This is a genomic window from Candidatus Woesearchaeota archaeon (genome assembly GCA_020854775.1).
Classification (GTDB): domain Archaea; phylum Nanobdellota; class Nanobdellia; order Woesearchaeales; family 21-14-0-10-32-9; genus 21-14-0-10-32-9.
The window spans coordinates 1-57,671 of the sequence record JAHKLZ010000009.1; the positions used below are offsets into that span (position 1 = coordinate 1).

The 57,671-nt window shown below is 31.5% G+C and carries 59 protein-coding genes and 1 tRNA gene (1 of these 60 running past the window's edge); 33 read left to right on the forward strand and 27 right to left on the reverse strand.

Annotated elements, in window-relative coordinates; translation table 11 throughout:
- Positions 1–16 precede the first annotated feature (16 nt).
- Complete coding sequence (locus KO361_02725) at positions 17–2,827, reverse strand: hypothetical protein (GenBank protein MCC7574481.1); 2,811 nt, start codon at positions 2,825–2,827, stop codon at positions 17–19.
- Positions 2,828–3,063: 236 nt separating this feature from the next.
- Between KO361_02725 and KO361_02730 the strand changes: the two genes are divergently transcribed.
- From KO361_02730 to KO361_02755, 6 genes are all read left to right on the forward strand, one after another.
- Positions 3,064–4,590 carry a hypothetical protein gene (locus KO361_02730; protein ID MCC7574482.1) on the forward strand — a complete coding sequence of 509 codons (1,527 nt, stop codon included), beginning with the start codon at positions 3,064–3,066 and terminating at the stop codon, positions 4,588–4,590.
- Positions 4,591–4,603: 13 nt separating this feature from the next.
- Positions 4,604–7,612 (forward strand): PKD domain-containing protein, encoded by a 3,009-nt coding sequence (locus tag KO361_02735; GenBank protein ID MCC7574483.1) that lies wholly within the window; start codon positions 4,604–4,606, stop codon positions 7,610–7,612.
- A 100-nt stretch (positions 7,613–7,712) separates the two neighbouring features.
- Complete coding sequence (locus KO361_02740; protein ID MCC7574484.1) at positions 7,713–8,984, forward strand: hypothetical protein; 1,272 nt, start codon at positions 7,713–7,715, stop codon at positions 8,982–8,984.
- A 51-nt stretch (positions 8,985–9,035) separates the two neighbouring features.
- Positions 9,036–10,235 (forward strand): hypothetical protein, encoded by a 1,200-nt coding sequence (locus tag KO361_02745; protein MCC7574485.1) that lies wholly within the window; start codon positions 9,036–9,038, stop codon positions 10,233–10,235.
- The gene (locus KO361_02750) at positions 10,232–12,565 is read left to right on the forward strand and encodes a hypothetical protein (protein MCC7574486.1); all 2,334 of its coding nucleotides are present in this window, start codon (positions 10,232–10,234) and stop codon (positions 12,563–12,565) included. The genes KO361_02745 and KO361_02750 overlap by 4 nt, the downstream gene beginning before the upstream one ends.
- Before the next feature lie 14 nt (positions 12,566–12,579).
- Positions 12,580–13,149: a hypothetical protein gene (locus KO361_02755; GenBank protein ID MCC7574487.1), complete on the forward strand. Its 570-nt coding sequence runs from the start codon at positions 12,580–12,582 to the stop codon at positions 13,147–13,149.
- Between the two features lie 17 nt (positions 13,150–13,166).
- Here KO361_02755 and KO361_02760 read toward each other — a convergent pair whose 3' ends face one another.
- Positions 13,167–13,691: a hypothetical protein gene (locus tag KO361_02760; GenBank protein MCC7574488.1), complete on the reverse strand. Its 525-nt coding sequence runs from the start codon at positions 13,689–13,691 to the stop codon at positions 13,167–13,169.
- Between the two features lie 143 nt (positions 13,692–13,834).
- Here KO361_02760 and KO361_02765 point away from each other — a divergent pair, with 143 nt between their 5' ends.
- A complete protein-coding gene (locus KO361_02765) occupies positions 13,835–15,382 on the forward strand; it encodes a GH3 auxin-responsive promoter family protein (protein MCC7574489.1) in 1,548 nt (515 codons plus the stop codon).
- On the forward strand, positions 15,379–16,458 hold the full coding sequence (locus KO361_02770; GenBank protein MCC7574490.1) for a DUF2817 domain-containing protein: 1,080 nt from the start codon (positions 15,379–15,381) through the stop codon (positions 16,456–16,458). The genes KO361_02765 and KO361_02770 overlap by 4 nt, the downstream gene beginning before the upstream one ends.
- A 30-nt stretch (positions 16,459–16,488) precedes the next feature.
- Here KO361_02770 and KO361_02775 read toward each other — a convergent pair whose 3' ends face one another.
- A complete protein-coding gene (locus KO361_02775; GenBank protein ID MCC7574491.1) occupies positions 16,489–16,722 on the reverse strand; it encodes a hypothetical protein in 234 nt (77 codons plus the stop codon).
- A 166-nt stretch (positions 16,723–16,888) separates the two neighbouring features.
- Here KO361_02775 and KO361_02780 point away from each other — a divergent pair, with 166 nt between their 5' ends.
- Positions 16,889–17,158: a hypothetical protein gene (locus tag KO361_02780; protein MCC7574492.1), complete on the forward strand. Its 270-nt coding sequence runs from the start codon at positions 16,889–16,891 to the stop codon at positions 17,156–17,158.
- Positions 17,159–17,167: 9 nt separating this feature from the next.
- On the opposite strand, the gene KO361_02785 is transcribed toward KO361_02780, so the two are convergent.
- Both KO361_02785 and KO361_02790 read right to left on the reverse strand, forming a co-directional pair.
- Positions 17,168–17,929, reverse strand: coding sequence for a hypothetical protein (locus tag KO361_02785; protein MCC7574493.1), 762 nt, complete (start codon positions 17,927–17,929; stop codon positions 17,168–17,170).
- Between the two features lie 56 nt (positions 17,930–17,985).
- Positions 17,986–19,062 carry a hypothetical protein gene (locus tag KO361_02790; GenBank protein ID MCC7574494.1) on the reverse strand — a complete coding sequence of 359 codons (1,077 nt, stop codon included), beginning with the start codon at positions 19,060–19,062 and terminating at the stop codon, positions 17,986–17,988.
- Between the two features lie 76 nt (positions 19,063–19,138).
- On the opposite strand from KO361_02790, the gene KO361_02795 reads away from it, so the two are divergent.
- On the forward strand, positions 19,139–20,005 hold the full coding sequence (locus KO361_02795; protein ID MCC7574495.1) for a stage II sporulation protein M: 867 nt from the start codon (positions 19,139–19,141) through the stop codon (positions 20,003–20,005).
- A gap of 33 nt (positions 20,006–20,038) precedes the next feature.
- On the opposite strand, the gene KO361_02800 is transcribed toward KO361_02795, so the two are convergent.
- The 4 genes from KO361_02800 to KO361_02815 form a co-directional block, all read right to left on the reverse strand.
- Complete coding sequence (locus tag KO361_02800) at positions 20,039–20,212, reverse strand: twin-arginine translocase TatA/TatE family subunit (GenBank protein MCC7574496.1); 174 nt, start codon at positions 20,210–20,212, stop codon at positions 20,039–20,041.
- 100 nt (positions 20,213–20,312) lie between these two features.
- Positions 20,313–20,933: a hypothetical protein gene (locus KO361_02805; protein MCC7574497.1), complete on the reverse strand. Its 621-nt coding sequence runs from the start codon at positions 20,931–20,933 to the stop codon at positions 20,313–20,315.
- 53 nt (positions 20,934–20,986) lie between these two features.
- Positions 20,987–21,421: a hypothetical protein gene (locus KO361_02810; protein MCC7574498.1), complete on the reverse strand. Its 435-nt coding sequence runs from the start codon at positions 21,419–21,421 to the stop codon at positions 20,987–20,989.
- 64 nt (positions 21,422–21,485) lie between these two features.
- Positions 21,486–22,202 carry a DNA alkylation repair protein gene (locus KO361_02815; protein ID MCC7574499.1) on the reverse strand — a complete coding sequence of 239 codons (717 nt, stop codon included), beginning with the start codon at positions 22,200–22,202 and terminating at the stop codon, positions 21,486–21,488.
- A 171-nt stretch (positions 22,203–22,373) separates the two neighbouring features.
- On the opposite strand from KO361_02815, the gene KO361_02820 reads away from it, so the two are divergent.
- Positions 22,374–23,594 (forward strand): Glu/Leu/Phe/Val dehydrogenase, encoded by a 1,221-nt coding sequence (locus KO361_02820; protein ID MCC7574500.1) that lies wholly within the window; start codon positions 22,374–22,376, stop codon positions 23,592–23,594.
- A gap of 3 nt (positions 23,595–23,597) precedes the next feature.
- Here the strand turns inward: KO361_02820 and KO361_02825 are convergent, their stop codons facing one another.
- Positions 23,598–24,443 carry a hypothetical protein gene (locus KO361_02825; protein MCC7574501.1) on the reverse strand — a complete coding sequence of 282 codons (846 nt, stop codon included), beginning with the start codon at positions 24,441–24,443 and terminating at the stop codon, positions 23,598–23,600.
- A 63-nt stretch (positions 24,444–24,506) separates the two neighbouring features.
- Positions 24,507–25,061: a class IV adenylate cyclase gene (locus KO361_02830; GenBank protein ID MCC7574502.1), complete on the reverse strand. Its 555-nt coding sequence runs from the start codon at positions 25,059–25,061 to the stop codon at positions 24,507–24,509.
- Positions 25,062–25,142: 81 nt separating this feature from the next.
- On the opposite strand from KO361_02830, the gene KO361_02835 reads away from it, so the two are divergent.
- Positions 25,143–26,156, forward strand: coding sequence for a hypothetical protein (locus KO361_02835; GenBank protein MCC7574503.1), 1,014 nt, complete (start codon positions 25,143–25,145; stop codon positions 26,154–26,156).
- A 177-nt stretch (positions 26,157–26,333) separates the two neighbouring features.
- Positions 26,334–28,139, forward strand: a complete 1,806-nt coding sequence (locus KO361_02840; protein ID MCC7574504.1) for an ABC transporter ATP-binding protein/permease — start codon at positions 26,334–26,336, stop codon at positions 28,137–28,139.
- A 6-nt stretch (positions 28,140–28,145) separates the two neighbouring features.
- On the opposite strand, the gene KO361_02845 is transcribed toward KO361_02840, so the two are convergent.
- The 5 genes from KO361_02845 to KO361_02865 form a co-directional block, all read right to left on the reverse strand.
- Entirely contained in the window at positions 28,146–28,349 is a 204-nt protein-coding gene (locus KO361_02845) for a hypothetical protein (protein ID MCC7574505.1), read from the reverse strand.
- Between the two features lie 12 nt (positions 28,350–28,361).
- Positions 28,362–28,646 carry a hypothetical protein gene (locus KO361_02850; protein MCC7574506.1) on the reverse strand — a complete coding sequence of 95 codons (285 nt, stop codon included), beginning with the start codon at positions 28,644–28,646 and terminating at the stop codon, positions 28,362–28,364.
- 737 nt (positions 28,647–29,383) lie between these two features.
- Positions 29,384–30,661: an ABC transporter permease gene (locus KO361_02855; GenBank protein MCC7574507.1), complete on the reverse strand. Its 1,278-nt coding sequence runs from the start codon at positions 30,659–30,661 to the stop codon at positions 29,384–29,386.
- Positions 30,662–30,672: 11 nt separating this feature from the next.
- Positions 30,673–32,073, reverse strand: coding sequence for a COG1361 S-layer family protein (locus KO361_02860; protein ID MCC7574508.1), 1,401 nt, complete (start codon positions 32,071–32,073; stop codon positions 30,673–30,675).
- Positions 32,074–32,079: 6 nt separating this feature from the next.
- Positions 32,080–32,724, reverse strand: coding sequence for an ABC transporter ATP-binding protein (locus KO361_02865; protein MCC7574509.1), 645 nt, complete (start codon positions 32,722–32,724; stop codon positions 32,080–32,082).
- 188 nt (positions 32,725–32,912) lie between these two features.
- Between KO361_02865 and KO361_02870 the strand changes: the two genes are divergently transcribed.
- The 13 genes from KO361_02870 to KO361_02930 all read left to right on the forward strand — a co-directional run bounded on the left by KO361_02870 (position 32,913) and on the right by KO361_02930 (position 42,941).
- Positions 32,913–33,350: a hypothetical protein gene (locus KO361_02870; GenBank protein MCC7574510.1), complete on the forward strand. Its 438-nt coding sequence runs from the start codon at positions 32,913–32,915 to the stop codon at positions 33,348–33,350.
- 66 nt (positions 33,351–33,416) lie between these two features.
- The gene (locus KO361_02875) at positions 33,417–33,704 is read left to right on the forward strand and encodes a ferredoxin (GenBank protein MCC7574511.1); all 288 of its coding nucleotides are present in this window, start codon (positions 33,417–33,419) and stop codon (positions 33,702–33,704) included.
- A gap of 55 nt (positions 33,705–33,759) precedes the next feature.
- Positions 33,760–34,299 carry a helix-turn-helix domain-containing protein gene (locus KO361_02880; GenBank protein ID MCC7574512.1) on the forward strand — a complete coding sequence of 180 codons (540 nt, stop codon included), beginning with the start codon at positions 33,760–33,762 and terminating at the stop codon, positions 34,297–34,299.
- Entirely contained in the window at positions 34,299–35,693 is a 1,395-nt protein-coding gene (sufB, locus tag KO361_02885; GenBank protein ID MCC7574513.1) for a Fe-S cluster assembly protein SufB, read from the forward strand. Before KO361_02880 ends, sufB begins: the two co-directional genes overlap by 1 nt.
- Positions 35,694–35,697: 4 nt before the next feature.
- Entirely contained in the window at positions 35,698–36,573 is an 876-nt protein-coding gene (locus tag KO361_02890; protein ID MCC7574514.1) for a SufD family Fe-S cluster assembly protein, read from the forward strand.
- A complete protein-coding gene (locus KO361_02895; GenBank protein MCC7574515.1) occupies positions 36,570–37,751 on the forward strand; it encodes an aminotransferase class V-fold PLP-dependent enzyme in 1,182 nt (393 codons plus the stop codon). Before KO361_02890 ends, KO361_02895 begins: the two co-directional genes overlap by 4 nt.
- Positions 37,748–38,131 (forward strand): SUF system NifU family Fe-S cluster assembly protein, encoded by a 384-nt coding sequence (locus KO361_02900; GenBank protein ID MCC7574516.1) that lies wholly within the window; start codon positions 37,748–37,750, stop codon positions 38,129–38,131. The genes KO361_02895 and KO361_02900 overlap by 4 nt, the downstream gene beginning before the upstream one ends.
- The gene (sufC, locus tag KO361_02905; protein ID MCC7574517.1) at positions 38,132–38,908 is read left to right on the forward strand and encodes a Fe-S cluster assembly ATPase SufC; all 777 of its coding nucleotides are present in this window, start codon (positions 38,132–38,134) and stop codon (positions 38,906–38,908) included.
- On the forward strand, positions 38,905–39,771 hold the full coding sequence (locus tag KO361_02910; GenBank protein MCC7574518.1) for a TIM barrel protein: 867 nt from the start codon (positions 38,905–38,907) through the stop codon (positions 39,769–39,771). Before sufC ends, KO361_02910 begins: the two co-directional genes overlap by 4 nt.
- Positions 39,772–39,783: 12 nt before the next feature.
- The gene (locus KO361_02915; GenBank protein MCC7574519.1) at positions 39,784–40,185 is read left to right on the forward strand and encodes a hypothetical protein; all 402 of its coding nucleotides are present in this window, start codon (positions 39,784–39,786) and stop codon (positions 40,183–40,185) included.
- Between the two features lies 1 nt (position 40,186).
- Positions 40,187–40,735: an alpha/beta fold hydrolase gene (locus tag KO361_02920; protein MCC7574520.1), complete on the forward strand. Its 549-nt coding sequence runs from the start codon at positions 40,187–40,189 to the stop codon at positions 40,733–40,735.
- A gap of 21 nt (positions 40,736–40,756) precedes the next feature.
- Positions 40,757–41,347, forward strand: coding sequence for a superoxide dismutase (locus KO361_02925; GenBank protein MCC7574521.1), 591 nt, complete (start codon positions 40,757–40,759; stop codon positions 41,345–41,347).
- A gap of 106 nt (positions 41,348–41,453) precedes the next feature.
- Entirely contained in the window at positions 41,454–42,941 is a 1,488-nt protein-coding gene (locus KO361_02930; protein MCC7574522.1) for a leucyl aminopeptidase, read from the forward strand.
- 6 nt (positions 42,942–42,947) lie between these two features.
- Here KO361_02930 and KO361_02935 read toward each other — a convergent pair whose 3' ends face one another.
- Together KO361_02935 and trxB are read right to left on the reverse strand one after the other, a co-directional pair.
- A complete protein-coding gene (locus KO361_02935) occupies positions 42,948–43,742 on the reverse strand; it encodes a hypothetical protein (protein MCC7574523.1) in 795 nt (264 codons plus the stop codon).
- 2 nt (positions 43,743–43,744) lie between these two features.
- Positions 43,745–44,665, reverse strand: a complete 921-nt coding sequence (gene trxB, locus KO361_02940) for a thioredoxin-disulfide reductase (protein MCC7574524.1) — start codon at positions 44,663–44,665, stop codon at positions 43,745–43,747.
- A gap of 161 nt (positions 44,666–44,826) precedes the next feature.
- Between trxB and KO361_02945 the strand changes: the two genes are divergently transcribed.
- On the forward strand, positions 44,827–45,060 hold the full coding sequence (locus KO361_02945) for a hypothetical protein (GenBank protein MCC7574525.1): 234 nt from the start codon (positions 44,827–44,829) through the stop codon (positions 45,058–45,060).
- 10 nt (positions 45,061–45,070) lie between these two features.
- Positions 45,071–45,463 carry a hypothetical protein gene (locus KO361_02950; protein MCC7574526.1) on the forward strand — a complete coding sequence of 131 codons (393 nt, stop codon included), beginning with the start codon at positions 45,071–45,073 and terminating at the stop codon, positions 45,461–45,463.
- A 10-nt stretch (positions 45,464–45,473) separates the two neighbouring features.
- Here the strand turns inward: KO361_02950 and KO361_02955 are convergent, their stop codons facing one another.
- The 3 genes from KO361_02955 to KO361_02965 are packed head-to-tail and all read right to left on the reverse strand — an operon-like array spanning position 45,474 to position 47,009.
- On the reverse strand, positions 45,474–45,854 hold the full coding sequence (locus KO361_02955; protein ID MCC7574527.1) for an HAD-IB family phosphatase: 381 nt from the start codon (positions 45,852–45,854) through the stop codon (positions 45,474–45,476).
- A 4-nt stretch (positions 45,855–45,858) separates the two neighbouring features.
- Positions 45,859–46,110: a hypothetical protein gene (locus KO361_02960; protein ID MCC7574528.1), complete on the reverse strand. Its 252-nt coding sequence runs from the start codon at positions 46,108–46,110 to the stop codon at positions 45,859–45,861.
- 44 nt (positions 46,111–46,154) lie between these two features.
- On the reverse strand, positions 46,155–47,009 hold the full coding sequence (locus tag KO361_02965; GenBank protein MCC7574529.1) for a DUF368 domain-containing protein: 855 nt from the start codon (positions 47,007–47,009) through the stop codon (positions 46,155–46,157).
- Between the two features lie 95 nt (positions 47,010–47,104).
- On the opposite strand from KO361_02965, the gene KO361_02970 reads away from it, so the two are divergent.
- Complete coding sequence (locus KO361_02970) at positions 47,105–47,845, forward strand: class I SAM-dependent methyltransferase (GenBank protein MCC7574530.1); 741 nt, start codon at positions 47,105–47,107, stop codon at positions 47,843–47,845.
- A gap of 111 nt (positions 47,846–47,956) precedes the next feature.
- On the opposite strand, the gene endA is transcribed toward KO361_02970, so the two are convergent.
- On the reverse strand, positions 47,957–48,601 hold the full coding sequence (gene endA / locus KO361_02975) for a tRNA-intron lyase (protein ID MCC7574531.1): 645 nt from the start codon (positions 48,599–48,601) through the stop codon (positions 47,957–47,959).
- Between the two features lie 52 nt (positions 48,602–48,653).
- On the reverse strand, positions 48,654–49,727 hold the full coding sequence (locus tag KO361_02980; protein MCC7574532.1) for a mechanosensitive ion channel family protein: 1,074 nt from the start codon (positions 49,725–49,727) through the stop codon (positions 48,654–48,656).
- A gap of 86 nt (positions 49,728–49,813) precedes the next feature.
- On the opposite strand from KO361_02980, the gene KO361_02985 reads away from it, so the two are divergent.
- The 4 genes from KO361_02985 (at position 49,814) to KO361_03000 (ending at position 53,026) form a co-directional block, all read left to right on the forward strand.
- Positions 49,814–49,949 (forward strand) — tRNA-Ser (locus KO361_02985).
- 91 nt (positions 49,950–50,040) lie between these two features.
- Entirely contained in the window at positions 50,041–51,309 is a 1,269-nt protein-coding gene (locus KO361_02990) for a site-specific integrase (protein MCC7574533.1), read from the forward strand.
- Positions 51,310–51,393: 84 nt separating this feature from the next.
- Positions 51,394–51,807 carry an HIT family protein gene (locus tag KO361_02995; GenBank protein ID MCC7574534.1) on the forward strand — a complete coding sequence of 138 codons (414 nt, stop codon included), beginning with the start codon at positions 51,394–51,396 and terminating at the stop codon, positions 51,805–51,807.
- 97 nt (positions 51,808–51,904) lie between these two features.
- Positions 51,905–53,026 (forward strand): tryptophan--tRNA ligase, encoded by a 1,122-nt coding sequence (locus KO361_03000; GenBank protein ID MCC7574535.1) that lies wholly within the window; start codon positions 51,905–51,907, stop codon positions 53,024–53,026.
- Here the strand turns inward: KO361_03000 and KO361_03005 are convergent.
- The 4 genes from KO361_03005 to zwf form a co-directional block, all read right to left on the reverse strand.
- On the reverse strand, positions 53,023–53,862 hold the full coding sequence (locus KO361_03005; GenBank protein ID MCC7574536.1) for a hypothetical protein: 840 nt from the start codon (positions 53,860–53,862) through the stop codon (positions 53,023–53,025). The genes KO361_03000 and KO361_03005 overlap by 4 nt on opposite strands.
- Entirely contained in the window at positions 53,834–55,441 is a 1,608-nt protein-coding gene (locus KO361_03010; GenBank protein ID MCC7574537.1) for a hypothetical protein, read from the reverse strand. Before KO361_03010 ends, KO361_03005 begins: the two co-directional genes overlap by 29 nt.
- A 595-nt stretch (positions 55,442–56,036) precedes the next feature.
- Positions 56,037–56,624 (reverse strand): nitroreductase family protein, encoded by a 588-nt coding sequence (locus KO361_03015; protein MCC7574538.1) that lies wholly within the window; start codon positions 56,622–56,624, stop codon positions 56,037–56,039.
- 281 nt (positions 56,625–56,905) lie between these two features.
- Positions 56,906–57,671: the 3' portion of a glucose-6-phosphate dehydrogenase gene (zwf, locus tag KO361_03020; GenBank protein MCC7574539.1), read on the reverse strand. It continues 560 nt past the right edge of the window; only the last 766 of its 1,326 coding nucleotides appear in the window; its start codon lies beyond the right edge, outside the window; it ends in the stop codon at positions 56,906–56,908.

Here is a 57,671-nt window from a genome sequence, read left to right on the forward strand (position 1 = left end):
AAAAAAAATAAAAAAGTTAGGGTGAGACTTTCCAAACAATTATTCTTTCTCCTCTGAAGCTTGTGACGTCGCTTATTTTCTCAAACATTGATAAGTCTTCTCCGCGTCCTTCCATGAAGAATAGTCTCGTGAATACCGAGGTGCTTAGTTCTGGGCTTGTTAGTAAAGCTGTGTGTCTTGTTTCTTCTTTCATTAGTACTAAGTCGAATCCTGTTCCTTGTTCGAATCCGTGTTCTTGGAATGCTCCGTTGTTTTCTATTATTATTTTGTTTGGTTTGATTATGTCTTGTCCCATTGGTGTTCCTGTTGCTCTGTTTATTGCTTGTACTATTAGTTGTGTTTCTTCTAAATTATTCAAAGGTATGATTGCTCTTCTTAGTACGACTGTGCTTGTTGCGTCTTGTTGTAAGCCTAATTCGAAGTTACAAGTTACTGTGTTATTGGCTTCGGTGCAAGTTGTTTTTTGTCTCGTTAAATAATTTAAGTAAGGACTTATCCATTGTGATGCTTGGTCTTCGTTTCTTATTAGTTTGGCTTCGTTGTATAATGTTCTTGTTTGTTCTTGGTTCATTCCTAAGTTTTCTTCTGTTAATGTGTACACGTCTGTTAATGGTAGGTTTCTTAAATAGTAATAGAAGTAAGCTCTTGTGAAGTTCCATCCTCCGAAGTGCGACCACACTGGTGCTTTTCCTACCATGTCTTCGCTTGTTACGAAGTACATAGGGTATAAATCTTCGCAGTGTGTTAATTCTAATATTTCTTGTGTTTGTTCTTCGTTTAAGTAATTCATCAAGTAGGTTCTTGCTTCTTCTTTGGTCATTCTTGTTATTTCTAATTTTATGTTTGTTGCTTTGTATCTTTCTCCTATGTATTCTTCTAGTAAGTTATATGGTTTTTCTTGTCCGCAATTCATCACTTTTAAGATGTCGTGTGCTTCGTCTACGTCGCTTGTTAGTAAGCTTCGTCCCATCCAGTATATTCTTTTTCCTTGGTCTGCTCCGTCGAACGTCACGGTTTGTTCTCCGTACGCTTGAAAGAAGTGTCCGTAATCCCACCAACTACTTATTATTCCTCTTTGTTCGTATTGTGAAGCGTCGTCTTTTATTGCGTAAACTGATTCGTACCACGCATCGTCAAATATTGGGATCGCGTTTTCACTCATTGTTCTAGCGTTGCTTACGGGCGCCCAAAGTAGTATTATTGTAAGGGTTATTGATACCACGCTTACATATATTGATTTTCTTATCGTGGTGTTTTTCTTTATTTTTTCTGCTAACGGCCCTGTTATGTATCCTATTAAAGGTCCTACTCCTAATAGTATAGGTATGCTTGCCATTAATACGAATCTTACCGCGCTGTGAGCTACGAATATCATTCCTGTAGCCCATGCTAGTAGTACTAATCCGTAGAATAAGTATTTTGAATTTTCTTTGTATCTTAAGAATAAACTTATTATTCCTAGGATTGATAAATAAAAGAGTAGTATTCCTGTGTTTCCTAGGGTTCCTGCGCCTTGTATTATTTGTTTAAAGCTTGCTTTGTTTAGTTCTTCTACTGTTCTTAATACGTTTGGCCATAATGGGTAGTCTCCTCCAGCGCTTCTTATGTCCGCGCCTGCACCCAGACTTAATACTAACTTCATTGGTTGGGCTGGCGCTGTTATGACGCTAGAAGCCATTTCTCCTGCTGTGTTATTAGTTAGTGGAGATATCATCATGGAGAATATTATCGCTGACACAAAGAATATTACTAGGAACGCGCTGTTTCTTATCCAGTCTTGTTTGGTTAATGTTTTTTTCTCTATTTTTTTGCGTACGAATTCATATACTATGTATAGGCCCGCGCTTCCTAGTACTAGTAAGTATCCGTACCACCACCCGCTCCAGCTTATCATGAAGAAAGCATTTACTAGTCCGGCTAGTCCCGCCATAATTGCTATAGTGCTTGTTTTTTTATCTAATGCGTTAAATAATAATGCCATCATTATGAACGTCCAGAGTATTGTGTGTGCGTCATCATCTGATGATCCTCCCATTGTTCTTCCTACTAAGGGTATGGCTGTTAGGACTAGGATTGTCGCGATGAATCCTCCTGTGGTTCCGCTTATTTTTTTGTTTAAAAAGAATAGTGGTATTGATGCTAATCCTATTAGTATTACTTGGATGTAGAATGATGCCCATTCTATGTCGAAATCTTGATTGAATGGTTTCCACGCGTCGTGTAAAACGTTTATTAGGAATGGGTGCATCATGAATCTGGCAGGGAATCCGAATCTTCCGTTTCTAAGCATGAATCTTTCTTCTCCGTCTACGATGTCGGTTCCGAAGTGTCCTTCTTTTTGGTACCATTTCGCGTGTGAGTAAAAGAAGTATTCATCTATTCCTAGTAGGTATGTCATTCCTTTTTCGTTTTGTAGCATGTCTTTGTATTGTTGTGATACTTGTTGTATTTGTGAGTCTATTTGTGCTTTGTTTTCTTTGTAGAATTCTTTGTAGTCTTCATCTGTCATTCGTCTTATGCTACTTTCTGGTAAGTTGGGTTTTTCTTGTTGTATTTGTTGGGCAATCATGTTTTTGTAGTTATTTTCTACCATGTTTTGTGCCCAGTTATCTGTGATTGGTAAGCTTTGAGGTCCTAGTCTTACGTATGATGATATTATTATTATGATTATTATTAGTAGAGCTATCCATCCGTATTTTACGTATTTGTTTTTGGATATTTTTTCTGCTTTTTTTATTGTTTCTAAGCTTTTTTCTTTTATGTTTTCTATATCTATGGTGATTTCGTCGTTAGATTTTTGTTTTTCTTTGTGTTTTTTTTTGCTCAATAGGACCCCTCCTTGGTGTTCGTGGTTTGTTCTTATTTAAATAATTTAATATTACAAAACACAACAAAAAATTGTTTTTATTATTTAGTAGTTACAAACAGAAACATTTAAATAGCTCTAACCATTACTAAGTAGTAATAAAACTCTTTTTTTCGAGAGGTGTTGTTCCTTTTGAAAAAAGTGTTAATAAAAAATTAATGATTATTCGTCGGAAAAAATTCATGAGGTACCAAAAAATGAGTTTAACTAAAAAAGTAAAAGAAATTTATAATGATTCTAAAGATTTTGTTATTAGAAACAAAAACACTCTTGCTTTAGCAGGAACACTTGCTTTTTCTCCTATTACTGCTGAGAAAGCTGAAGCTCAAACTCGTTCCGAAATAAGAAGTATTCAAAGAGAATTCTTTGCTCAACCTGAAGCTGAACAATTACTAAAAGTTTACGATTGGTACCAAAAACTAAATGACGAAGGAAAAGTAGAATACAAAGACAGCTTAGACATAGTTGTTTTTGGTAATAACAGATTATATCACACTTCTGGTGGCAATGTTAGAACATCTCCTAATTCAGGAGTTGGTGCTACAAAAATAATTTCTAATCCTAGAGCTAGAATAAACAACGAGCCTTTTACTACTATAAACATGACTGGTAAAAGTGGCGGTGACTTCTTGAACGAAATAGAAGGTATTCCTGATCACTACGTTACGATTCCTAGCTTAATTAACGCAACGAACATGAATCTTCAAGATGCTCAAAAAATGGTTGCTAACTACTCAGGCGCATCTTTTGATCAAATAGCATTTTTTAGAGGAGATGAAGGTCAAGTTGTTAATGCAGTTTATACAGGTCCTAGTACTAGGCATGTTGGTGGTAGAAACGTTATGACTAAGAGAAGATTAGCTGACGGCACCCTTGTAGATCATTTATTGTTTGTTCCAGGAACGGATATGGATATGCATTTGAAATATGCTTTAATTCTTGGTGGATTTGATGTGGATCTTGCTAGAAGTATTACTTCCACGCATCCAGGTAGAGCTGATCAGTTAGAAGCTTTAAGAATAATGACTGAGCTTTATCAAGGAGCAGAAAAAGATGCTTTAGAGCTTTATGAACAAAATCAGAAACTAACTTCCAAAGCTGATTCTATATCAGAAAAAAATAATTCTTTGGTTAACTTTTTGAGCAAAATAGAAGGTGGCCCAGGATTATTCATATCTAATAACAAAGAGATGTCCGATAATAAAGAATTATCTTACGCTTTATATCTTAGTAGAGGTATAGGTAAAAATAACAGAGCTTGGTCTTTAATAGGAACATTTAATCCTGGTAGTAAACAAAACAAAGATTATGATCCTAAAGGCAATATGGATATTCAATTTGTTCCAGGATTCAACGTGAACGCTGTAACTGTTGATTCGGTTTACAACTCAAGTATGAGAGCTAATCATGGCGCGTCTCTTGCTTTAGGCGTTGAATTATTCAAGAATCTTTCTCTTCTTGCAGGAGTTGAATATTCAAGAAACTCAGGTAATGACGTATCTACGCTAGTTAATACTACTTACTTCATGGGTACTGACAACGTTCCTTTTAACGTGAACTCTTGGAGAGATACTAAAATAGAAGAATTTGATGATAAGAAATTTGATCCTCTTGTTGGTTTGAAATACGGAGCAGACAGATTTAACGCGTTCGTAATGTACAATCCTTTCAAAAAAGAGTTTCAATACGGAATAGGTATTAATTTGTTGTATCAGAAAAAATAATGGGGGAATCGCTATGAAAAAATTATTTAATATATTATTGTTTGTTTTCGTAATTGCTTTGCTAACTAGTACCGCGTCAGCGTTATCTATTTTAGCAAAGTTTGAAAGTTCTCAGACAACTCATGCTTCAATAATGGAGGGGGATTCTGACGAAATAATTTTATCAATTTTAATAAGTTCTTCATCCCCTTTATTAGAAGTAGAAGGAAAACTGTTTGAAATAACTGATTTAGGAGTTTTCTTTGTTAAAGACTTATTTTCTGATTCCCATTCAGGTTCTTTTGTTTATTCTCCTAATCCTTTTTTGATTAGTCAAGAACATTACGAAGGCCCTGGTAATTATTTTATTGATATAAAAGCAACAGAAACTAATTCATTTGGTAATCAAATAATTAAATCAGAATTATTATACTTAGATGTTAGTGAAGAAGTAATTCCTAATGTTCCTCCGGTTGCGAATTTTAGTTTTGTTCCTTTGAATCCAGTAGTTGGAGAACAAGTTACTTTTACTTCTACGAGTTATGATGTTGATGGATCTGTTGTTTTAGAGCAATGGTATTTTGACGGTGTTCTTGTTCATCAATTCGCGGAGCAAGGTTCTAGTTTTTTAAGAACATTTAGCTTTGTAGGTTCTTATGAAGTAACTCTAAAAGTTACTGATAATGATGGCGCGGTTGACGAAATTACTAAAGTAGTGGTTGTTTCTGAGGGTGTTGTTGAGAATGTTCCTCCTGTTGCGAATTTTAGTTTTGTTCCTTTGAATCCAGTAGTTGGAGAACAAGTTACTTTTACTTCTACGAGTTATGATGTTGATGGATCTGTTGTTTTAGAACAGTGGTATTTGAATAATGTTTTAATTCACAATTTTAACGAAGAACAATCAAGTTTCAACAGAGTTTTTAATGAAGCTGGTTCGTATAATGTTAGGTTAAGAGTTGTTGATAATGATGGCGCGGTTGACGAAATTACTAAAGTAGTGGTTGTTTCTGAGGGTGTTGTTGAGAATGTTCCTCCTGTTGCGAATTTTAGTTTTGTTCCTGAGAATCCTATTGTTTATCACGGCGTGTTATTCACATCTTTGAGTTATGATGTTGATGGTTACATAGTTGATGAAAAATGGTATTTAGATGGTGTATTATTTCATGAAGGTGTGAATGAAACATCAATTACTATTTCTTTTCAAGAAGTTAAGACTTACGTAATGACTTTGGTTGTTACTGATAATGAGGGTGCTACTGATGAAATTACTAAAGAAATAGTTGTTTCTGAGGGTGTTGTTGAGAATGTTCCTCCTGTTGCGAATTTTAGTTTTGTTCCTGAGAATCCTTTAATTTTTGAAACAATCATTTTTACTTCTACGAGTTATGATGTTGATGGTTTCATTGTTAATGAGCAATGGTTTGTTGATGATGTTTTGATTCATGAAGGTGTGAATGAAACTGTTATTTCAAGAACTTTTACTGAAGTTGGTTCGTATAATGTTAGGTTAAGAGTTGTTGATAATGATGGTGCTACTGATGAAATTACTAAAACAATAGTTGTTTCTGATGATGTTGTTGAAAACATTCCTCCTGTTGCGAATTTTACTTTCAGTCCTGAAAATCCTGAAGTGAATGAACAAGTTACTTTTATGTCTTTGAGTTATGATGTTGATGGTTTCATTGTTAACGAGCAATGGTTTGTTGATGATGTTTTGGTTTTTAATGGTGTGAATGAAACAAGTTTTAATCATGTCTTTATTGAAACAGGCGCTTATCAAGTTACTTTAAGAGTTGTTGATAATGTTGGGGCAGTTGACGAAATCACTAAAACAATAGTTGTTTCTGAAGACATAGTTGAAAACATTCTTCCGGTTGCAAGATTCATTTATAGTCCTGTGAATCCTTTCGTTAATACAGTTGTAACTTTCACATCTACGAGTTATGATGTTGATGGTTTCATTGTTTTAGAAGAATGGGATTTTGATGGGGATAATGTTTTTGATGAAACTGGTAGTGTTGTTCAGAAAACATTCACAGAAATAGGTGTTTATTACGTGACTTTAAGAGTTACTGATAATGATGGCGCTACTGACTCTGTTACTAGGATATTGGTTGTTAGTGAAGCTCCTAATGTTAATCCTGTAGCTAATTTTCAATACAATCCTATGAGTCCTGAAGTGAATGAACAAGTTACTTTTATGTCTACGAGTTATGATGTTGATGGTTTCATTGTTAATGAGCAATGGTTTATTAATAATGCTTTAGTTCATGAAGGAGTTAATGAAACTAGTTTTTCTAGAACTTTTAATCAAGAAGGATCTTATGAAGTAACTTTGATTGTTACTGATAATAGAGGTGCTACTAATCAAATAACTAGGGTTGTGGCTGTTTCAAGACCGTTACCTGTTTTAGTTGCAATAATTAGAGGTCCTGAAAGTCCTTTTGTAGGTGAAGAAGTAACTTATGATGGTTCTGATTCTTATGATTCTTCAGGCGCGGAAATTGTTTCTTATGCTTGGATTGTAAGAAAAGATGGAAATGTTGTTTTCGCTGATGCATCTAGTAGTCCTTTTTTGAATTATGTATTTCCAAGTAAAGGTCAGTATTATTTAACATTGGTTGTTACTAATGAAGTTGGGGATCAAGCAGAAACTACTTTAAGTGTTTATGCTTCAAGACTTTACGGTGATTACGTAGATTTTGACTTTGGTCAACCTTTATCTGTTGATTACTTTAGTGTTTCAAGCGTTGATTACGGCGTTGTTAGATTAGGTGAAGAATTCACCGTTAGTGTCACTGTCACTAATAACAAAGCTGAAACTCTTAGTAATATGAGGGCTTCTTTTTCGTTGCCTGAATTCGGGGTTGTTCAAAGAAGTGGAGCTTTCACGCTTAGACCTGGTCAGACGAGAACAATCGAATTTTATGTATTTATTAGCGAGTTTGATTTTATACCTTTAGGGGATCATGATGCTTTAATTGGAGTGGCTGGTCAAGGTATAACTAGGTATAAATATTTCCCTATGACAATAATACAATGATAACCACTACGAAATAGTTACAAAAACGAAAACTTTATAAATAATTGGTGGCTAACACCCACTATAACACTGAAAACCAATTTTTGGGAGGATGAAAAAAATGAATGCAAAGAATATATGTGCAAGCATCATGGCGGTGCTTTTAGTAGTTACACTAGTTCCTTTAGCTAGTGCTTACTTGGAAATTGAACAAGTAAGAATCAACGGAGACGTAGCTAACGATTACGACGATTTATACGTTGAAAGAGGAGATGAAATAAAGATAAGAGTCGTATTACAAGCTGAAGAAGAAGTAAGACAAGCTTATTTAGGTGCTTATTTGTCAGGTTACAGATACGCGCACTACGAACCAAACATGGTAATGACTCACACAAACACATTTAATGTTCCAGCAGGAAACAAAAGAGCATTTGACTTAACTCTAAAAGTTCCTATGGATATGCAACAAAAAGATGCTAAGTTAAGATTAATTCTTTTTGATGAAAATAGTGACTCAGTAATTACATACAATTACCAACTATCTATTTACGGATCAGATGAAAGAGCAGCTGTTCAAATAAGAAACTTCTTTGTAAGTCCTTCAGACTCAATAGAAGCTGGAAGAGCACTTTCATTCAAAGTACAAGTAAAGAATTACGGAAACTATGACTTAGATCATGTAACTGTTAAAGTAGCAATTCCTGAATTAAACATTCAGACTTATGAAACCATTGATTGGTTAAAGAAAGAAGAAACACAATCCTTTGAATCTTTGCTATTAAGAATCCCTCAGGATGCTAAAGCACAAGACTACGAAGTAATTGCTACAGTAGAATATGATAGGTTCCAAGTAACTTCTCAAAAACAACTTGTAACTGTTACAAGAACAGAATCTTTAGAAAAAGGAGTTGACGGTGTATCTGTTATAACTATGCCTGAATCAGTTCAAGTAATTGCTGGATCTCAACAATACCAAGGATCTTTGTACCCTATTCTTATAGAAAACAAAGGTGCTTCTTCAAAGACTTACGTATTAAGCGTTTCAGGTCATGAAGGTTGGGCAACTGCTACATTTGAACCTTCCTCTGTATTCGTTGTAAAAGGAGGACAATCACAAACTGCTTACTTAAGATTAAGAGCTGACGACGACGTAGTTGCTGGTGACAAAATCTTAAAAATAAGTGTTGCTTCAGGTGAAGAAATGCAAGAAACAACAGTTCTTGCTTCCGTTAAAAACTTGGAAGAAAAAACTGTTTCTGATTGGAACACCAGGCAAGTTCTTGAATGGGCACTTGTGATTTTAATAATAGTTTTAATTGTTCTTGGATTAGTTGTTGTTTTCAAAAAAATGAGAAAAAACAACGATGACGAGGATGACCAAACTTATTATTAATTATTTTTTTTTTCTTTTTTTTTTATTATTTTCATGGGGGATTGATTGCGTATGAAAAAAATATTATTAACATCATTTTTAGCTTTAGCTTCTCTTTATGCTAGTGCGCAGGATCCTTTTTTAGAAAGAAGAAAAGAAAGACAAAGAGTTTTTGATTCTCTTAATGTCTCTACTATTCCTTATTCACGTGTGATTCATCAAGAAGTAACTCAAGGCGTTGTAAGACCTGTTTCTGTTGAGCAACAACAAGTTCAAGCTGTGCAACAACAAGTTGTGCAAGAACCAGAAGTTGTTATTCCTGCGAGGGTCGCTGTGGAAGAGCAAGTTCAAGAAACAGTAAGAGATACTGCTAGAAGAACTATTCCTGAATCTTACGTTGAAGATGCTAATCAAAGAGCTACAAAGGCTGATGAGAGAATACAATTTCCTGTTCCTGAATCATTATTGCCTGTTCGTCAAGATCCTAAGAGTGAAAAAGACTTAGAAGGATTAGTTGTTAATCTTGGCAAGATTAGTATTGGTGATGTTGTTAATAGTTTTAGGATTCGTCCTTTTGATGAGGAAGGTATTAAAACTGATGAAGATCGAGACTTGTTGTATGGTGATGGTAAAAAAATAGGCACTCTTAGTTTTGTTGGTGATGGTTACTGGGAGTATAATGGTTCTTTAAAGGATTTGGCTCTTGGTAAGAATTATTTTTCTACTAAATTCGTTAAAGAATCTGGTTTAAAGACACCTGTCACGTTTATTTTAGAAACTACGAATGAAGCACCTGTTCCTGGTAATTTGGATTATAAATTTGTTTCAAGAACTGGTGAAACTCTTACTGGTACTTTAGAACCTGTCAGAGAAGGTAATAATTATTTTTACAAATTAGGCGAAATTCATGGTAAATACATGTTATCTGAGCTTTCTGTTTTAGTTGAAGACGTTGACGATAACTTAGTAACTGATAAAGCGTTAGCTAAAAAGAATGACGTGGTTGTTGGTAACTTCGTTCTTGACACAGAGAACAACATTTTTTCTTATACTAGGGAAGATTCTCAAAACAGCGGGCTTGGTCAATACGTAGTTGATGCTAATTTTATTGATAAAGTTGGTGCTTCTGCTAATTTGTATTTCTTGTTTGAAAAAGCTGATAAGCCTGTAAGAATACAAGAAGTAATTATGCAAACGGAGAGAGGCGTTGAAACCAAAGTTGATTACGCTGAGCCTGAAACTTCTAGAAGGGGGTTGTTTAGGAGAAGATGAAATCAAGAATATTTTTTTTGGTTTTGTTGTCTTTCGTTTTATTACTTTCAGCTTTTGCTAGTTCTGAAATCATAATTGAGAAATACTCTCCAGGATTTATTTCAGGTGCTAAATTAGCTAATCCTGTTGTTTGTATTTGTGGTGAATTAACTGATGAAATAATTTTAAAAAATAGCGCTCCTTATCCTCAAGTTTTTGAGTTGAGCACTAATATTGATAAAGCTATTATTTCTTTTAGTCAAATAACTCTTAATCCAGGCCAAGAAATAGTTGTTCCTGTTTTGATTACTAGTGGTTGTAATGATAAGCCTTCTGTTGAAAACTATGAAGTTCTTATTAGTAGCACCACAGGAGTTGAACAAGTAATTACTCGTTCTTTAAAAGTTGAGAAGTGTCAAACCATTGAAGCTAAATTATTTGTTGATAAGAATCAATCAGTTATTTGTGAACCTGTTGTTTATTCTTTGGTTTTAAAAAATCCTTCAACTCTAGTTGAGGATTACTTAATTGGTCCTTTGAATAACGTTGAATTTTTTGATCAAGCAGGTTACGAAGTAAGTCTTTTACCTGGTCAAATGTCTGTTTTGAATTTTACTTTCACACCTAGGTGTGATGTTAGCGGAGAAATTATTAATACTTTTAGAATTAAATCTTCTTCTACTTTGAGCGCTGAGCTTAGTCATTCCTTATTTATTGTTCCTGGTTATGATTTTTCTTTAACGGGCTCTGAGGAATTAGAGCTTTGTAGATACGAAATAATTGGTGTTCCTTATGTTGTTAGTAATAATGGTTTAACTAATAATACTTATAATTTAAGAATTAGAAATAATCCTAGTTTTGTTTCTTTAAGTGTTGACTCTGTTGCTTTAGAACCTGGTCAATCTGCTTCTTTCGAGTTATTATTTGAGCCTGGTTTTAAAACTCGTGATTCTTATGAATTTTCATTGATTGTGTCTTCTTTAATTGGAGATGTAGAAGTTAATAAGAAGATTTTTTTAGATTTATCTGAGTGTTATGATTCATCTCTTACTATTTTGAGTCCTGACTCTTTAAGGGTTTGTCAAGGATCTGAATCCTTAGTTGTTTCTTTAAAGAATAATGGTTTATTTGAGGAAACTTATAACTTAGAGACTAATACTCCTAACGCTGTTTTGTCTGACTCAGTCGTAACGGTTAATCCTGGTGAAGAAAAATTTGTTGATTTAATCATTGATGCTTCTTCGTTTTCTGGTAAAATATTGTTTGGTGTTTCTGCTTATTCATCTAAGAATTTGTTGAAGCATTGGGATGATTCCATTGTTTTAGATATTGTTCCTAGTTATAAGTGTTCAGAGATTGGTTTTCCTTCTAGATACGTTGTTTATTCTAGGTTTTATGATGATGAAGTCGTTTTAAGAATTCAAAATAAAGGCTTTGTTGATAACACCTTTGATGTTGCTTATTATGGTTCTGATTTCTTAGAATTAAATGAGGAAAAAATATTCTTGGAAGCTCAAAGTTTTCATGATTTGGTTTTGAATAAAACTCGTGATTATGATTCTGATGTTTACTTTTTTTCTTTGAATATTACTTCTGATGAGGGTCACGTTTACAGTAAAGAGTTCAAGCTTGTTCTTACTGGCACGCCTTTGCTTGAAAAAATAAAAAATTACGCTTCTGATAATCCTTGCTTCTTATTCGCGTTAATCATTATCACAACATTATTATTGGTGTTGGTTGCTTACTTGCTTTTAGGTCCTTTCTTAGGAAGAATAGTCAAATTAATTCTTGTTATCTCTTTGTTGTTGTCAGTTATTGTTTTGCTTATAATTCATGGTTTGCCTGAAAGAATTAATCCTGCTTTGGTTCAATCAGAAGATCCTTACGCTTTCAGATTCTACCAAGGTAAAGAATTAGTTATTGACTTGAATAACTACGTTATTGATCCTGATAATGATACTTTATTTTTTGAAGTTATTGATGAATCTGATGATTTAATTTTTGATTTATCTAATAGCTTATTAAAAATTAGGTCTGATAACTTCACGGGCAGTGATCGTTTCAGAGTATTAGCGGATGATGGTCAAGGAGGAGAAGTTATTACTCCTAGGTTCATGGTTGAAGTAGTTGAGCCTGTTTCTTTATCTTTCTTTGAGCGTTATGAAAAATATTGTGTTTACATAAACATGTTACTATTACTAGTTTTAGCTTCTTTTTTGTTTTTGTTAAAATCTAAATCTTTCAAATCTGAGAAAGTGTTAGTTAAGCCTAAAAAGAAAAAAGTTAAAGTGGCTAAATCAAAAAAGGTTTCTAAGAAATCTAAACCTAGAAAATATTCTAGGAAAAAATAATTAGGGTGTTGCTCTTGATAGATTTTAAGGATTTTACTAATAAACACAATAAATATAAAAAAGATTCTTTGAAAGTTTTTGAATATTTTAAGGATGATTATGTTTTTTTTAAGGATTTGTTCGAGCCTGATTTTTGTTTTGATAACTTATCAGGTATGAGTTTTTCTTCTCAAAGAGAAATATTTTCTTTTGATGATCAAGGAACTAATATGCTTAGACAGAATTATTTTTTGTTTCCTGAATTTGATGATAAAGAAAGTAAAGGTTTATTTCGTAATTTTTTAAAGCTCTTTTTTGATTATTCTAAGAATGATAATTCTAATAAATTGTTTTTTGATAAGTTATTGCGTGTTGATTATCATTACAAATTAGCTTTAGAACTTAAAAGAAAGAAAGGTTTTTTTGGTAGTAAAGGAGTTGAAGGAGTGGAGCAACGCGTTAATGATTTAGTTGTTCATTTTAATGAGTTTAATAAAGGTAACATAGTTGATTTTTCATATTTTAATCCTAGCGAAAAGATTTATTTATTGTATGGAGACGACGTGTCTTCTATTAGGAAACACAACGAGAAATATAATATTTAAAAAAAAAGGTTTTTTTTTTATTTTATCATTCCGAGTCTTCTTAAAGTTTCTTTGTATCTTATGAAGTCTTCGCTTCTTCTGAATCTTTCTATTGTTTCAGGAGGTAATTCTTCTAACCATTTATGTGTTATTTTTATTACTTCCTTTATTTCTTCAAAGTCTTTATTTTCTTCTTCGTACTCAAGGTATTCGTCTTCGTCATCTTCTTCTAGTCTTTTTCGTTTTCTCATTCTCAGTTTCTTAAAGAATCTTCTTAGCAATCCTTCTCTTCTCTCTTCTAATTCGTCTTCTATTTCATCGATCGCTTCTATTTCTGATTCTTCTTCTACGTAGTCTTCGTCATCATCTTCATCTTCGTATTCTGGGTAATTTGTTTCTTTTTTCTTAAATAAAGAAAATACTTTCCATTCATTCATGTTTTGTTTCATCTCGCTTAGTTTTTCTTGCATGCTCATACTAGGAGTGGTTGTTTCTGTTGTTCTTCGTTCTTTTATGTATTTGTCCATTTCCATGTTGAATTCTTTCGTGCTTATTTTAATCACTCCCCTTTAAGATTAATTTTTATTGATTTTAATTAAAGTTCTTATTTTAATATATAAAATTTTCCCTATTAACTTTTTTTTAGGGGTATTTATTTATTGTTTTTGGGAAAGATTTTTAATACTTTTTATTCTTTTTTACATTTATGCCTTTCAAATACTTGGAGAATGTTAAGCACATCTTAGAATTTAAGGATTTTCGGAAGAATCTTTCTAAGGAGCAGAAGCGTTTATTATTAACTATCATTAAAAAGAATCAGAATACTGTTTATGGTAAGAAGTATAATTTTAAAAAAATTAGGTCAGTTGAGGACTTTCGGAAATTTGTGCCTATTATTTCCTTTGAGGACATTGATAAGTATGTTGAGAGGCTTAAAAAAGGCGAGAATAATGTTTTAACTAAGGATAAAGTGGTTTTTTTTGCTACTACTTCTGGTTCTACTAAGAAGCCTAAATTTATTCCTGTGACGAAGCAGAGAAGGATTTCTTTTAAGAAAGAATTGTCTATTTGGAGTTTTAATTTTTTGAGGAAGTATCCTCAGGTTCTTAATGGGAAGCTTCTTTATTTTGCGGGTCCTTATTTGGAGGGAGAAACTCCTAGTGGTATCATGTTTGGTAGTATTTCAGGTTACTTGGTGCATAAATCGTCTTGGTTTGTTAAAAAGAAGCTTGTTATTCCGCCTAAGATTTATAATGAGTCTGATTTTGATAAAAAGATGCATGTTATTGCTAAGCTAGCGATTAGGAAAAGGGTTTCTCAGATTGGTTTCGCATTCCCTGTTGAGGTATTGATGTTTTTTGATTATCTTAAAAAAAATAAGCAGTCTTTGATTAAGGAATTAAAGGAGGATGGTCATTTTTTTAAGGCTAGGGCGTTGGTTAAAAAGGATTTTTCTCCTCTTTCTCTTTGGCCTATGTTGAAAGTTGTTAATTGCATTATGTCTGAAGCTAACAAGCCTTATTTGGACAAGTTGAAAAAAAAGCTTCCTGGTGTTTTAATTAATGATCCTGGTATTTATTGTAGTGAGGGGCGTATTTCTATTTCTCTTAAGCCAGGTAGTTCTGAGGGTATGGTGTCTGTTACTACTAATTTCTTTGAATTTAAGGATGTTGAGTCTGGTGAATTATTTTTGGCGCATGAATTAATTCTTGGAAGGAAGTACAAAGTAATTATGACGACTCCTGAAGGTTTGTATAGGTACGATATGGGTGATGTCGTCGAAGTTGTTGGTTTTAAGGGGGATGTTCCTTTAATTAATTTTTTTGAGCGTTCTAATTATCTTAATTTGGTGGGGGAGTTGGCTCATGAAAAAGTTTTGTTGGAGTCCGTGGAGGAAGTCATTAAGAAATCTGGGATTAAGCTTAGGGCGTTTACATTTATGCCTTTTTCTAATGAGAAGAAGCCTAGGTATAATCTTTTAATTGAGCCTAATGTTAAATTAGATAAGGTTTCTGCTAAAAAATTTATTAAACTGGTTGATGAATTTCTTCAGAAAAACATTCGTGATTATATGCAGATGCGTAATGAGTTTGGTAGGCTTGATTTTCCTGTGCTTAGTGTTGCTCGTAGGGGTTCTTATGATGATTTTGACAAAAAACGCATATCTAAAGGTGGTCAGCAAAAACCTATAATTATAGCGAAGGATTCTACTTTTTTGGATAATTTTGATTTGGATTTTCAGGTGATTTTATGAAAGAGTATTTTTCTGATTCCTACGAGGATTCTAGAAAGAAATTTTTAAGTGCTGTCAAATCCCTAGAAGTAGATAGTATTTGTCTTAGGGATGATTTATTTATTGATTTTGCATTTAAAGAGGATGGTAAAAAAAAGATTTTGTTCTTAGTCTCTGGTACTCACGGTGTTGAAGGTTATCTTGGGAGTGCTGCTCAGCTTATTTTCATTAAGGAGTTTCTTCCTAAGCTTAAAGGAGTTTCTGTTTGTTTAGTGCATGGTCTTAATCCTTTTGGTTTTAAGCATAATCGTCGTGTTAATGAAAACAACGTGGATTTGAATCGTAACTCTGTTTATGATGAACGTTTAATGCTTGGTATTCCTAATTCTTTTTTTTCTAATGTTTGGTCGGATTCTTTGTTGTTTTTGAAGCTTAATAGGCCTAGAAAACACAGATTATTAGAAGTTGCTAGTTATTATTCTTTGGTGTTTAAAACTGTTATTCGTAGCGGTATTAAGAACACTATTAACGTAGGTATGAACGGTCAGAGTTCATATCCTAGAAGCGTAGGCTTTAAGGGTGTTAAATTAGAGGATTCTTTACTTCATCTCAGATCGTTTATTGAAGAAAAAACTCAAGGTTATGAAGAAGCGTTCTTTATTGATTTTCATTCAGGTATTGGTAAAAAATATGACGTGATAGGTTTTACTTCTAAAAAGTCTGATTCTCAAGAATTCTCTTTCATTAAGGCTTTATTGCCTAAGTTAAGATCTCGTGATAATACTAGTTTTGTTAATCATTCAGGTTCTGTTTCTGATCTTTTTTTAGCTAGGTCTCACGCTTCTAAGAATATTGATTTAATATTTGAGTATGGTACTGTTCCTTTGCTTTCGTCTAGGCTCGTTTTGGATTATTTAGCTAAGCTTAACATAGAGGAAAACCAAGTGTTTTTTTTTGGTTCTGATAAAGCAAGGATTCGTATAAGTAAAAGACTAAAAAATGCTTATTCTCCTGATGATATCACATTTAGAAAATCTTTAATTAGAAAAACATCTGTTTTTTTTAATGAATTAATTAAGAATTGGTGTGAAAAATAAAAAAAAATAAAAAAGATTTTTAAGAAAAAATTATTTTCTTCCGCGAGCCATTTTTGCTCTTGATATGTCTCCTTGTTTGTCGACGAAGTACAGGTATCCTGCTTCTTTTTTGACTCCTGCTTTAGCTACTTTATCTGGTTTTCCTTTTTTAGTTTTCATGCCGCCGCGAGCCATTTTTGCTCTTGATATGTCTCCTTGTTTGTCGACGAAGTACAGGTATCCTGCTTCTTTTTTTACTCCTACTTTAGTTACTTTCTGAGCCATTTTTTAATACACCTCCTAAAAATGTGGCTAGGAATTTATTTAATCCCCCTATTCTCGTCTTATCTAGCGAACTATTTAAATGTTTTGATTTTTTAGAGGAGAAAACTTTTTTTTAGGGTCTTAAAAAGGAAATTTTTATTAAATTAAGTATTTATCTTTATTTTTTATGATTGTTAAGATTATGAGTTTGCTTGATTTGGCTACGGCTATAGTTATGATTCTTTTTCAGTATGGTTCTGTTAAATCTAGGCTTCTTATGAGTTTTATTGCTTATTTATTAATTAAAGCATTCATGTTCAGGGGGGATTTTGCGAGTTTTCTTGATGCTTGCATAGCTATTTATATGATTTTCATGATTTTTTTTTCAGTTCCTTTATTAACTTGGATAGCTACTGTTTATTTAATTCAGAAAGCAATTACGGGTTTTATTCTTTAACCCTTTTTTTTATTTGTGTTTGCTTCCTTTTAATGAGTGTTTTATTAGCCACGCCGCTATTATTGTAAGAATTAGTGCTAATAAGTATATGAATGCGTGTTGTGTCACGTTTATTAGTAAATATAATAAGAAGTACAGGATTATTGAATATAATGCATAAAAAAGCCATATAGTTCTTGATTTTAGTAATATGTTTATGCCATTTAGACTAGGCATTGGTATGGCTGACACTACTAGTATAAGACTTGATATTCTTATGAACGCGAGCATTATCTCGCTGTTGTTTATTTGATATAAGGGGAAGAATATTAGTATTGATAGTAATATTAGCATTATTGGTCCTGTCATACCTATTATCATTATGTCTTTTATTCTTGGTACTGTGCTTCTGAATATTCCAAGTCTTAAACGTGGTATTTCTTTTATTTTTACTCCGCCCAAGAAAACGAAAGGTATTACGCCGTAGCTCATCATAGTTACTAAAACTCCTAGTGGGGGTCCGTATTTCCATACGTGAACTCTTGCTTCTAATCCGAAGAGTGAAGCTGTGAATTTTTGTGTGCTTAAGAATATTAGAAAAAGTATTAGGAAGAGTATGGAATATAGGATTAGGTTGTTTAATCCTTCGTTTGCGTCAAATTGTTCTGTTCCCCATTTTCTGAATGATAATATGAATCCGCTTAGTATGCTTATTATTATTATGGTGGTTGCTTCTTTTTCGTTGTAGTTCAGAGCGTTTTTGAATGCGTAATTTAGGAATCTTGTGAACATATTTTGTTTATTCTTTTATTTAATATAAAAACTTGACGGTTATGCTTTTATTTTTGTTATAAGAAGTGTCTGAATGGTTCTATTATTATTTCCATTATTCTTTTCAGTAAGGATCTTTTTTTCCATTCTTTGTAGTTGAATTCTTCTGTGCTTTCTAAAGATTTTTCTAAGTGTTTTTTTACGTATTCTTTCAGCACAGTATTTTTTCCGAATATGGTTAATTCGTATTGGTCTCTGAAGCTTCTATAATCAAAATTCGCGGATCCGAAAGAGAATGTTTCATCATCTACTAAGGTTAATTTTGAATGTGTGAATCCTGGTCTGTATAAATGTATTTTTATTCCTCTTTCATGTAATTTTCCAAACATTGATTGTGCAAAAACATCTACTATTTTCACGTCTGATTTTTTTGGTAGTATTAGTTTTATCTTCACGCCTTTTTTTGCTGTTTGTATTAGTGCTATTAATGTTTTTAAGTCTGGTACGAAATAAGGTGTTTCTATTATTACTTCTTTTTTTGCTTTTCTTATTAAGTGTAAGTGTTTATTTCTTATTTTTTGAAATCTTAATGATGGTGCGTCTCTGATTATTTCTAATGACTGAAACCTTATAGGTTTTATGTGTTTTTTTACGCTGTGAAAAAAGAAATCATGTAATTTCATGTTGTCTAGGAAGGCTTTTTTTAGTTTTTGTGCGAATCCTTCATCTCTTATTCGCACTATGAATTCTCTCCATTTTTTACAATGGTCATTTATGTTGGCTGATCCTGTATAGCTTATTTCGTTATCTATTAAAGCTATTTTTCTATGGTCTCTTTTATTATTGTATGAGATTAGATTAGTTGTTATTTTGAATACTCTGAAATATCTTATCTCTGCACCTAATTGTTCTAATTCTTTAAAATAATCTTTTGGCACCATTAAGCCCCAGTGATCTATTAATATTTTTATGTCTACTTTTCTTTTTGCTTTTTCTATTAATGCTTGTTTTAGTTCGTACGCGATTTTTCCTCCGAATTTATGAGTTTCTATGTATATTGTTTTTTTTGCTTTTTTTATATCTTTTAGCAAGTCTTTATAGAATTCTTCAGGTGTTTCGTAGTACTTAGTGTTTTTCTTGTTTAAATGATTCATGTTTGTTTCTCTTGTTGTTGGTGTTGTTTGGTTGAGTTAGAAAACTATTTAAATATTTATATTCGCTTATGATTTAATGGTGTTAGAATCAATTCTGGATCCTATTAGGGCTGAGAAGAAACCTTACTTGATGGCTGTTCTTGGTTTTGTTTTGACTCTTCTTGCTACTCTTATTGGTTATCGTTTCTTTGTTAGTCACGCATCGATCATAGTTGTGGCTTTTATTGCTGTCGGGGCCACGCCTTTAATGTATAGGATTATTAAGTATGAGGAGCAAAAGGATTTGCAGGATTTGCCTGAGCGTATCTTGTTAGAGGAGCATTGGAAGGCTTTGAAGGCTTTTATGTACTTATTTGCAGGTATTGCTTTGGCTACTACTTTTCTTTATATTTTTTTACCTCTTGGTGCTGAAATAGAATTGTTTAAGGCTCAACACGATACGTTCTCAGATATTTCAGGTGTTACTGGTAAGGTTGCTACGTCTAATGTTTCTGCTAATTCTTTAAAGTCTTTTTCCACGATTTTTTTTAATAATTTGACTGTTTTATTGATAGCAGTAGTTTTTTCTTTTATTTATGGTGCCGGCGCGATTTTTGTGTTGACTTGGAACGCCACAGTTATAGGTGTTGCTATGGGGTATTTTATCAGACACAATTTATCTATTTATGCTGAACACTTAGGTCTTACTAAGGTCGCGAATTATTTAGGGGTTATAACTATTGGTTTAACTCAGTATTTAATTCATGGCTTCTTTGAAATTCTTGGTTTCTTTGTTGGTGCTTTAGCAGGAGGTATTATTTCTGTTGCGGTTATTCGTCGTGATTTTGCTACTGCTAAATTTGAGCACATAATTCTTGATGCTGCTGATTTGTTATTAATAGCGGTAGGTCTTATTTTCTTTGCAGCTATATTAGAAGTTTGGGTTACACCTCTTGTTTTTTAAAAGAATTAAAAAAAAAATTTAAAAAAGTCTTATTTATTTTTTCTTAGTTTTTTTTGCAGTTTTTTTCTTTTTAGGTTTTGTTTCCGCTTCTTCTTGGTATGCTTTCTTAGCTTGACCCATTGATCTGGCCCAATCTATTACTTTTTTTCCACCGAACAAGAATACGGCTGCTGCAACGATTATTATTATTTCTGTTGTTCCAATCATTTTTTTATCCCCTCCCAGTATTTAGGATTGTTATTCTTATTTATGCGTGCTACTTTTTAAATCTTTTCAATTTTTTTAGGATTTTTATTTGTTTTTAAGCTCACAGTACTTTTATTTTTCCTTTTATTTCGAAGATTTCTCCTTCTTTGATTAGTTCTTCAATTTTTTGTTCCGCATCAGTTATTTTTAGATTTTTTAGCAAGTCTTGGTATGATGCTCCTTCTCCTTTATCTAGTTCTTTTATTTTATTTATTATTTTTTCGTGATAATTTTCTATTTTTTCTGGTAGTATTTGTTTGATTGTTTCTTTTTGAGGTTCTTCTTCTTGTTCTACACAACAATATTTGAGTAGTTCTAGTTCTTTTTTTCTGTGTTCTACCCATTTATGGTTTTTTAATTCTTTTATTATTTCTGGCACGACGAATCGTTTATCGTTGTGTTCTCTTGGTTTTCCTATTAGCAGTATTAATTTTCCTATTGTTGGTATTGTGTTTTTTTGACTTTCTTCAAAAATCATGAGTTGTAGTTGTCCGGTTCCATCATCTATTGTTACCATGTTTCCTTCTTTTGACACTATTATTCCTAGAATGTTTATTCTTGATGCTTTTATTCCATTCAAGTCTACGTAATTAGGTATAAGGCCTTGTTGTTGTACATATTTTGCTTTTAGTAATTGTTTTATGGAGCATTTATATGCGGTTTGCCTTCTTATTTCTGCCATGGTTTATTGGGAGTGATTCTTTATTTAAATAGATTTTAGTTTAGAACTTTTTTTTAGCTAACAATTTTTAAATTGTTGTTTTTATTACTTTTATCTACTACTTCGTTGTTTTTATTAAGGTAATAAAATCCACTTTCTAATTTTCCTTTGTCGTATATGATATCTCCGTGACTGCTTAACAAATTATTGTAATGTGTTTTGCAAGGTTCTCTTCCTAGTAAGGTGTTTACTAATTCTTTTGTGCTGTCTTTGAAGTATTGTTTTAGATTTGGCTCGCCTATTTTTTCTTTTTTTATTGCTACATATCTTTTTACTTCTTCTGATTTTGTTTCTTTTTCTATTTTTGTCCACTTGTTATTGTATAGATCTTTTGCTTGGTTGTATTTTGATATGGCTCCTGTAAATATGTTAAGTCCTACTATGGTGGTTATTCCTCCCACGGCTAGGCTTGTGTATTTTAGTATTGCTTCTAATGTTTCAGGTTCCATAGTATTAATAAGTAACACTCATTTAAATAATTTTCTATTTTTACCATCAAATAGTAGTTAAAAATTACATTTTTAGGTGTTTTTGTCTTTCATCATATGAAAACTTCTCAATAGCATATCTAAACATAGTTCTAGGCATAACCCTAACGTGCATCTTCAAAAAAGTCTTTAATCTCAATTCATCACGTTTTCCAGCTTCACGAAGCATCCAACCAACTGCTTTATGCATTAAATCTTCATCATCGAGAAGAAGTTTCTCACTCAACAAGAAAACATCATCCAAATCATTATTTCTAATAAAAATCATCGTAGAAACAATACTAACACGTCTCGCCCACATATTATTTGATTTTACTAAATCATATAAAATTTTACGATCACTAACATTATTAATTAAGTAATCTCCAAGAATTTTATAACAACTAAGATCTACAAGATCCCAATTATTAACATATTTTAAGTTTTTCAAATAAAAATCAACAATTCTTTTCATTCCCTTAACATCATTATTTTTTTTCGCAAACTTATACTTTTGAATTAACAAAAATAAACCACAAAGTCTAACTTCATGATACTTATCACCTAACAATTCTTGAATATCTTCAAGTATTAAGCCTTTAAACTGCTTCGCAACAAGTCTTGTTTCAGGAACTGTAACGCCAAGAAACAAGTCTCCTTCACCATACTCGCCTTTCCCTGTTTTAAAAAATCTTTGAAGAATTTTTTTCTTTCCATTATTCCTTTTTGCTAACAATTCTTTTTTTACTTTTTTAAAAGACATATTGTTGATTAAGAAAGCTTAATTAAAAAACTTTATTGAATTTATTCTTAGAAAAACACGTCTTGACTGATTGAATCGTTTTCTCATTTTCTATTTTTTATTTTGGTTATCCGCATTCTTTATAAATCGTGTTTTCTTTCTGTTTTGTATTAAGTTAGTTTTGGTGATAAAATGAATCCTTTTGAGAACGCGATGAATCAATTGAACATAGCAACAAAGAAAGCAAATATTTCTGGCTTTGATATTTTAAAATTTCCTAAGAGAATAATTCAAGTTTCTTTTCCTTTGAAAATGGATAATGGTTTGATTAAAGTTGTTGAAGCTTATCGTGTTCAGTATAATAATGCGTTAGGTCCTTTTAAAGGCGGAATAAGGTTTCATCCTCATGTTGATTTGGATGAAGTTAAAGCTCTTAGTTTCTGGATGGCTATTAAGAATGCTGTTGTTGGTGTTCCTTATGGTGGTGGTAAAGGAGGCGTCACCATTAATCCTAAAGAATTATCTAAGCGAGAATTAGAAGAAGTTAGTCGTGGTTTCGTTAAGGCTATGCATGAATTCATTGGTCCTGACAAGGACGTTCCTGCGCCTGATGTTTATACATCTCCTGAAGTTATGGCTTGGATGCTTGATGAATATGAATCTATCAAAGGTTATAAAGCTCCTGGTGTGATTACAGGTAAGCCTTTAGAGCTTGGAGGTAGTAAGGCTCGTAATTATTCTACGGCTATGGGTGGTGTTTACGTTCTTGAGGAGGCAGTTAAGCTTTTTAATATTGGTAAAACAGTAGTTATTCAGGGCTTTGGCAATGCTGGTTCTCATGTTGCTCGTTTATTGTTTGATCGCGGCTACAAAATAATTGGTGTAAGCGATTCTAAGTCTGCTCTTTATTTTGAGGAGGGTTTTGATGTTCCTAGTTTAATTAGTCATAAATCAAGTACTGGTTCTTTGAAGGGATTCAAACAAGGTAAGGAATTGTCTAATGCTGATTTATTAGAGTTGGAAACTGAAATTTTAATTCCTTCTGCTTTAGAAAATCAAATAACTAAAGATAACGCGTCTAGAATAAAAGCTAAATTAGTTGCTGAACTCGCTAATGGTCCTACTACTGGTGATGCTGATTTGGTTCTTGATAAAAATAAAGTTATTGTTATTCCTGATGTTTTATTTAATGCGGGAGGGGTGGCTGTTAGTTATTTTGAGTGGGTTCAGAATCTTTCTGGTTTTTATTGGTCTGAAGAAGAAGTTCTTGAAAAATTAGAAAAAAAGATGAAGCAAGCATTTAAAGAATTAGTTGATGAATCTAAGAATAATAATTTATCTTTAAGAGAAGCTGCTTTTGCTTTAGCGGTTAGAAGAATTCTTAAGGCTGAAGAACTTAGAGGTCATAAATAATTTTTAGTTAGGAATCATTTTTTTTAATGATTCGTAAGCTTTGAATACTGCTTCGTTAGAATTATATTCTCGACCCATTATTTTGTGTGCTATTTTTTCTCTTAGTTCAAAATATGTTTTTGATGCAGGATTCATTCTTGGTAATTTTATTTTTTTTGCATCTTTTCCCAGGCTTTGCAAATATAACTCTGCGTGTGCTTCGTATATTTCTGGTTTTGAATTTAATCTTGATAGTTGTAATGCGAATAATCCATTTATTAAGCAATCTATTTCTGTAGTGGTTTTGTTTTGTTTTAGTTTAAATGATGAATCTAGTGCTAGCACTTGTCCTGTTTTTGTCGATTTTATGAAATTACTTGGGTGAGGATCTGTGTGTAGTATGTTTGGATTATTTTGTTCTAGCGCTATCATTCTTATTTTTTGATATAGATTTATCATTTCTTGTAGTGTTTCAGGTTTGTATTCTTTTCCTATGAGTTCATGAAAAGTTTTTGATGGTACATAGTCTGATATTAGTTCTGTGTTGGTTATGCTTATTATTACAGGGGTGGGTATGTTATTTGTTATCCACAGTTTATTGGTTAAATACTCTTTTTCTAATATTTCTCTTGTTGTTTCTTCTGTTTCTTTGTATTGTTCTTTTATTAAATTTTTAGGATTGGCTATTAGTAAGTGTTGTAAGAATTTTTTCTCTATTATTGTTAATTTTTCTTTTATTATTCTCGCAGTTTTTCTTATTTCTTTTTGTTTTAGCAAATAATTTTTTACAAATACAATTTCTCCGTTCAGATTTTTAATTATGAAAGGATCTTTTTCTGAGTTAAGGCTTATTTGCGTGGTTATTTCCATTTTTTTTATTACGGAGAGAAAAACCAATATATAAAATCATCTATTTTAACTACTAAATAATGATTATTTTGTTTGTTTTGTTTTGTTTTCAAAAAACAAGTTTTTAGTATTCAAACCATACAACTTAAGAATCTGAGTTGAAGAATTATTAGAAGTTTTTTCAATAGGATGATTCAACAATTTTAAAACATTTAAAATTTCATCACTCGTTCCTTCCACTTCCAAATATGGTTTTGCTCCAGGATACTCATCTATTTCAACCTTAACATTTTCTTTTGTATAAGTACTTCTCTTTTTCTCTCTAGCAGACATACACTTATAACCAAGAGAAAACAAAATATCTTCAGCTTTATCAAAAGAATCCACTATAACTTCTTTTTCCTCTCTCATTTTCAAAAAAGAATGATTCTCACTCTTATCTTTAAAAGTTAATTCAACTTTATCATATGCTTTTCTAAGCCTTAATAATTGTTTATTCTTTTTCAAATACTTATCCTCTGAATCAAATGTTTTTTCAAGAATTAAGCCTTCCCACAATTTTTTAAATCCTAATTTAACCAATTTTTTCTTTTCTTCTTCAGGATTTATTTCCAAAACTTTTATTTCAACTTCTTTCATAATTAAAGAAATGAGTCTTGTTATAAAAGTTTTATTATGATATGAAAAGAATTATAAACTCTTAATGATAATCTTTGTTTTATGTTCGTAGACTTAGTTAATTCAGAAGATGTTTTAAAAGCTGTACAAGCTAAAGGACCCGCAATACCTATGGATATTCGTAAATTCTTAGGCAAAGGAGATAGTATAACGATAGGTGCTGCACTTTCATCTTTATCCTCTAAAGGATTAGTTAAATGCACTAACGTAAAAATGGGTGGAAGTCCTTTTTATTATGTTAGAGGTCAAGAAAACAAATTGGAATCTCTAAGCAATTACTTGAATGAAAAAGACAAAAGAACTTTTGAAGAAATAAGAAGCTCCAAAGTGTTAAAAGATTCTGTTCAAGAACCTTTAATAAGAGTTTCTTTAAGAAACATTCCTGATTTTGCTAAGAAAATAGAATTAACTAATAATGATGAAAAAGTTCTTTTTTGGCGTTGGTACATGATTAGTGAAGAAGAAGCTATCTCTATTATTAAAGGAGGTTCTCAAAGACAACAAGTTGTTGAGCCTAGTCAAGAAGTGATTGTTTCTGGCTCTGTTTATGAAGAAAGATTTATTAGTGAAGAACCTCAGGCAAATGAAGTAATCGAAGTACAAGAAAAAGAAGTTGAACAAGTAACGACGCGTATTGAAGAAAAAATACCTGAATCCAAAGAAGTTAGCTCTGAACCTGTTAAAGTCGTTCCTAAAAAAGAATCTGAAACACAAAGAACTGTTTCTGAGGACGTTGAGGATTTTGATGATTCTTTCTTTAAAAAGATTAAGAAATTCTTTGAGGATAATAATATTTATTTAAAGAATGCTAATTTAATAAGAAAAGGATCTGAGTATGATTTAATCATTTCTATGAAGACACCTTTTGGTGAAACTGATTATTTTTGTAAAGCCAAATCTAAGAAGAAATGTAATGAAGGGGATTTAAGTTCTGCTTATCTTCAAGGTCAAAACAAGAGATTGCCAACAGTGTTTTTGACGACTGGGGAAATAACTAAGAAAGCTAAACAAAAAGCTCACGATGAATATAAAGGCTTATTGATAAAAGAATTATGATTCGGAGATTTTTCGAATAATTCTTGAAAAAATTTATAAATGATTCTTGTTCCTTTGCTAGTCATGGTAACAAAAACACTTTCTAACTAAAACTTTACTTGTTGGAAAACTATTCTTTTTTTTGTTTCCGGTTTTCAAAATTTTTTTATACTCACACAGTCATAAGAGTTGATATTCATGGCTTTAAAAAGAAAAAGAAATAATAAATCAAAAGAGAAACCAATTGATTTCAAATTCAATCTGGCTTTGTACTGGGACTTCATAAAGAAGTACAAAATGATAATATTAGTTATATTGTTGTTAATATTCTTTTTTCAAGTATTTCACGTAACTGAGCGGTACTTATTTAAGTTATTAATGGATAAAGGCGCTGAGTACTTATCTAACGTGTTACCTAGAGAAGAATTCGTAACTGCTTTAATAATAATAGCAGTCGTATTTTTATCTTTACTAATTATTCAAGTAATTTTTAGGTGGATATGGCTTAGTTTAATTAACAAGTTTGAGTCCTCGGCTATGCTGGATTTAAAGAAAAGAATGTTTGATCACGTAATTCATTTAGATCACGAATTTCATGTTTCTAACAAAACTGGCTCGATGATTTCAAAGCTTATCAGAGGATCTGGCGCGGTAGAGCGTTTATCAGACGTGTTTTTGTTTAACTTCGCACCTTTGTTATTTCAAGTAATAGTAGTTAGTGGTAGCATATTTTTGTTTGATTCATTATCTGCTTTAGTAGTGCTTGTAACTATAGGGTTATTCATAGGTTATAGTTTTTACATTAATAGAATGCAACAATCAGCGAATATGCGTGCTAATGATGCTGAAGATGAAGAAAAAGCAGTTATTAGTGATTACTTAATGAATATTGAAAGCATTAAGTATTTTGGCAAAGAGCAATTTGTTAAGAGAAACTACATGAAGTATGGTTTAGCTACTAAGCGAGCTATGCTTACGCATTGGAATTATTTTCGTGCTTTAAGCGCAGGTCACACATTCATATTAGGTCTGGGCGTGTTTTTCCTTATGTATTTTCCAATACAAAAATTGTTAGCTCATGAAATGACTGTTGGCACGCTCATATTTATTTACACGTCTTTTGGAGTAATGATGGGTCATTTATTTGGATTTGATCATGGTCTTCGTGGTTTTTATAGATCCATGGCTGACTTTGAGTCTTTGTTCAAATATTACAAAGCTAAAAAAACTGTTTTGGATAAACATGAGGCTAAGTGTTTAAAAATAACTAAAGGAAGTATTAAGTTTGAGAATGTGTTTTTTCGTTACAAGAAAAAATATGTTTTAAAAGACTTTAATTTAGAGATTAAACCTATGACTCGTGTTGCTTTAGTTGGTCCTTCAGGGTCTGGTAAAAGCACTCTCGTTAAAGCTCTGTATCGTTTGTACGATGTTAGTAAGGGAAGAATATTGATTGATGATAAAGATATTAATGATGTTAAACAAGAATCTTTAAGGTCTGAATTATCTATTGTTCCTCAAGAAGCGGTGTTATTTGATGATTCATTGTACAACAACATATCTTTTAGTAGAATGAATGCTTCAAGAAAAGAGGTTATGAGGGCTATGAAGTTTGCTCAGCTTGATAAAGTGGTTGCTAATTTTCCTGAAAAAGAAAATACTATTGTTGGTGAACGCGGCGTTAAGCTTTCAGGTGGTGAAAAACAACGTGTTAGTATGGCGAGAGCTATTCTCGCAAACAAGAAAATTCTTGTTTTAGATGAAGCAACGAGCGCGTTGGATTCGAACACAGAATTCGAGATTCAGAAAGATTTGGAGAAGCTTTTGAGAGGTAGAACATCTATTGTGATTGCTCATCGTTTATCTACGATTATGAAGGCTGATGTAATCATAGTTATGGATAAAGGAAGCATTGTTCAAAAAGGTACGCATCAAGAATTAATAGAACAGGAAGGCTTGTACAAAAAATTATGGAGTTTACAAAAAGGTGGTTACATCAAATAATTTTTTTTATTTTTTTTTATTTAATATAATTCTTAATAGTGCAAAAACAAGGAATGCTAATCCGAACCACACGTGTAAGTGTGTGAATAAAGGATATTTCACAGGCACGTCTTTAACGTAACTTACAAACAAAGGAATAGTTGTAATGATTGTTATTCCTAAAGAAATAATAGTAGCCAATTTCAGTTTTTTTTCTAATTTCTTATTCATTTAATCACCTTTTTATAAATTAAACTCTTCTATGAATCCTTTAATGTGTTTATATTTTTCTAAATAATCAAACCCATTATTTGTTAGTGTTAAGTATTTTTTCTTTTTTTTATCAACAATTTCTTTAACTAAATTTTTATCTTTTAATTCTTTTAAGTAATCGTTAAAACTTCGTGTTGAAAGATTGGAATATCTAAGTAGAGGTGTTGGCTTTATAGAGTTTTGATTATTTCTTATGATTTTTAGTATGTCATAGATTATTTCTAATCGATCTCTTTTTCTTTCTACTTTGTCCATTTTAATATCCTGTAAATAAAATATACTAATAACAAAATCGAGGCTATTTGTAGTATTAATTTCGCTTCAAATCCTAATAATCTGCGTGTATGAAAAATGATTAAATTAAAAATCCAGAACAACGAAATAAGAGGGTAAACAAATCTTATTCTTTTCTTTGTATTAATTAATAAAAGCGTAGTCATTAAACTTAATTGTATCAACAAAAAATAAATCAAAGGATAACGAAGATAAAAAATACTTATAGTTATTAACGCAAGAACATTAACAAGTATAACAAAAGTTGTATGATTTATTTTTTTCCAAACAGAACTATAAATAAGATATCCTATGGCTAAAGTGCTAAAATAAGTTACTAATATTAAGGATGCGAATGAAAGAAAACGTCCAGGAACGTGTAAATTTGTATTAAAAATTATTAATCTCATAACATAAAATAAAAATCTAGAAATATATGCAAACGCGAAAAACAAAAATGCGACTCTAAAATATTTAATTCCGTTATGTTTAGTTAAATCGAATAAATGTTTTGTTTTGTAAAATATGAATAAAAACAAAGCTGTAACAATGATTGCGTATATGAGTTCTGAGCCGAATCTTAAAGGGTTAAAAAAGTGAAATGCTTGAACAGGAGGCATAGGGGGTAAGTATTGAAGTGTAACATTAACAGGATCCATAAATCATCACTCTTTTTATGACTATTTAAATATTTATAAAAAAAGTGGACTTTGAGTACATTATTCGTGTCTTAATGCATCTACTGGTTTTAATCTTGATGCTTTATATGCGGGTATTATTCCTGAGATTATTCCTACTATTGTTGAAACAATTAAAGCAATAATTATTGCTTCTGTCGATATAATGATTTCTCCACTCATGAATCTTATTTCACTTGTTAGTGCGGGCAAAAGGTTAGAGAGAATCATTCCGAAAAATACGCCTAGTATTCCTCCGATTAATCCTATTATCGCGGAATTAAGAACGAATATTAATAAGATATCTTTGTTTTTTGCGCCTATTGCTTTCATTATTCCTATTTCTTTAGTTTTTTCTAAAACAGATGTATACATAGTATTTGCGATTCCTACAGCTCCAACTATTAAAGATACTGCGGCTATTGCTAATAAAAAAGTTTGTATGGCTTGCATCATTTCATTTCTTGTTTCCTGTGTTTGTATGTTTGAAACAATGTTAAAATCTTTGTTGTTTTCTGTGACCATTCTTGAAATCATTAATTTTTCTTCTGCTTCTTTTGTTGTTTCATTTATTTTGTTTACATCCTTAACCTTCATGATTATCGTGTCGTATTCTCCTCTTGTTTTATCATCTAAAACTTCGTAGCTCATCTGTAAAGGCATGTAAATATTAGTTGTTGTATCATCAAGTATGCCTACGATTCTAAAAGAACGACCAGAAATTGTTAACATGTTGTTTATTCTTAGAGGTTCATCAAAATAAGTATTTGCTAATTTTCCCCCTATGACTATTACGTTGCTATCCGCGGAATCTAGTAATCTTCCTTCTTTTACTTTTAAATTAGTTATTCTGTTCCAAGTTGTTTGATCCACGCCTGTGAGTGTGACGCTACCTGTTTTTCCTAAATGCTCTATTCTAACACTTCCTCTAATATTTGTGTCTATAAGTTCTATTCCTAGAACTGTTCTAAGTGCTTGAACATCTTTATTATCAAGTACGGGGCTATCTGAAGTATTAGTTGTTGTAACAGCAGTTCGTCCTCCGCCTCCACCACCTGTATTCCCTGTATTAGTTCCTGTTGTTGGTTGTCTAATCATTATGTTTCCTATTGCTCTTTGTGTTCCTGCAGTTAATGTAAGAATATCTGCGCCTAAATCATCTAGTTGTCTAGTTACTGTTTGTTCCATTCCACTACCTAATGACATTATGGCTACTACCGCGCCTACACCTATTACTATTCCTAGAATGGTTAACCAACTTCTTATCTTACTATGAATAACCATTTCGAAAGCATTTTTCAAACATTTTTTTAACTTCATCTTTAACCTTATTATATTTTGAAATAATTTTTCAAAGTTAATTTATCGTTTATTCTTTTCTTTTTTTTATAATCATAGTAAAAGAATAAACACGCTAGTAAAAATCCTATTAGTAAATACCAAGCATATTTGCTAAAAAAACTTTGATTTCCTTGCGAAGTCCTAGTAGTTGTATTAGTCGTCGTTCTAGTCGTAGGTATTGTTTGAGTAGAACTCATAACTATTGATTGTTCAACGCTTTCTCTTGAACCTTTAGTATCTGTGTATTCTATTAACAGTTTTAAAGTGTTGCTTTGACTTCTTGTTTCAACAATTCCTTCAGGAGAATTAATTATTTGATTGTTTCCTCCTTTGCTTCCTGGTTGTCTATTTGTTATTATTTCTTCTTCTTTACTGAACGTTTCTTCAGCAGTTTTTGTTTCACTAGTTATTGACGCTTGTTGAATATTGAAGTTAGCCACAGTGTAATCTCCTGGATTAAGATTACCTATGATTCTAGAAGTTGGTCCTGTTACAATCCAACCTTGTTGTTGTGGAATTGTTACAGATACTGAACGAGCAGGATTACTTCCTATATTTGCTACAGTAAAAACTACTTGAGTCGTTGTTACTTCATTTAAAGAAACATAAAAATCAGTTTCGCCTCCAACGTATATGCCTGCGAAGGTATTCAGTTCTCTCTCGCCTAGAAGCAAATCAGAGAATTTAAGATTTAAACTTAACTCGTATAATCCTGCAACGGCTCCACTATCTGCCATCACGTCATAACTCAAATCTATACTTTCTCCTATACCTATAGTTCTTATGTTTCTTGTATTATCTCCACCTATGGGTAAAATGATTTTATCATCATTAATCCAACTAAAAACAACATCGTTAATAGGTGCATTTCCTAAATTATTTATTGTAAAAGTTAAAGTTTCTTGTCTTCCTGGAACTAAATGTGTTTTATCTATGTAAATAATTTCCGCGACTTCCTTACTAGAAACATCTATTTTTACAGCTGTTTGATGAATCACATTAGAATATTCTTCGTGTATCAAAAATTTTAAATCATATGTTTTTGCAGGCGCATTTTTATCAACCAGTAAATCAAACTTTATGATTTTCATATCATTACTAGAGCCTTGATATCCTTTTATTATACCTACTTCTTTAACAGAATCACCTATAATTGAAAAAGGATAACTATCAAGAAATTCTAAAATCACAGGGTTAGAATCTTTTGCACCAAGATTTTGCACGCCTAGTCTAACTTCTACTATTTCTCCGTTTCTAGCAGGGTCGGGATCGTGATTAATCAAACTAACTCTGATTAAAGTTGAGTCACTTGCTAAAACATTGTTTGGTACAATTAAAAAAGTTAAAATAAAAATAAAAAATATTGTGTTGATTTTTTTTAATTCATTCATTTTTTTTTACCTCGCATAATTTTTATTAATAATTTGACCGTCTTTTAATTCTATTACGGTATTCGCATATTTTGCTAATTCTAAGTCGTGTGTTATTAGAATAATTGTTTTATTTTCTTCTCGCCATAGTTTACTTAGTAATTGTATAAGTTCTTTTCCTGTTTTACTATCAAGTGCGCCTGTTGGTTCGTCTGCTAGAATAATTTCAGGGTTAGTAACTAGGCTTCTAGCAACAGATACTCTTTGTTGTTGTCCGCCTGAGAGTTGTGTTGGTTTATGATGCATTTTATCACCTAAGCCTAATTCGTTTAGTATTTTTTTGGCTTGCGCGTCTGCTAGTTTTTCATCCCATTCAAGAAACTCTAATGGTAGGACCACGTTTTCAAAAGCAGTCATAGATGGAACTAAGTTGTATTGTTGAAAAATAAAACCTATAACTTTTCCTCTAAGCTCTGCAAGATTTGACTCTGATAGTTCATTAATATTTTTGTCTTTAAGAAAAATACTGCCTTTGCTAGGCGTATCTAAGCAACCTATGAGGTTCATCATTGTTGATTTTCCACTTCCGGATGCGCCTATTATTGCTACGAAATCACCTTTTTTTATTTCTACACTAACATCTCTAAGAGCTACGACTTCGAATTCGCCCATCTTATAGATTTTACTGACATTTTCTAATTTAATCAAAGATTCAGTTTTATTTTTTACTTTAACCACGATATCTAAAAATGAATATTTTATTTATAAAAAAAGTGGACTAGAGGTGTATATTTTTAATTCTTCTTGTTTAAATAGTGTTGTGTTTTTATGAGTGTTGAAAACATTTGGAGGTAAATAATATGAAAAGTAAAAAAACTGGTTTGTTTTTTTCCTTGATGGTTGTTGCTGTTTTGTCTTTGGCGATAATGGTGACTGCGCATAAAGGAAATTTCGAAGAAAGAGGCTTCGAATATAGTGAAGAAAGGTGTGATGAAATGATGGGTGCTTTTAATGAGCTTGATTATGAAGCGTGGAAAGAACTTATGACTATGAATGGGAGAAGTTCTCGTGTTTTATCTGTTGTTAACGAAGACAATTTTCATTTGTTTGTTGAAGCTCATGAAGCTAAGAAATCTGGTGATTATGAGTTAGCTAAACAAATTAGAGAAGAACTTGGCTTATTTGATGGTGAAAAATCTATGAATGGGGCTGGTTTCGGTAAATCTAATGGTTTTGGCGAAATGAAGGGTCAGGGTCGTGGTGTTCACGGCGTTCAGCAGTTTAAGAACAAAAAATAATTTTTTTTCTTTTTTTTTTCTCCGAAAACTTCTTAAACCCTTTTCTTTTTCTTTTTTTTTGTTAAAATGGCAAAAGATGAAGATGTTGATTTGAGTGATGATAAACAGTTTTTGTTAGAGCTTGATAGGCTTAATTGTATTGGTTGTGGTGCTTGCGTCGCTGTTTCTCCTGATTTCTTTGAGTTGGGTGATGATGGTAAAGTGAACATCCTTGAGGGTTCTGAAAGGCAGGATGCTTGGTATGAGAAGAAGATTTCTAAGCAAGACTTTAAGGTTAATGTTGAGGCCGCTGAGTCTTGTCCTGTGTCTGTTATTCATATTAAGTCTTTGAAGGATGATAAGAAGATAATATGAATTAATGGTGACCATTAGCACAAGTTTTTTAAAACTTCTTTAATTACTATTATTCATGAATGTTAAGAGCGTAGAAGAAAAAATATTGAAATCTTTAAAAAACAATAAAGAATTGAACATTTTAGAGATATCTTCTTCTTTGAAAATGGACAGGCACACAGTTGCTAAATACTTAGAAATTCTTAGAACTAGGGGCTTAGTTAATTTTTCTACTAAGGGAAAATCAAAGATTTGGTCTTTATCAGATAATCCTTTTAAAGAATTATTAGGGGTTAATGACTTTATTTCAAGTCAGGTTTTACGTGTTCTTAGTAATTTAGATTATGATGTTAGTATTCAATCAAGGAACTATGATGTTATTTGGCATAATTCTAAGAGCTTAGAAGGTAAATGTTACGAGGTTTTTCAAGCTAAAAAAGTTCCTTGTAAGAATTGTCCGTCTAAAAAAGTTTTTAGTACTGGTCAAGCTCATAAAGAAGTAGTTGTTCGTAACGGTGAAAAAAAATTAATGATTTCTGAACCTATAAAGAATGATCGTGGTGAAGTTATAGCTGTGGTTGAATTAGTTAAAAATTTTGGGGGTGACGCGTCTTGATTAAAGAAGGTGAATCCCGAGAGTTATATGATAAACCTGATATTCATAAGCATAAATTCACAACGGGTGTAGGGATTTCAGAAGAAGTAGTTAGACAGATTTCTTCTTACAAGAATGAGCCTGATTGGATGCTTCAGAAAAGGCTTGATTCTTTTAAATTATTTGAGGATATGCCTTCTCCTAATTGGGGTCCGAGTCTTGAAAAATTAGATTTGAATAAGATTTGTTATTTTGCTGTTCCTGATGCTGAACATAATTCTGATTCTTGGGATAAAGTTCCTGATGAAATAAAGAAGACATTTGATAGATTAGGTATTCCTGATTCTGAGCGTAAAGCTCTTGCGGGCGCGGGTGCTCAGTATGATAGTCAAGTTGTTTATCATAATCTTAAAGAGGATCTTAGAAAAAAAGGTGTTATTTTTGAGGATATGGATGTTGCTGTAAAAAAATATCCTGACTTAGTCAAGAAATATTTTATGAATCGTTGTGTAAGTCCTTCTTTGCATAAGTTCGCTGCGCTTCATGGCGCGGTTTGGTCAGGTGGTACTTTCATTTATGTTCCTAAAAATGTTAAATTGGATTTACCTTTGCAAGCTTATTTTCGTATGAATTTTGAGGGTGCGGGTCAATTTGAGCATACTTTGATAGTGATTGATGAGGGCGCGGAAGCTCATTACATTGAGGGTTGTTCTGCTCCTTTGTATAATAGTAGTTCTATTCATGTTGGTTGCGTAGAAGTATTTGTTGAAAAGAATGCTAGGATGCGTTATTCTTCTGTTGAGAATTGGTCTAAAAATACTTATAACTTAAATACGAAGAGAGCTTTAGCAGAGGAAAACAGTTTAATGGAATGGGTTTCTGGTAATCTTGGTTCTGGGGTTACTATGCTTTACCCTGCTACTCTTCTTTTGGGTAAAAATAGTAAGGCGAATCATGTGTCTATTGCTTATGCGGGTAAAGGTCAGAATCAGGATACTGGTGCTAAAGTGTATCATTTAGCGCCTAATACTAAGAGCACGGTTAAAGCTAAAAGTTTAAGCAAGGATGGAGGTATAACTAGTTATCGTGGTTTAATAAAGATTCCTAAAGGTTCAATTAATTCAACTTGTTCTGTGACTTGTGACGCGTTAATGTTTGATAACAAAAGTGAAAGTAATACTTATCCTGTTATGTTGATTGATGAAGAAGAATCTGATACTGTTCACGAAGCGAGAATTGGTAGGATAAGCGAAGAACAATTATTTTATTTAATGAGTAGAGGCTTGGAAGAAGAAGAGGCTCTTCAAATAATCGTTGCTGGTTTCATTGAGCCTTTGTTAAAAGAATTGCCTTTGGAGTACGCTGTTGAAATGAATAGATTAATAGAAATGGAATTTGAAAATAGTTTAGGTTAAAAAAATGAATGAGTTAAAATCAAAGAACTTCGTAATGCTTAAAGATATTCGTGATTTAAGCCCTGACGTAGATGTTAGTAGTGATTTTTCTAAGGGTGTTATTAGTTCTTCTTTGACTACTAAGACATTCAATGAATTAAATGTTTTGAAGATTTTAGAGTTGAAAGATTCTTCTCATTTAACATTGAATGTTAAAAAAAATACTAATTTTGAATTAGCTATATTAATGGCTTCTGATGATAAATCATTAGTTGTTGAAGCTTTTTTAGAAGAGAATTCTTTTGCAAGAATTATTTGTTTTTCTAATAAGAAATCTTTGGTTAAGCATAATTCTGTTTGTGAGAAAAATTCTAGGTTTGAAGCAGTTAATTTTTCTACTAATGAATTAGTGGCTGATTCTGTTTCTCGTTTGAAAGACGACGCGTCTTGTTTAATTATTAACAGTTATTTGAATAAAGGTGTCGATTCTAATATTAAGGATAAGGTTATTCATGTTGGTGAGAATAATTCTTCTTTAATAAGTTCTAGGTCTTATTTATTAAATTCTAAGAGTGATTCTCGTGGCTTAATCAGGATTGAGCCTTCTGCTTTTAATGCTCAAGGTTTTCAAGAGTCTAATTCTTTGATTGAGGGTGATTCAAGATTTATTTCTGTTCCCGACTTAGAAATTCTTAATAACGAGGTTAAATGTAGTCATGGTTCTACTATTTCTAGGATTAAAGATGAGGATTTGTTTTATTTTGAGTCAAGAGGGATATCTAAAGATGAAGCTAGAAAAATGCTAATTAGCGGTCACGTTTTAGGTGTTCTTCCTTCTTCTCAGATTAAAGATTTTGCGAATGATTTATTAATTGATTTTTTAAGAGGGGTTAGTTCATGAAAAAAGATTTTCCGTTGTTAAAAAATATTGCTTATTTAGATAACGCAGCCACCACTCAGAAACCTATTTGTGTAATTAATAAAGTAATTAGTTTTTATGAAAATAGTAATGCTAATCCTCATCGCGGAATTTATGATTTGGCTGTTAAAGCAACTGATGAATTAGAGAATTCTAGGAATATCATATCTGATTTTATTGGTGCTTCTGTTGATGAAGTTTTCTTTGTTAAAAACGCGACTGATGGTTTTAATTATTTGGCTAATTCTTACAAGATTTTATTAAATAATTTTTCTTCAGATAAAAAAGGTAATATTGTAACAACAATAATGGAGCATCATAGTAATTTTGTTCCTTGGTTAAAATTATGTGAGTTTGTCAATCTTGATTTTAAAGTTGCTAATCACATTGATGTTGAAGAAAAAATTGTTGAGTTAGTTGATGAAAATACTAAGATTGTTTCTTTTACTTTGATGTCTAATGTATCAGGTAAAATTATTGATGCTAAAAAATTAATTAAAAAAATAAGACTTAAGAATGATTCTTGCGTAATAATAATTGATGCTGCTCAAGGAATTGCTCATCAAGAAATTAATGTTAAAGATTTAGATTGTGATTTCTTGGTTTTTTCAGGTCATAAAATTTATGGTCCTTTAGGTGTTGGAGTAGTTTATGGTAAAAAGTATTTGCTTGAATCTTTATTTCCTTCTAGTTTCGGTGGTGGAATGGTTCTTGATTATAAGAATAAAGAATTTTCGTTTCAAGAAATTCCTCACAGGTTCGAATCTGGTTCTTTAGATGTTGCTAGTATTTCTGGTTTGGGAGAAGCAATAAAATATTTTTCTAATATAAAAGATAAGTTCGTTATTGAAAATAAATTAAAAGAATTCGCTTTATCTGAATTAAGAAAAATTGAGGGTTTAAGAATTATAGGTCATGATTCTGATGATTATGGTCCTGTTATTAGTTTCATAATAGAAGGAATTCATACTCATGACTTGGCTACTGTTGCTGATTCGTTTAATGTTTGTATAAGAGCAGGTCATCATTGTGCTAAGCCTTACTTGGACGCTCTTGGTTTCGACGCTGTTTCTAGGGTTAGTTTAGCTTTTTATAATGATGTTGAAGACATCGTGAAATTAATTGACGCTATTAAGAAAGCAAAGGTGATATTCAAATGAGTGATTTGTATCGTCAAATAATACTTGAACATTATAAGAATCCTTTGAATAAAGGTAAGTTGTTAAATCCTACTGTTACTATACTTGATTCTAATCCTTTATGCGGAGATAACATAGAGTTATTTTTGTTAATAAAAAATGATGTGTTAAAAGATATTTCTTTTGAAGGAAAGGGTTGTGCTTTGAGTATTGCTTCAGCATCTATTTTATCTGAGCATGTTAAAAACAAAAATATTAATGAAATAAAAAATATGACTAGGGAAGATGTTTATGCTCTTCTAGGTATTGATGTTTCTCCTGCTAGGAATAAGTGTGTTATGCTTGCTCTTAGCGCGATTAAAAAAAGTATTTTTAATTACGAAAAAATTAAAGGTGATTGAATGGTTAAAGATGAAAATGTTGTTAATCAAGAATTGTTGGTTGTTAAGGACTTATTTGTCTCTATGAGTTCTGATTCTGGTAAAGAAATAATAAAAAATGTTTCTTTTAATGTTAATAAGGGTGAAACAGTTGTTATTATTGGTCCTAATGGTTCTGGTAAAAGCACTATTGCTAAGGCTCTTACTGGTTTTCCTGGTTTAAATATTAAAGGCGACGTTATTTTTAATGATGAGATTCTTTTTGATTTAAGTCCTACTGAGCGTTCTAGGAAAGGTTTGTTTATGTCTTTTCAGAGTCCTGTTGAGATTCAAGGTGTTACTTTGTCTAATTTTTTAAGAACTGCTATTAATGCTAGAAGACCTAAGGATAATAAAATAAATCTTAGGGATTTTGTTTCATTGTTAAATGAAGCTATGGCTTCTTTGAATATTCCTAAGGAATTTGCTCATAGGGATTTAAACCATGGTCTTAGTGGTGGTGAAAAAAAGAAAGCTGAGATGCTTCAATTATTCATGCTTAATCCTGTTTTGGCTATTCTTGACGAGACTGATTCGGGTTTGGATGTTGATGCTTTAAAAGAAGTTTGTTTAGGTATTAATAAGTTAAAAGAGTTAAATCCTGATCTTGGTTTAATAGTGATTACTCATTATAAGAGGATGCTTGATTATTTAAATCCTGATAAAGTATTAGTTCTTGTTAATGGTGAGATAAAGAAGCGAGGCGGTGAGGAACTTGTTCATTTAATTGAAGAAAAAGGTTTTGAGGTGTTTAAATGATTGATTTTTCTAAAATAAAAATAAGAAGACCTAAGGATTTAAGGTTCTCTTCAGCGGGCATTCCTCTTAGTACGCCTGTGAGAAATACTGGTGAAGGTGTAAAGCATGTGCGCAGTCTTGGTCTTGGGGGTATGGAATTAGAATTTGTTCATTCTGTTAATCTTAATCAGGAAGCGGCTTTATCAGTGGGTAAAATCGCTGATGAACACGACGTTGTTTTGTCCGCGCATGGTTCTTATTATATAAATTTGAATGCTTTGGAGCCTCAAAAAGTTGGTGCTAGTAAGTCAAGGATTCTTGAAGCTGCAAAGATTGCTAGGTTGGCTGGTGCGTTTAGTGTTACTTTTCATCCTGCTTTTTATTTGAAGGATTCTAAAGAAATTGTTTATAACAATGTAAGAACTCAGCTTCAAAAAATAGTTCAGGAATTAAAAGACAAGGGTAATGATATAACTATAAGTCCTGAGACTACGGGTAAGGGTACTCAGTTTGGTGATTTAAAAGAGCTTGTTAGTCTTAGTGCTGAAGTTGATCAAGTTAGACCTTGTATTGATTTTGCTCATCTTCATGCTCGTTCTGTTGGTAAGTATAATTCTTTAGAAGAGTTTCGTTCAGTGTTATCTATTGTAGAGGATGGTTTGGGTAGGGAAGCACTTGATAATATGCATATGCACGTTGCGGGTATTGCGTATGGTGATAAGGGTGAGAAGCATCATTTAATACTTGAAGATTCAGATTTAAAATATGATGCTTTATTGAGGGCTTTAAAAGAATTTAAAGTGAAGGGTTCTTTGGTTTGTGAAAGTCCTAACATAGAAGGTGATGCTTTACTTTTGAAAAAAACGTATGAGTCAATAAAATAATGAGGGGAAAAAATGGATACTTTAAGCACGGTTAATAAAAATAAGGATCAAGTAGAGCAACATTTTAGTTGGGATGATATTGTTTTGATTATTAACAAATTTGTTCCTGTATTTAAAGATAAAAAATATGATTTTATTTTTGGTATTCCTAGAGGTGGTTTAATAATTGCTACTTTATTAAGTTATAAGTTGAATGTTCCTTTAGTTCTTGACGAATCTAAGCTTCCTAGTCTTAGCAATGTTTTAGTAGTTGATGATATAGCTGATACAGGTAATACTTTGTCTAAATATGAATCTCTTGGTTTTGATTCTTTCACCATTTTTTATAAGGATAAATCAATTGTTAAGCCTGCTTTTTTTGGTGAAGTAAAACTTGATGAAACTTGGATTGTTTTTCCGTGGGAGGTTGATTAAAATGATTAAAAGAGTCATAATTATTCATGGTTGGGGAGCTACTCCTGAGTCTGATTGGTTTCCTTTTTTGAAAAAAGAATTGTTAAAAAAAGGTTACGAGGTTGAAGTTCCTGAAATGCCTAATACTGATGAGCCTAATATTAGTGAGTGGGTTTCTGAGCTTGATAAGTTAAAGCCTGATGAGTTCACTATTTTAGTAGGTCATTCTGTTGGTTGTAGAACCATTCTTAATTATTTAAAAAATAATAATATCAAAGTAAAAAAAGTGATTTTGGTTGCGCCTTGGTTAAATATTAACTTAGAGGTTCTTGATAATGAAGAAAAAGAAATTGTTAAGCCTTGGATTAATGATTATTTGGTTCTTGATGATTTAAGAAAAAAGTCGAGTTTTGTTGTTGTTCATTCTTTGAATGATCCTTTTTCTTTTAAGGAAGATATTGAAGAATTATTAATTTCTTTGAATGCTGAAGAAGTTAATTTAGGAAATAAAGGTCATATTAACGCGGAGGATGGCAAAATTGATTTGCCTGAGATTTTAAAGTTTTTTTAAATTGCATGGAGGTGTAATAAAATGGAAGAATTGCCTGAATTAGGATATGAGTATGATGCTTTGAAGCCTTATATTGATGAGGAAACGATGAGGATTCATCATTCTAAGCATCATCAAGCATACGTTGATAAGTACAACGCAGCTGTTAAAGGAACTGAATTTGAGGATGTTCCTGTGGATGATGTTTTGAAGGATTTAGACAAATTGCCTGGTGAGATTAAGCAGGCTGTTATTAATAATGGTGGGGGTCATTCTAATCATAAGTTGTTTTGGTCCTTGTTGAAAAAAGATGTTTCTATGCCTGAGGAGCTTAAAGAATTATTGATTGAAAATTTTAGTAGTGTTGAGAATTTTAAGGAATTATTTAAAGAAGCTGCTCTTACTCAGTTTGGTTCTGGTTGGGCTTGGCTCGTTAAGGATGGTGATTTCCTTAAAATTTTAAAAACTCAGAATCAAGACACCCCTTTAAGTCAGGGTTTGAAGCCTTTATTAACTATTGATGTCTGGGAGCACGCATATTATTTAATGTATCAAAACAGGCGTCCTGAATACGTTGAAAACTTTTTTAACGTCGTGAATTGGGAAGAAGTTCTTAGAAGACTCGAAGAATAAATTTTTTTTTTTGTTTTTTTGTTTTTTTTTTCAAAACATTTTTATTGTTTGCTTTTTAATTATTTTTTTTAATTATGATTTTTTTTTTGGATTGGAGGTTGTTAATATGAAATTAAGTGTGAAAAAAGATTTGGATGCGTCCAAGAAATTGTTAGTTCTTGGTTTTTTTAGTGATGATAAAGATTATTATAAAGATTTGAATTCTTTGGTTCATCAAAAAATTGTTAGTGCTTTAAATAATAAGACGTTTAATGAAAAAATTGGTAGTACTATTAGGTTAATGATTAATGATTCTGTTTATGATGAAGTATTGGTTGTTTCTCTTGGTTCTTCTAATGATTTAAGCTCTGAAGTTGTTAGGCGAGCTTTGAGTAGAGGGGTTAATCATTGTAAATCTTTAAGGATTAAGGGTTTTACTACTAACATAGCTGATTTGGTTCGTGTTAAGAATTTAGAAGTTAACAAGATTGGTTTGGCTTGTGGTGAATCAGTTGTTCTTAGCAGTTATGTATTTAACAAGTATTCTTCTAAGGCTAAAGATAATGTTGATTTAGATGAGGTTGTTTTTTCTTGGTCTGATTCTAAGTCTTTAAAGAAGTTCTCCGATTTTTTAAACAAAGGTAGCATGATAGGTGAATCTACTAATTTCGCGAAGAACTTAGTTAATGAGCCTGCTTGTGTTGCTAGTCCTGCTTATATTGAGTCTGAAGCTAAAAAACTCGCGAAAAATTCTTCTTTGTCTTTGAAGGTTTTTCAAAAGAAGGATTTAGAAAAGCTAGGTATGAACTTGATTTTGAATGTTGGTAAAGGTAGTGATTTTGCGCCGAGACTTCTCGTCTTAGAATATAAAGGAGGAAGTAATTCTTCGAGTCACGTATTAGTTGGTAAAGGTATTACTTTTGATTCTGGTGGTTATAATATTAAACCTACAGGTTATATTGAAGATATGAAGCAAGACATGGCTGGTGCAGCTGCAGTTCTTGGAACTTTTAGGGCTTTAACTTTGTTAAAACCTAAGATTTCGGTTTCAGCAATTATTCCTTTGGCTGAGAACATGATTTCTAATAATGCTTACAGACCAGGAGATATTATTAAGTCGCATAATGGTAAATCCGTTGAGATTCTTAACACGGACGCTGAGGGTCGTTTAATATTAGCGGATGCTTTGAGTTATGCTACTAAGAAGTACAAAGGTGCTTGTTTTATTGATATTGCTACTCTTACAGGGGCTGCTGGTTTCGTAACGGGTCATTTAGCTACGCCTATGATTGGTAATAATAATAAGTTATTAGATGATTTGAAAGTTGCTGGTTTAGAGAGCTTTGATCGTGTTTGGGAGCTTCCTTTTTTTGAGGATTATCATGAATGGATGGATTCTGATGTCGCTGATTATTCTAATATTTCTAAGAAGTTTGATAGGTCCGCAGGCGTAATTACTGGTGGTGTGTTTTTATCTAAGTTCGTTGGGGATGAAAAGTGGGTTCATCTTGATATTGGTGGAACTGCTTATTTGAAGGAGCCTATTTTTTATAATCAGAAATACGCGTCAGGTGCTGGTGTTAGACTTTTAACGTATCTTCTTAATAAATTTTAATTTTTTTTATTTTTTTAGAATTTCGTTAATTATTTTTTGTACGTCTTTGTGTGTTTCTGCTATTATTAATTTTTCAGGATACTCTTTTTTTAGTCTTTCCACGAGTTTTTCTTGTTCGTGATGTTCAAATCGTATTAATACGCAGTTTATTCCTTTTTTTAAGAAGTCTTCTATGTTCTTAGGATCATCTTCTATAAAACAAATTACTTCGTGATTTTTGTACTTGTTTATTATTTCTTCGTAAGCTCTTATTTTTTTCTTTTCAAAAAATATTTCTTTAAGACCTACTTCGTTTTTTAAGTTCCATTCTTGAGTCGTAGACGTTATTTCTTTATATAATTCAGGTTCTTTTTTTGCGTGTATTCCTCTAGCAGTTATGCCTATTATTATTAATTCAGGATGTCTTTTTTTTAATTCTTTGTTCATATCTATTATTTCTTGTATTCGTCCAGTTTTGTAATGCGTGCTTTTTCTGAAATCTTCAAATGTAGAAAAAAGCAACGATTCAAGTTCTATGAAGTCATCTTTCTCGTATATGCTGGCATTTCTTTCCAGTATTATTTTTTTTGTTTTCTCTATTTTTTCTTTGTACTTATCATTCAACAACTCAACGTGTTCCTTTATACAATTACCATTTTTTTGTTCCATCAAGAAATAATCTATTAAGTAAGGCATCTTTGTTTCTAAGAATTTATTCATCAATTCTTCAGTTATAAGTCCTTGTTCAAACAAGTACTCAACGTGTTTCTCTTTGAAAGGATAAGAGACATTATCTATGTCTTGAAGTATTATTTTAGCCATTCTTATTCTTTGCTTTCAAGATATTTTTCTACTTGCATAGCTGCCATGCATCCGCTTCCCGCAGCTGTTATTGCTTGTCTGAATCTTATGTCTTGCACGTCTCCTGCTCCGAAAACACCTTTAAGATTAGTATTCATATCCCTATCTGTTTTCAAATATCCTTTTTCATCCAAATCAATTTTATCTTTGAATATATTCGTGTTAGGAATATGACCTAGAGCTAAGAATACACCGTCACATTTTATCTCTGTTATTTCTCCTGTTTGTGTATCTTTTAATTTCGCGCCTGTAACTCCTTGTTCATCTCCTAGTATTTCATGTATTTCTTTATTCCAAATAACATCTGTTTTAGGATTCTTAAAGAAACGATCCTGCATTATTTTGCTAGCTCTGAATTCATCCCTTCTATGTATGACTGTTACTTTATTTGCAAATTTTGTTAAGAAATTTGATTCTTCCATCGCTGAGTCTCCTCCTCCAACTACTAAGACTTCTTTTCCTCTGTAAAAGAATCCGTCGCAAGTAGCGCAAGTTCCAACACCGCGTCCTTTGTATCTTTTTTCTGATTCTATACCTAACCAACGAGCACTCGCACCCGTGGCTATTATTAATGATTCGGTTATTAATTCTTCTTTGTTACTCAATGTTATTTTATAATTTCCTTCGTGTTCTTCAAATTTAGTAGCTATTTCTTCTTTGAATCTCGCACCGAATTTTTCTGCTTGAGCTTTTGCTTTCTCTGTTAACTCAAGTCCTTGCACTCCTTCAGGGAATCCTGGGAAATTCTCTACTTCCGTAGTCATTGTGAGTTGTCCTCCACTTTGAGGGCCTGATATTACTAAAGGTGAGAGTGTTGCTCTCGCCGCGTATATAGCCGCGGTTAGTCCTGCGATTCCATTTCCTAATATTATGACTTTTTCCATCTTATTTCCTCTTATTATTCTCAAATCATTATTTAATTTATATGTCTTAGTATTTGTCTTTGTTTTATATTGTTTTTGGATGATTTATCTTATTAGTTGTTTTTTTGAGATAGTGTTTTAAATAAAAAATATTTATATAATTGATTGTCTTTCTCTATTCAATGATTGCTTGGATTTGTGATAGTTGCGGAGCTATGAATAAACAAGAAGAAAAACCTGTTTCTTGTCTTCTTTGTAATAGAAGAAGTAGTTTTACTCAAGTAGACGTAGTTGAAAAAAAAGATGAAGCTTCTGTTAAGTACGAAGAAGCTTTGAATAAATTAGAAGAATACGAAGAAGGCACTCCTAAAAGGAAGTTAGGGGATTATTCTTGTTCTTGTTCAAAAAAAGATTAAGAGGTGTTTTATGAAAAAATATGGTGATTCAATAGGGAGAGTTTATTTGTATTTGTTTTCAATGTTAGGATTAGTATTAGTTGTTATAGGAACTACTGGTTTAATTAATCTTGGTTTAAAAATTTGGATTTTTGATGTGACTGATCCTTGGTCTGCTCAGCCTCCTGCTCCTTATTGGAGTAACAGAATAGACGTTCTTACTTCTTGTGATGACTTATCCGAACAAGATAAAGTTTTAATGAATCAATGGCTTAAAGAGTATGAATCTTGGGAAGCTAATTCATCTGCGAGATATAAATCTTATCAAAATAATGAATCAGCTGCTAGGAATTTAGCATTATTATTAGTTGGAATTCCTTTGTTCTTGTTTCATTGGGGCTTAGTAAGAAAATCTAAAAAATAATCCTTTTTTTTTAAGGTATGTGAGTTATTATGTTTGATAAATCATCATTATTTATTATTATACTTGCTACTTTTTTTAATTCTTTAGATGTGGAATTAAAAGCTATGCTTAAACCAACTTCTTTGAAAGCTTCTAAGTCTTTCTCACTGTCTCCTATGTATATTACTTCTTTAGTGGATATTCTTAGATTAGAACATAATTTTCTTATTATTTCAGCTTTTTTCTCGTTGCCAGCTCCTATTGGCCAAAGAAATTCTCCAGACACTTTTTCATTTTTTATTATTAATTCATTAGCAAACAAGTAATCAACGCCATGATCTCTTTGTACTCTTCTAGCAACATCTATGCTAGACGCGCTTATTATCGCGGTTAAATATCCTTTTTTCTTCACATGATTAAAACGCTTCTTTAACACCTGGTAAATACTCTAAAGAATTAACTAATTCGTAATAAGGACTCGCGTCTCTTCCTTTCCATAATTTAACCACTACTTCTTCGACTAATTTATCGTAATCGCTATGTAAATATTGCTTTGTGAGTTCTGTTCCTTCTTTTAGTGTTCCAAATTTTTTGTGGAGTTCCATCCAGAAATTCATGTACTTAAATATTACTTCGTCCATATCGAAACAAACAAGTTTGTAAGTCATAATTTATTCATGTTGTGTTGTTTTTATAAATTTTTTTGAATAAATTATTTTTTTCTTTTAAGAATTAAATAAGTTATTATTGTTCCTAACGCGAAGAAAATTATTGAAGCTTCAGGTTTAGACGTTTTTGTTATTTCTATGATTGGCTTAGTGATTGCTCCTAGCATTAAACAAGATAAGAATGCCATTGTTTCATTATGATATTTTTTTAACAAATGATGTATTGCTCTGCTAAAAATACCTAATCCTGCTAGTGCACCTAATAAAAATGTTGATATCGTAAAATAATCATTGTGTATGTTTCTTAAAGCGGTTATCATGAATTCATAACCTCCTAATAATAAGAGGATTAGAGCTCCTGATATTCCAGGTAGTATCATCGCAGTAATTGTTATTGTTCCTAAGAAAAATGTTTGTACGTAACTAAATTCGTGTCCCGCTGTAGGAGTTATTATAGAAAGTATAACTCCTAATAATAAGCCTAGTATTCCTATAATGAATGTGTTTGTTGTTGTAACATTGTTTTTGATTAAATAAACACTAGCTATTAGTATTATTCCTGTTATTATTCCTAGTGTTTGAGCAAAATAATTATTAAGAAAATAACTCAACACTATCACGCTGATAATTATTCCTGTTATTACACCTATGACTAAGATTATTAAGAATTCTTTGTTTAGTTCTCGCCATGTTTTTTTTATTTTTTTCTTGTTAACAAAAATTATTGATTGTATTAATTTATAGAAATTATTTATTTCCTGTATTAATTCTTTGTATATGCCTGTTACTAGGGCCATGGTTCCTCCTGATATTCCAGGAACTAAGTCAAATAAACCCATGAGTGCTCCTTTCAAAAATAATAATGTTCTAGTTAAGACATTATTTTGTTGTTTCTTCATCTTTTCTTTACTTTTTTCTTTTTTGTTTTAAACTTTTCTAATTTTTTGGTTTCTTAATCAAAAAATTTATATTGTTCAACATTAAAAGTAATACTATGAAGACTTATGATGACTTAGCAAAATTCTATTTTAAGAGGCGTCAAGATAAAAAAAGGTTTGATTATAACAGAGACATAGAGGTTCCTGCTCTTATAAAAATGATTGGTCCGATCCGTGGAAAATCAGTTCTTGATATTGGTTGTGGATTCGGTGATCATGCGCTTTATTTGTCTAAGAAGAACCCTAAGAAATTTGTTGGCTTCGATTTGAGCAAGGAACTTATAAGCTTGGCTAAGCAATTAAAAATTAAGAATTCTGAGTTCTTCGTTGCTGATATGAATAATAAGTTTAAATTTAAAGACAGTAGTTTCGACGTGGTCTTCTCAGCTTTAGCTATTCATTACGCTTTGAATTTAGATAAACTATTCAAAGAAGTTAATCGCGTTTTGAAAAAGAAAGGAGTGTTTGTTTTCTCTACTGGGCATCCTATTTTTAATCTTCTTAATCAATCAGAGAATAGCTTAATAGGTGTTCGTAAAACCTCGGGTAAAAGATTAATTTTTGGTAATTACTTTGATGAATCTTTCAAGATTAACGATCTTGGTTCCATGGGTAAATTAGTTCTTCGTAATTTCACTTTTGAAACTCTTATTAAAACAGCTCTCAAATCAGGATTTGAATTAGTTGATTACGTAGATGCTAAACCTGTTGTTTCCTCTAAAAAAATTGATTCTGACAAGTACAGATTAACCAACACGCTTCCTAGCTTTATTCTATTCAAATTTAAAAAGAAATAATTTTTATGGTCGGACCCATTTGACTTCCCAATAAGTAACATCGGATTCATCCAACGGTTGCGTCCGTTGACACCGCGCTGGTGTTCGGGCTTTGCCTCACACCGTAATTTTTTATGGTCGGACCCATTTGACTTCCCAATAAGTAACATCGGATTCGTCATCTACTACTGCTAACATTAATCTTTTCTTTGTAGAATGCGCGACTCTGTTCTTCGCTGCGAATTCATACCAAGTAAGAGTTGTTCCTTCATGCACAGGATAAACAACCCATCTGGCGTGATCTTCTCCTGGTTTTACTCCTCTATCATATATTCTGAAATCCGCTCCGAATTTCAGAGCTGTTTTAACTATGTATCCTCTAGTTCTCATATCTTTAAAAACAGCGTATCTAACCCAGAAATTAGGTTCTATTTTGTTTGCTTTTTTGAAGTATTCTTGGAAACTCATTTCTTTTTTTCTATAATCTAGAACTTCCACTCTATTCTTTTCCATCAAGTACAAAGCTTCATGTAAACTTAGTTGTACTTGTCCATTCTCTAGAATTGAACCGAATCTGCTATGATTATATAATTCTCGGGCTTCGTTACTATTTTCTGTCACGATTCTTTCATTTGAAAAAACTGATTTTATCTTGGGTTTTCTCTTTGATTTTTCTTCTTCTTGTTCTTCGCGTTCTATGCCTTCTAATTCGTAAGTGACATTACTAATAAAGTTCTCTTCTTGTTCTTCTTTCTTCGCAGGTTTTTTCTTTGCCATTATTCTTCGTTAAATCTCTTTGTTTTATAAAAGTTGCTTTAAATATTAAGAATTATTTTTTGTAGTTCTCTAACTCTATGGTTTGTGTTGGAAAAGCGAATCCTATTTTTGCCTTTTCAAATTCTTCATACAGATTCATATTAACACTTTCTTGGATATCCATGTATTGATTATAATCGCTACTCTTCACGTAATAAACCACTTCGTAATTCAAACTAAAATCACCGAATTCTTTGAAGTGAACTCTGTCAAGGTCTGCTCCTTCAATTTTTTCAAATATCTTATTAACTATTCCTTTAATCTTTGCTAACTTAACCTTACCAGTATCGTACTTCACGCCGAAGCCAAACACGATTCTTCGCTTCTCCATTTGCTTATAATTATTAACTCTTGAATTAACTAATTCAGTGTTTGACATAACTAATTCTTGACCTTGCAAAGCTTGAATCCTCGTAGATTTTATACCTATGTGTTTCACAACGCCCATATCGCTTCCTACGATTATGAAATCTCCTTCTTTGAAAGGCTTATCAAAATAAATAATAAAAGCTCCAAATAAATCTGCAAGAACTGATTGTAACGCTAAAGCAATAGCTATACCTCCAATACCTAAACTAGCTATCAAAGGCGTAATTTCTATTCCTGCATTAGAAAGAATCATTAACAAAGCAATAGTCCAAATAGCTATCTTTGCAAGTAATCCTAACAAATTCATCAAGGAAGCAGAACTCTTAGATTTCTTATCTTTATTCTCTGCAATTTTTATCTCAATGAAATGATTAATGGCTTTAGATATTCCTTTAGCAACATAGAAACCAGCAAATACAATAGTTGCGTGATAAATTATTTTACTTATTAAAGGTAAAACTGTTAAGTACTGAGAAGCTATGTATACTGAGAGCAAGAAATAAAAGAACCACTTAATTTCTTTTATGAAATCAATAACTAAATCATCCCATTCAGTTTTTGTTTTCTTTGCTAATTTTTCTAACTTATTAAGTAAATAATAATTGAATAGTTTAAATAAAGCAAAAACAATTATGAAAATAGCAGTAGCTACTACGTAGTCTTGCACGGTGTTGTTCCACCAATTCAAAGATAGTATTTCGCCCAAATCAAAATTCATATACTCGGGTAATTAAAGGTCTTTTTTATATTTTTAGGTGGTTTACCAGAAAGTTTTAAATAAAAAACCTTGTTTTCTTGATTTGTGCCCAGGTCGCATAGCCTGGTATTGCGCAGGATTGCTAAGTACTTTAGTGCTTTAGAGAACCTACAATGCCAAAAAGATAAAAAACGCAAACATCCTGTCCCTTTGGGATCGTGAGTTCAAATCTCACCCTGGGCGTTTATCCTTCTAGGAGCATAGCCGTAGTAAAAATTACGGCTATTTTTTATAACCATTAATAAATATGCCTTGGCTTTTCTTTAAATGAAAAATGGATGGAAGCAAACAACTGAACATATATCCAACGAGAGCTAGAGCATTCAAGAAGGAAGAATTGCTCTTAAAGAGTGAAGATATAAGTGATGCGAACAAGGAATTGATAATGCGGTTTCAAGACTACTTGTTTAGCAAGAACGTAAGCGAGGTTAGAGTGGCAAAGCTATCTGCACAGCTAAGAAGATTATGTGATTGGATAGCTGAGCTTAATATTAACAAAGATTTGTCTGACTTAAAATATGCTGACTTAACGAGACTGATTGCATACATAAATTGTTTAGAGTCTTTAGCGCCTGCAACTCGTTCTGATTATAGGCGATGCTTAAAACAGTTTTTGAAATGGCATAAATACGAAGATGAGCGATTCTATGAATCTGATGAATTACTACGCAGGGACCTTGAGAAGCTCTATAATTATATATTAAAAGATGTTAGTGTTTCATATCCTGAAGCAGACATAGATCCATCAACAATAATAAATGATGAAGACATACGTTTAGTAATAGAAAAAGGAACAAGCTCACCTAAAGAAAAAGCATTCCTGGATTTACTTCAAGAAACAGGCGCAAGAATAGGTGAGTTCTTGAACTTGCGTATTAAAGATGTTATTTTCGAAAAAGATCATGCTAAAGTCTTAATACCGTACGGTAAAACAGGATCAAGACAAGTGTTCATATTAAGAAGCATACCAACACTTAGAAAATACTTAGAGGTACATTCTCTAAGAGAAAATCCTGATAGCTTTTTGTGGATTTCTGATTCTCCAAAAACAAGGAATCAACCAATGATGCATAGCGGCACAAGAAAAATGGTTAGTAAGTGCTTTGAGAAAGCAGGCTTAAAGAAAAGATGTAACTTACACTGGTTTAGACATAGCAGAGCAACAATACTCGCACCAAAACTAACAGAAGCAGTTCTGTGCAAATACATGGGTTGGTCAACAGGGTCGAAGCAAGTACGAAGATATGTGCATCCGTGTGTGTCTCAAGTCGAAGATGCTTTTTTAGGTATGTATGACTTAACCAACGGTAATAAACCTAAAGAAACCACGTTAAAATGCGTGTGTGGGACAGTGAATCCTCTCGAAGAGAAATACTGCTATAGGTGTTATCAGCCACTGAGATTAGAAACGTTGATGCAAGAGAAAGAGATGCTACACTCCGAGACAAATAAGTCAATACAACTACTAATGGAAATAAGCAAGAACCCGGACCTAATGGCCAAATTCAACGAATTCAATAATACTATGAATAACAACCTCTAAAGAGTTTTTAGTTAATATTTGCATCCATAATATTTTTGAAATAGTAATAATATTTAAAGATGTAATTATGTTTAATTGCATACAATGGAAAATTGCATATTTTGTAAGATTGTAAAAAATGAATCGCCTTGTTGGAAAATTTATGAAGATAAATTGGTGATAGCTATATTTGATATTTATCCTGCAATAGAAGGACATATCTTAGTTATTCCAAAAAAACATTATAAAGACATATATGACATTCCTGAAGATTTAATTAGCCATATCTCTAAAATTTGTAAAAAAATAGCCTTGAATATTAAAAAAACAATTGGTGTTGAAGCAGTTAATTTAATTCAAGGGAGTGGTAAATACGCACAGCAAGACATATTTCATTTTCATATGCACGTTATACCTAGAAGAAAAAATGATGACTTTAAATTACATTATGAACCAAAAATAAACATTAAGCAAAAATTCGATGACTTATTAAATAAAATAAGCTCTGAAAAAATTTAACCATGTATGGTTTTTTTAATAAATTCAAATCTTTCCTTACTATTAGCAACAGCCTCTTTATTCGATAAATTTATTAAGGTTGTTTTATTTTTTTATAATTATGGTTAAAAACTTTGTGAATCCTTATGATGTTAAAGGTATTGTTGATTATGATAAATTGATTGAAGAATTTGGTTTAAAAAAAATCGATGACGCATTATTAAACAGAATAAAAAATATAACAGGAGATCTTCATCCTATGCTATCAAGAAAAATATTTTTTGCGCATAGAGATTTAAATTGGTTATTTGATGAGTATGAGAAAGGAAATAAATTTTTTATATATACTGGTTGTGGTCCTTCAGGACCTATACATATAGGACACATACTAGTGTGGTATTTTACTAAATGGCTTCAAGAAAAGTTCGGTGTAGATGTATATTTTCAATTTACAGATGATGAAAAATTTATGTATAAAAATATGACTTATGACGAAATTCAATATTGGTTAAATGAAAATATTCTTGACGTTATAGCTGTGGGATTCGATCCGAAAAAAACACATTTCATAATTGATACAAAACATGCAGGATTATTATATCCTGAAGCGATAAAGGTGGCTAAAAAAATTACTTTTTCAACAATAAAAGCAAGTTTTGGTTTTAATGATAGTACAAATATCGGTTCAATATTTTTTACATCTATGCAAACAGTTCCGGCTTTTTTACCAAGTATTTTGAAAAATAAAAAAATTCCTTGTTTAATTCCTCATGCTGTTGATCAAGATCCTCATTTTAGAATAACTAGAGATATTCTTCCGAAATTAGGACACTATAAGCCTTCAAGTATACAATGTTCATTTTTACCTCCGTTAAGTGGGATTGATGGAAAAATGAGTAGTTCTGAATCAATTAAAGGAATTTTGACAACAGACACATTTAAAGAAATAAAAAATAAAATAAACAAATATGCCTATTCAGGCGGTCAAGAAACTTTAGAAGAACACAGATTAAAAGGAGGAAATCCCGAAATCGATGTTTCATTTCAATATTTAAAATATATGTTTGAGGGATCAGATGAAAAACTTTTACAAATAGAAAAAGATTATGTTTCAGGGAAACTTTTATCTGGCGAATTAAAAAAAATTACTATAGAAAAAATTACAAAATTTATGTCTGATCATCAAGAAAGAAGAGAATTGGCAAAGGGAAAAGTTTCTCAATTCATGCTAAAACACTAATCTTTATTTAGAAAATCCATTGTTGGTAGTAATAATTTATCTATTTTATTTCGGTAAGTATTGCTTGTTTCACATTCGTCTCCTACTACGGTTAAAGGGCTGATGAAATTATCTAGTTCTATTAAAGATTTTTTTGAAAGATAAAATTCTGAATTTGGCAAATAATGAACTAATTGTTCTATTTCTTTTCGTTTATTTTTTTTATTAAGAACATTTTTGTATTTTTTCCAAAATGAAAAGTCTTTTTCTCGCATAGATTTCACACTTTCTGCTAAATTATATGTGGGTTCGCCAGATAAACGACCATAAAGCAAACCTATAAAAAAATAGTTTTGCATAGCAAAAACTTCTGCTAAATCTGGGTCTCTTTGTTCGTAGGATTTTACTTTTAATACATTCCAAATTAGTTTAAACCACATAGATTCCATTTCGGATTCTGATGTTCCTTTTTTTAAAGGCATATTTGCAAATTTAATAAATTGTTCCTTGATGTTTTTATTTTTTGAAAAAACAAGTTCGGCTTTATTTAAAAGTTTACTAAGAAGATTCACATCGTAGCTAGAAGGTATGGTGAATTTATTTTCTTCATAAAGCATTAACTCTAATCTTGAATCTTTAATGTGGTAATGTAGTGATTGTATTTTAGATATTTTTTCAGAAGTCACTGCAAAAAAATCAAAATCTGAAAACGTCGATTGTATGTTGTTTGTTTGTTTTGCTCTTGACCCACATAAAAACATTCCTTTAATTTCTGACTCGCCATATAACGCATCAATAAATCTGTCAAATTCTCTTAATTCAGGGTATTTATTTAAAAAAGTGTTTATTTGTTTCATCGTAATATGTTTTATCAAATTCTTTTTTGTTTTTTTTAATCCAATTTAAAATCTCGTTATTTGTCTCTTTACTTGTATAAGGAGACATAGGATATAATTTAAATGTTCTGATTTTATAACGACTCGATAGTGAGAAAACCCATTGGTTTTTGTTATTATTTTTGTTTAAATATTTATAAAATTCTCTTTGATAATTATTTATTTGTTCTTGTTTAGATTCATCAAAACATAACATTTTTTTAAAATTCATTTTATTATTAAAAGGATTTATAACAAATAATGTGCACCAGCCTAGAGCATGATCGTTACATGAAACAAAAGTTTTATCTTTTCTTAATTTCTCTCTTAAATCTTCAGCCACATCAATGTAGTTGCCTATTAAATATTGAAATCCTTTTATTCCTAAAGAAGATAATGAAATATATGCCGAAACGGGCCCTATTGCGCTTCTAGATGTTTCTAAAGTATATTGTCCAGGGGAATAACCTGAAATCTCAAAAGATTGAGCTGTTGCTCCTCTTGAACCTTCTGCAACGTATTTTATATCTGTTTTATTTTTTAACATGAAAACACTCGAAATATACTGGGTAAACCCGGTTTTATGAAAGTCTACTCCGAATGAATCTGCATATTTTAATTGTTTTATTTTAGTATTCATAATTTTTATTTTTTTAAGACTTTTTTTTGAAAAAGATAAAGGATTTTTTGAGAAATCATATTGGTTGAACATCAAAAAAACCCAACCGCTTACTGCATCAACATGAATATGTGGTTTATAATCAAGATTGTATTCTTTATAGATTTTCTCTCTGATTTTGTAAACTTTATAAATAGGATCGACAGAATAGTCATAAGATTCTCCACCATTTAAAATAATACTTCCAATTTTTTTACCTTTTTTTATCGCTTTTATCATTTCACGTTCTAAATCCGCAGGACATATTACTCCATTATGAGTTTTTAAAACTATGTCGTTATTGATGCCCACTCCGAGCCAATCACAAGAAGTTCTGTGACAAGAATGTGTTTCTTCATTGTCTATAAAAACTATATTTTTTACACCTTCAAGAGAAGCATTAGGTTGACTTTTATTTAGTCCAATTTTCATACCATAAAGATTTGTTCCTGTTCCTCCAAACGTAAATATGCCTAATGATTTTTTTTCATTCCAATTAACTAAATTACTAATAAATTTAGTTAAGTCTTTTTCTAGTTCTAATAAATTTCCACAACCAATTTCAGTTACTAAAGTTGGATTTAACATATCAATTAAGACTTGAGAAGAGATACTTGGCAAAATAGGAGGTGGTGTGACATTAAATTGTGTTCTTGTAGAACGCCAAATCAAACAATTATTTAAATAATATTGTAAATTTGAAAAAACTTTTTTCAAATCTTGTGGTTCTTCAATATTAAAAATTTTGTTGTTGTTTGTTACTAATCTAGGGGAGTTTTTATTTAAGTGTTTAGAATATATTGAATTTATGAAGTTTAACTGCCTTTTTATTTCATCAATATTTAAAGAATTTTCTTCTCCAAATAGTTGTTTTATTAAAGTTTTATTAACTTTTTTTGACATTAAGTTATAGAGCCTCCTGAGTATTTATAAAGATTGTTTGTTAAAACTCGGAAATTTTGCGATTTTTTTTTTTTTTTTTTTTTTTTTTTTTTAAGTATTATAAATAATACGCGCAGTATTTTTTTGGTTACTTTTTTTGAAAATTTTGTTATTGTTTGCTTGAATTCTAGGTCTGTAATGTTTTTGACTTGATAGAATTCAACGTATTGGTCTTTGTCATTCGTTTAATTAATGTGATGTGTTTTTTTATGTAAGAATGTTTGTAATAAAAAAATAATAATTACGCACCATGGTTGGAGAGGTTTTTCAATAGTGCGTAATTTATTATAAAAAAATTAGTTATGATTGCATCCACAACTATTTACGCGTTCATCTTTTTTGTTTAATTCTTTTTTTGTCTTTTTTTCATTCATTTTAGCACCTCCGTGTGCTTATAATAATTATGTTGTTTAACGCACGTTTATAATTAACCTCGCATTATCAAATTTTATACTAAAAAAACTTTGTTTTTTTGTATCCTTAAAATTTGCCTTTTAAGAAAGTGTTCAGTCATACCCTGTCATTTAGGTCGGGGTTGAACACTTTCGGCAAATTTTCATGATTTTGAAGTTTGCTTTGCGAATTCGCTTTCAAACACGAGTTCTTTTAACAGTTTTCTATCTGAGTAAACTTCGCCTTTCTGCATTCTCTCAGGAATAACATCTAAAGATGCGTGTTTTCCGATTGCAATCATTGCCTCTATGTGATAGTCATCAGGTAAATTTATGACTTTTCTTGCTCGTTCATAATCAAATCCTGCCATTCCGTGAGTAATTAAACCATTCATAGATGCTTGCAATGCTAATGACATCCACGCAGATCCTGTATCAAATGAGTGTGTTGGATTAGGTTCTCCTTCATCATTTGTTTTTTTAGATGCAACAATAACTAGTGCTGCTGCATTTTTGCTCCACATCTGGTTGAATTCCGCTAATAAATTAAAAAATTCGCTCCATGCAAGGGTTCCATTCATTGCATATATGAATCGCCATGGTTGGATGTTGCTTGCTGAAGGAGACCATTTTGCTGCTTCAAATAGAGTCATTATTTCTTCTTTTGTTACATCTTTTGATATTGCTCTAGGCGACCATCTATTTAAAAAAATAGGATTTATGTTGTGTTCTGTTTTTCTTGTATTTTTCATTTTATTTACCTCTATTACTAGAAATGTACTTGTGGCATTTATAATTAACCTTATATTATCAAAAGTTTCTTTTGAATAAGGTTTTGTTTTAAAAAGAAGTTATTAATATATAAGTTAGAAATTTCAAGTTAGAAATTTCTCATTTAAAAAAATCTTTATCAATATATTTTTTTGGTTGTAAACTTTTTTTTAGGTTTATTCTTTTGAGATTCGTGTTTTAATAAATTGTTTAGTTATATTTATTTAATTAAAATTTGAACATTCAAAGCAATTTCTTAATTTTACAAACTCGGCCCTGTACTTGTAGGAGCATATATTATTGGCTTAATGTCTTTATTTTTTATAGTTGATATTATTTTATCTGTTAATCGCCATGCAACATCTATTTCTTTATCACACATAAATATTTTTTTATTTCCAAGTAAACATTCTTTTAGTATGACTTCGTAGCCTTCAGGGGAGTTTGCTTTAAATTCGCATGTTGGGCAAAATGTCATTTTTACAGGAGTCAAATTCATTTTCTCTCCTAAAAGCGCTGTATTCATTGTAAGTTCAACATTTTGTAAAGGTTGAATGTGTAAAAATAATTTGTTTGGCGCAGAACCAATATCGCAGTATAAAGTGCATGGTTCTTTTTTGAACTCTATTTCTATGTATGCTTTTTTCTCTTTTAGCATTTTTCCTGTTCGAAGAATCATCTCTGTACCTTTCCATCTTTTTGTTTTTGAGTGTAATTTTAATTCGACAAATGTTTCTGTTTTTGATTCTGGATTAATGTTTTTGACTTCTTCTTGATATCCTGCGTATTGTCCTGTAATAATTTCTTCTTTAAAGAAAAGTTTTTGGATGGCTTCGATTTTAGATTTCTTGAAGTCATTTTCATCTAGGCTTTTTGGAGGTTCCATGAGTATGAGTGATAATGTTTGAAGTAGATGATTTTGTACCATGTCTTTTATGGCGCCTGAATCGTCATAATATCCTAGTCTGTTACCAACACCTAGTTCTTCATCAACAACTATTTTTATTCTGTTTATAGATTTTGAATTC

What these genes read in the sequence shown, in the direction of transcription:
- KO361_02730 (MCC7574482.1), top strand. Translation starts at nt 3,064, where the DNA reads ATGAGTTTAACTAAAAAAGTAAAAGAAATTTATAATGATTCTAAAGAT.
- KO361_02735 (MCC7574483.1), top strand. Translation starts at nt 4,604, where the DNA reads ATGAAAAAATTATTTAATATATTATTGTTTGTTTTCGTAATTGCTTTG.
- KO361_02740 (MCC7574484.1), top strand. Translation starts at nt 7,713, where the DNA reads ATGAATGCAAAGAATATATGTGCAAGCATCATGGCGGTGCTTTTAGTA.
- KO361_02745 (MCC7574485.1), top strand. Translation starts at nt 9,036, where the DNA reads ATGAAAAAAATATTATTAACATCATTTTTAGCTTTAGCTTCTCTTTAT.
- KO361_02750 (MCC7574486.1), top strand. Translation starts at nt 10,232, where the DNA reads ATGAAATCAAGAATATTTTTTTTGGTTTTGTTGTCTTTCGTTTTATTA.
- KO361_02765 (MCC7574489.1), top strand. Translation starts at nt 13,835, where the DNA reads ATGCCTTTCAAATACTTGGAGAATGTTAAGCACATCTTAGAATTTAAG.
- KO361_02770 (MCC7574490.1), top strand. Translation starts at nt 15,379, where the DNA reads ATGAAAGAGTATTTTTCTGATTCCTACGAGGATTCTAGAAAGAAATTT.
- KO361_02775 (MCC7574491.1), bottom strand. Translation starts at nt 16,722, where the DNA reads ATGGCTCAGAAAGTAACTAAAGTAGGAGTAAAAAAAGAAGCAGGATAC.
- KO361_02780 (MCC7574492.1), top strand. Translation starts at nt 16,889, where the DNA reads ATGATTGTTAAGATTATGAGTTTGCTTGATTTGGCTACGGCTATAGTT.
- KO361_02785 (MCC7574493.1), bottom strand. Translation starts at nt 17,929, where the DNA reads ATGTTCACAAGATTCCTAAATTACGCATTCAAAAACGCTCTGAACTAC.
- KO361_02790 (MCC7574494.1), bottom strand. Translation starts at nt 19,062, where the DNA reads ATGAATCATTTAAACAAGAAAAACACTAAGTACTACGAAACACCTGAA.
- KO361_02795 (MCC7574495.1), top strand. Translation starts at nt 19,139, where the DNA reads ATGGTGTTAGAATCAATTCTGGATCCTATTAGGGCTGAGAAGAAACCT.
- KO361_02800 (MCC7574496.1), bottom strand. Translation starts at nt 20,212, where the DNA reads ATGATTGGAACAACAGAAATAATAATAATCGTTGCAGCAGCCGTATTC.
- KO361_02805 (MCC7574497.1), bottom strand. Translation starts at nt 20,933, where the DNA reads ATGGCAGAAATAAGAAGGCAAACCGCATATAAATGCTCCATAAAACAA.
- KO361_02810 (MCC7574498.1), bottom strand. Translation starts at nt 21,421, where the DNA reads ATGGAACCTGAAACATTAGAAGCAATACTAAAATACACAAGCCTAGCC.
- KO361_02815 (MCC7574499.1), bottom strand. Translation starts at nt 22,202, where the DNA reads ATGTCTTTTAAAAAAGTAAAAAAAGAATTGTTAGCAAAAAGGAATAAT.
- KO361_02820 (MCC7574500.1), top strand. Translation starts at nt 22,374, where the DNA reads ATGAATCCTTTTGAGAACGCGATGAATCAATTGAACATAGCAACAAAG.
- KO361_02825 (MCC7574501.1), bottom strand. Translation starts at nt 24,443, where the DNA reads ATGGAAATAACCACGCAAATAAGCCTTAACTCAGAAAAAGATCCTTTC.
- KO361_02830 (MCC7574502.1), bottom strand. Translation starts at nt 25,061, where the DNA reads ATGAAAGAAGTTGAAATAAAAGTTTTGGAAATAAATCCTGAAGAAGAA.
- KO361_02835 (MCC7574503.1), top strand. Translation starts at nt 25,143, where the DNA reads ATGTTCGTAGACTTAGTTAATTCAGAAGATGTTTTAAAAGCTGTACAA.
- KO361_02840 (MCC7574504.1), top strand. Translation starts at nt 26,334, where the DNA reads ATGGCTTTAAAAAGAAAAAGAAATAATAAATCAAAAGAGAAACCAATT.
- KO361_02845 (MCC7574505.1), bottom strand. Translation starts at nt 28,349, where the DNA reads ATGAATAAGAAATTAGAAAAAAAACTGAAATTGGCTACTATTATTTCT.
- KO361_02850 (MCC7574506.1), bottom strand. Translation starts at nt 28,646, where the DNA reads ATGGACAAAGTAGAAAGAAAAAGAGATCGATTAGAAATAATCTATGAC.
- KO361_02855 (MCC7574507.1), bottom strand. Translation starts at nt 30,661, where the DNA reads ATGAAGTTAAAAAAATGTTTGAAAAATGCTTTCGAAATGGTTATTCAT.
- KO361_02860 (MCC7574508.1), bottom strand. Translation starts at nt 32,073, where the DNA reads ATGAATGAATTAAAAAAAATCAACACAATATTTTTTATTTTTATTTTA.
- KO361_02865 (MCC7574509.1), bottom strand. Translation starts at nt 32,724, where the DNA reads ATGGGCGAATTCGAAGTCGTAGCTCTTAGAGATGTTAGTGTAGAAATA.
- KO361_02870 (MCC7574510.1), top strand. Translation starts at nt 32,913, where the DNA reads ATGAAAAGTAAAAAAACTGGTTTGTTTTTTTCCTTGATGGTTGTTGCT.
- KO361_02875 (MCC7574511.1), top strand. Translation starts at nt 33,417, where the DNA reads ATGGCAAAAGATGAAGATGTTGATTTGAGTGATGATAAACAGTTTTTG.
- KO361_02880 (MCC7574512.1), top strand. Translation starts at nt 33,760, where the DNA reads ATGAATGTTAAGAGCGTAGAAGAAAAAATATTGAAATCTTTAAAAAAC.
- KO361_02890 (MCC7574514.1), top strand. Translation starts at nt 35,698, where the DNA reads ATGAATGAGTTAAAATCAAAGAACTTCGTAATGCTTAAAGATATTCGT.
- KO361_02895 (MCC7574515.1), top strand. Translation starts at nt 36,570, where the DNA reads ATGAAAAAAGATTTTCCGTTGTTAAAAAATATTGCTTATTTAGATAAC.
- KO361_02900 (MCC7574516.1), top strand. Translation starts at nt 37,748, where the DNA reads ATGAGTGATTTGTATCGTCAAATAATACTTGAACATTATAAGAATCCT.
- sufC (MCC7574517.1), top strand. Translation starts at nt 38,132, where the DNA reads ATGGTTAAAGATGAAAATGTTGTTAATCAAGAATTGTTGGTTGTTAAG.
- KO361_02910 (MCC7574518.1), top strand. Translation starts at nt 38,905, where the DNA reads ATGATTGATTTTTCTAAAATAAAAATAAGAAGACCTAAGGATTTAAGG.
- KO361_02915 (MCC7574519.1), top strand. Translation starts at nt 39,784, where the DNA reads ATGGATACTTTAAGCACGGTTAATAAAAATAAGGATCAAGTAGAGCAA.
- KO361_02920 (MCC7574520.1), top strand. Translation starts at nt 40,187, where the DNA reads ATGATTAAAAGAGTCATAATTATTCATGGTTGGGGAGCTACTCCTGAG.
- KO361_02925 (MCC7574521.1), top strand. Translation starts at nt 40,757, where the DNA reads ATGGAAGAATTGCCTGAATTAGGATATGAGTATGATGCTTTGAAGCCT.
- KO361_02930 (MCC7574522.1), top strand. Translation starts at nt 41,454, where the DNA reads ATGAAATTAAGTGTGAAAAAAGATTTGGATGCGTCCAAGAAATTGTTA.
- KO361_02935 (MCC7574523.1), bottom strand. Translation starts at nt 43,742, where the DNA reads ATGGCTAAAATAATACTTCAAGACATAGATAATGTCTCTTATCCTTTC.
- trxB (MCC7574524.1), bottom strand. Translation starts at nt 44,665, where the DNA reads ATGGAAAAAGTCATAATATTAGGAAATGGAATCGCAGGACTAACCGCG.
- KO361_02945 (MCC7574525.1), top strand. Translation starts at nt 44,827, where the DNA reads ATGATTGCTTGGATTTGTGATAGTTGCGGAGCTATGAATAAACAAGAA.
- KO361_02950 (MCC7574526.1), top strand. Translation starts at nt 45,071, where the DNA reads ATGAAAAAATATGGTGATTCAATAGGGAGAGTTTATTTGTATTTGTTT.
- KO361_02960 (MCC7574528.1), bottom strand. Translation starts at nt 46,110, where the DNA reads ATGACTTACAAACTTGTTTGTTTCGATATGGACGAAGTAATATTTAAG.
- KO361_02965 (MCC7574529.1), bottom strand. Translation starts at nt 47,009, where the DNA reads ATGAAGAAACAACAAAATAATGTCTTAACTAGAACATTATTATTTTTG.
- KO361_02970 (MCC7574530.1), top strand. Translation starts at nt 47,105, where the DNA reads ATGAAGACTTATGATGACTTAGCAAAATTCTATTTTAAGAGGCGTCAA.
- endA (MCC7574531.1), bottom strand. Translation starts at nt 48,601, where the DNA reads ATGGCAAAGAAAAAACCTGCGAAGAAAGAAGAACAAGAAGAGAACTTT.
- KO361_02980 (MCC7574532.1), bottom strand. Translation starts at nt 49,727, where the DNA reads ATGAATTTTGATTTGGGCGAAATACTATCTTTGAATTGGTGGAACAAC.
- KO361_02990 (MCC7574533.1), top strand. Translation starts at nt 50,041, where the DNA reads ATGGATGGAAGCAAACAACTGAACATATATCCAACGAGAGCTAGAGCA.
- KO361_02995 (MCC7574534.1), top strand. Translation starts at nt 51,394, where the DNA reads ATGGAAAATTGCATATTTTGTAAGATTGTAAAAAATGAATCGCCTTGT.
- KO361_03005 (MCC7574536.1), bottom strand. Translation starts at nt 53,862, where the DNA reads ATGAAACAAATAAACACTTTTTTAAATAAATACCCTGAATTAAGAGAA.
- KO361_03010 (MCC7574537.1), bottom strand. Translation starts at nt 55,441, where the DNA reads ATGTCAAAAAAAGTTAATAAAACTTTAATAAAACAACTATTTGGAGAA.
- KO361_03015 (MCC7574538.1), bottom strand. Translation starts at nt 56,624, where the DNA reads ATGAAAAATACAAGAAAAACAGAACACAACATAAATCCTATTTTTTTA.